Source organism: Streptomyces sp. NPDC029164 (genome assembly GCF_055563995.1).
In genome coordinates this window covers 417,779-473,534 of record NZ_JBVHWW010000001.1, presented here as the reverse complement: position 1 = coordinate 473,534, position 55,756 = coordinate 417,779, and the positions used below count along the sequence as shown (strand labels likewise).

Here is a 55,756-nt window from a genome sequence, read left to right as displayed (position 1 = left end):
CGCCAACCGGGTCCCGGCCGGTGACCTGGCGGCGGCGGACGCGGCGGAGGCCTGCGCCGCGCTGCCCGGCGGTACGGCGACGGGCAGCGACGGCAGCGCGGTGGACGTCTCGGCCGCCTGCCCGGTCCTGGCGGGCTGGGACCGTACGGCCGACAGCGCCAGCCGCGGCGCGCTGCTCTTCGACCGGTTCTGGCGCCGGCTGACGGCTTCGACCGCGGCGAAGGACCTGTGGCTGGTGCCGTTCTCGGCGGCCGATCCCGTACGCACTCCCCGTACGCTCAACCAGGCGGCGCCCGGCCTCGGGCGGGCGCTCGCGGACGCGGTGGCCGAGCTGAGGGCGGCCGGGATCGCGCTGGACGCCCCGCTGGGCGAGCACCAGTTCGTGGTGCGGGGCGGGCAGAAGCTGCCGGTGGGCGGCGGTACGGAGGCGCTCGGCGTCTGGAACAAGATCGAGGCTCCGTGGAACGCGGCGGCCGGCGGCTATGCGGAGGTCGCGCACGGCTCCAGCCACATCCAGGCGGTCGGCTGGGACCGCGGCCCCTGCCCGGTGGCGCGCACCCTGCTGACGTACGGCCAGTCCTCGAACCCGGGCTCGCCGCACTCCGCGGACCAGACCCGGCTGTTCTCCCGGGAACGCTGGGTCACGGCGCGCTTCTGCGAGCGGGACATCCTCACCTCGCCGCAGCTGAAGGTGGTCTGGGCCCGCGAGCGGCGCTGACTCCCGGGTCCTCCTCCCGGCCGTCGGCCCTCAGGGGCTGACGGCCAGGAAGAGGTACGCGGCGAGCAGCACGATGTGCACGCCGCCCTGGAGCAGCGTGGCGCGGCCTGGGGCGATGGTGAGGGCGCTGACCACGACGGTCAGGGCGAGCAGCACCATGTGGACCGGGCCGAGGCCCAGCAGGAGCGGGCCGGAGAGCCAGATCGAGGCCAGGGCGATGGCGGGGATGGTCAGGCCGATGCTGGCGATGGCGGAGCCGTAGGCCAGGTTGAGGCTGGTCTGGACCCGGCCGCGGCGGGCGGCGCGGACGGCGGCGAGGGTCTCGGGCAGCAGGACGAGCAGGGCGATGATCACGCCGACCACGGCGTTGGGCAGGCCGGCGTCGGCGACGCCCTTCTCGATGGTCGGGGAGACGGCCTTGGCATCGCCGACCACGGCGACGAGCGCGACGAGCAGCAGGCCGGTGCTGATGAGGGCGGCGCGGGCGGTGGGCGGGGCGGCGTGGTCCTCGTCGTCACCGTGGCCGTCGGGCCGGTCGGCCGGCCGCTCGGCCTCCACGGGCAGGAAGTAGTCCCGGTGGCGGACGGTCTGGACGGCGACGAACAGGCCGTACAGGGCGAGCGAGGCGACGGCGGCGAAGGTCAGCTGGGCGGAGGAGAACTCCGGGCCGGGCTTGCTCGTGGTGAAGGTCGGCAGCACCAGGCTGAGGGCGGCGAGGGTCGCGACGGTGGCGAGGGCCGCGCCGGAGCCTTCGGGGTTGAAGACCGCGACCCGGTTGCGCAGGGCCCTGACGAACAGGGACAGGCCGACGATGCCGTTGCAGGTGATCATGACGGCGGCGAAGACCGTGTCCCGGGCGAGCGAGGCGGTCTTGTCCCCGCCATCGGCCATCAGGGTGACGATGAGGGCGACTTCGATGACCGTGACCGCGACCGCGAGCACGAGGGAGCCGAAGGGTTCCCCGACCCGGTGGGCGACGACCTCGGCGTGGTGCACGGCCGCCAGCACCGCGCCCGCGAGGCAGAGCGCGACCAGCACCACCCCGAGCGCGGGCAGGTCGCGTCCCCAGCTGAGGACGAGCGCGACGAGTGCCACCAGGGGGACGACGAGGGTCCAGTCGGTCAGGGCGGATCTGCGGGTAGCCGTACTCATATCAGCCAACTTGCCAGAACTGTCCCTCCGATGCGGCCCGAGCGCCGCCTTCACCGCCCTGACGTGGCCCTTCTCACGCATGCGCCGGGCGTGGCGGGCGCGCCTTCCGCGCCTCCCGCCGGGCGTGGTCCTGTGGGACGGCCGGGCCTGCCGGGACGGCCGGACCGGGCCGGCCGGCCGTCCGCTCGGACCGGGTGGACATCGCGCTGCGGGACGAGGAGGGAGCCGTACGAGGGGGGTCACCCGTTGGTGACGCGGGCTCACATGGCGCGGTCGTGGCCCTCCCAGTACGGGTCGCGCAGCCGCCGCTTGTAGAGCTTTCCGTTCGGGTCGCGCGGCATCGTCTCGATGAAGTCGACCGTCTTGGGGCGCTTGTAGCCGGCGAGCTGCCGTTCGCAGTGGTGCAGGATCTCCGCGGCGAGCGCGTCGCCCGCGGCGAAACCCTCGGCCGGTTCGATGACCGCTTTGACCTCCTCGCCCCAGTCGGCGTGCGGGATGCCGAAGGCGGCGGCGTCCGCGACGGCCGGGTGGGTGAGCAGGGCCGACTCGATCTCGGCCGGGTAGATGTTGACCCCGCCGGAGATGATCATGTCGATCTTGCGGTCGCGGAGGAAGAGGTACCCCTCCTCGTCCATCAGGCCGAGGTCGCCGACGGTGAAGAAGTCGCCGATGCGGTTCTTCCTCGTCTTGCCCTCGTCCTTGTGGTAGCTGAAGCCGCCGGTGTTCATCTTGATGTAGACGGTGCCCAGTTCCCCGGCGGGCAGCCGGTTGCCGTCGTCGTCGAAGATGGCGAGTTCGCTGATCGGCCAGGCCTTGCCGACGGTTCCCGGCTTCTTCAGCCAGTCCTCGGCGGTCGCGAAGGCACCGCCGCCCTCGCTGGCCGCGTAGTACTCCTCCACGCAGCCGCCCCACCAGTCGATCATCGCCCGTTTGACGTGGTCGGGGCAGGGCGCGGCGCCGTGGATGGCGTGCCGCATCGAGGAGACGTCGTACGCGTCCTTCGTCTCCTGCGGGAGCGCGAGGAGCCGGTGGAACTGGGTGGGGACCATGTGGGTGTGCGTGCAGGAGTGCCGGTCGATCAGGCGCAGCATCTCCTGCGGGGCCCACTTGTCCATCAGGACCAGCGGGTGTCCGATGTGCAGGGCGGCGCCCGCGAACTGGAGGACGGCCGTGTGGTACAGCGGCGAGCAGACCAGGTGGACGTTCCCGTCGAAGGGGCGGATGCCGAAGATGCCGAGGAAGCCGCCGAGGTGCGTCTCCTCGGGGAGCTTGCCGGGCAGCGGGCGGCGGATCCCGCGCGGGCGTCCGGTGGTGCCGGAGGTGTAGTTCATGACCCAGCCGAGGGTGCGCTCCCCGGGGACCGTCCCGGGTTGCCCGGCGAGGAGGTCCCCGTACGGGCGGAAGCCCGGGACCGCTCCGACGGCGTAGCGGTGGCTCGCGGGGAGGGCTGCCTCGTCGGCCGCCGCGGTGGCGGCGTCGGCGAAGCGCTCGTGCGCGATGAGCACCTTGGCCCCGGAGTCGGAGACGATCCAGGCGATCTCGGGGCCGACGAGGTGGTGGTTGACGGGGACGAGGTAGAAGCCGGCCTGGGAGGCGGCGAGGTAGGCGGTGAGGAACTCGACGCCGTTGGGGAGGACGACGGCGAAGACGTCGCCCTGTTGCAGGCCGGCGGCGCGCAGGCCGTGGACGAGGCGGTTGACGTCGGCGTGCAGCCGGCCGCCGCTCCACTCCTCGCCCTCGGGGGTGACGAGGACGGTGCGTTCGGGGTCGGCGGCCGCCTGGGCCCAGAAACCTCCCCCGGACTTCGTCCGGGGGGACCCCCATGCGGGCTGGTCACTCATGCTGATCACACCTCTCAGGCCCGGCCGGCGATGCGGTTGATGCGGTCGATGGCACGCTCGAAGCCGCTGGTGAGGTCGTCGAAGACGGCCTGGACGCTGCGTTCGCTGTTCATCCGGCCGACGATCTGGCCGACGGGGGTGCCGAGCAGCGGGTGTACCGCGTACTTCTGGATCCGGGAGACGGCCTCGGCGACGAGCAGGCCCTGGAGCGGCATGGGGAGCGCGCCCGGGCCCTCCGGGTCGTCCCAGGCGTCGGTCCACTCGGTGCGCAGCTGGCGGGCGGGCTTGCCGGTGAGGGCGCGGGAGCGGACGGTGTCGCCGGAGCCCGCGGCGAGCAGTTTCTCGGTGAGGGCGCGCGAGTGGAGGTCGGCCTCGGTGGTGGTGAGCCAGAGGGAGCCGAGCCAGGCGCCCTGGGCGCCGAGGGCGAGTCCGGCGGCGATCTGCTCGCCGCTGCCGATGCCGCCGGCCGCGAGGACCGGGAGCGGGGCGACGGCTTCGGCGATCTCCGGGACGAGGACCATGGTGGCGATGTCGCCGGTGTGGCCGCCGGCCTCGTAGCCCTGGGCGACGACGATGTCGATGCCGGCTTCCGCGTGGCGGCGGGCGTGTTTGGCGCTGCCGGCGAGGGCGGCGACGAGGACGCCGTGGTCGTGGGCGCGGGCGATGACGTCGGCGGGCGGGGAACCGAGGGCGTTCGCCAGGAGTTTGATGGGGTAGCCGAAGGCGACGTCGAGCTGGTTGCGGGCGACCTGCTCCATCCAGCCGGTGATCCGCCAGCCGGAGGCCTCGCCTTCGGCGAGCTCGGGCACGTGGTGCTTGGCGAGGGTGTCGCGGACGAAGGCGCGGTGCCCGGCCGGGATCATCGCCTCGATGTCGGCTTCGCCGATGCCGTCGACGGCCTTCTTGGCGGGCATGACGACGTCGAGGCCGTAGGGCTTGCCGTCGGTGTGCACCTGCATCCAGTCGAGGTCGCGTTTGAGGTCGTCGGGAGCGGTGTAGCGGACCGCGCCGAGCACGCCGAAGCCACCCGCGCGGGTGATCGCAGCGGCGACCGCCGGGAAGGGCGTGAAGCCGAAGATGGCGTGCTCGACTCCCAGTTTCTTGCTCAGCTCCGTCTCCATGGGCGGCAGGATGCCGCAGCCCGGCATGCGAGGGAAGAGATTTTCTGATGCAGTGTCAGATTCTTTACGGGCCGGTCGGTGCGGAGGGTGCCCGACGGACGGGCAGATACCCACTAGCGTTCGGCGCGGATCCCGGCGCGGGCCGGCCGGCCGGGACGAACCGGCCGGCGCACGGGCCGGACGAATCCGGCCCCGCCGGCGTCTGAGGCATGGGGTTACCCCCCGGACGGAGTCGGGGGGAGAGTCCGGGGCGGAGCCCTGGGAGACGGCGCCGCAGGAGGACTCGGACAGGGACCAGGAGGTGGACATGGCAACACGAACGGGGGCTCACGGCGCGGCAGGCGGCGAAGCCCAGGCCGCACCCACGACAGCGACCGCGGCGACGGGCGGGCCCGGGAAGGCCGGCGGCGGGCTGAGCCGCCGCCGGCTCGGGGCGCGGCTGCTCGCCCTCGGCGGCGTACTCGTCCTGCACGCCGCGCTCCCCGGCCCCGCCGGCGCCTCGGGCAACCCCGCCGAGCGACGCGCGCTCCAGGGCCTGCGCCTGCGGTACGGGTCCCCACGCCAGGCCGGGCTGCTGGAGAAGCACCTGGAGGGGGTCGCGGACGAGGCCCGGCGGTTCCTCGGCCCCTCCCCCGAACACCCCTACTACGCCGGTGCGGTGGTCCTCGCGGGCCGGGGCCGCACCATCGCCCTGCACCGGGCCATGGGCGAGGCCGTGCGCTACGCGGACTACGACGGGCGGACCGACCGGGTCCGGGAGTTCCCGGCGGCCGAGCGGATCGCGATGGCGGAGGACACCGTCTTCGATCTGGCCTCGCTGACCAAGCTGTTCACCTCCATCCTGGCCGTGCAGCAGATGGAGCGGGGCCAGTTGGAGCTGGAGGCTCCGGTGCGGCGGTACCTGCCGGAGTTCACCGGGGGCGGCAAGGAGGTGGTGACGGTTCGTCAACTGCTCACGCACACCTCGGGGCTGCGCTCCTGGGCGCCCTTCTACAAGGAGTCCACGCCGGAGGGCCGCCTGAGGCTGCTGTGGTCGGTGAGGCCGCAGGAGACTCCTGGGACGGTCTACCGCTACTCCGACCTGAACCTGATCACCCTCCAGCTGCTCTTGGAACGGATCACTGGTCGCCCTTTGGATGTCCTGCTCCGCGACGAGATCACTGCTCCACTCGGGATGCAGCGCACTCGTTACAACCCACCGCTCTCCTGGCGCCGGGCCACCGCCGCCACCGAGGTGCAGCGCCCGCCCTGGTCCGGCCTCGACCGCGGGCTGGTGTGGGGCGAGGTCCACGACGAGAACGCGTACGCGCTCGGCGGGGTCGCGGGCCACGCCGGCATCTTCGGCACCGCCTGGGACCTGGCCGTCCTCGCCCGCGCCCTCCTCGACGGCGGGGTCTACGCCGGCAAGCGCATCCTGCGCCCCGCCTCCGTCGAGCTGCTCTTCACGGACTACAACACGGCCTTCCCCGGCGACGACCACGGCCTCGGCTTCGAGCTCTACCAGCACTGGTACATGGGCGCGATGGCCACGCCGCACTCCGCCGGCCACACCGGCTTCACCGGCACCTCCCTGGTCCTCGACCCGTCCACCGACTCCTTCCTGATCCTGCTCGGCAACTCCGTCCACCCCGTGCGCACCTGGCGCGCCGGCAGCGCGCCGCGCGTCGCCGTCGGCAACCGCTTCGCCCGCGCCGTACCGGTCCGCACCCGGCACGGCGGCGCGGCCTGGTTCTCCGGGATCCGGCCGGGCGCCTCGGGCACGCTCACCCTGCCACCGCTCACCCCGGCCACGGCGGCCGCCCGGCTGCGCTGCGCCGTGTGGTGGGACACCGTGCCCGGCGAGGGCGCCCTGCACCTGGAGGCCTCACCCGACGGGGAGCACTGGGAACCGCTGCCCTTCAGCACCGTCCGGTCCACCGGCGGCGCGCCCGAGCAATGGACCCGCGGCTCGGTGAGCGGCTGGTCCGGCCGTACCTGGCACCGTCTCGAAGCCCCCCTGACGGCCGCCTGGTCGGGCCGCGAGGTACGCCTGCGATTCCGCCACACCGCGACCGGCCGCTACGTCGGCCGCGGGATCTACGTGGACATCGTCCGCGTGTCGGAAGCGGCCCACCTCCTCTTCGCGGAAGACCGCCCCACCGACGCCCCCCGCCTCGAAGCCATCGGCTGGACCCGCTCCGCGGACTAGAACAGAAGGGGGCGGGGACTGGGACTGGGACTGGTCCTCGGGGCCCGGCGGGCCCACCCGGTGGGGGCCGGGTGGGACGGGCGGTTCGCGCGGTAGACGAAGCGGGTGCGGTCGTCGACGGGGTTGTCGGGTTCCAGGAAGGCCTCGGCGACGCGGTACAGGCCCGCCCTCTCCAGGGCCCGCCGGGAGGCCCGGTTGGCGGCCTGGACCGGGACGATGATCGCCGCGGTGTGGGGATGGTCGGTCCAGGTCGCCTCGACGACCGCGTGGATCATGCGCGTGCCGTGCCCCCGGCCGGCCAGGCCGGAATCGCCGATCAGGTAGTCGATCGTCACCGCCCCGTCGGGCACCTCGACTTCGGCCGCCGGCTCGACCAGGTAGTCCGAGTAGTCGGCGAGGCGGCAGCGCTGCACGAGACCGATCGGTTCGCCGTCGAGCAGGAGGAGCAGGTCCTCGGCCGGCTCCTCCCCCCGCACGGCGGGTCAGAAGTCGCGCTCGACGGCCTCCGGGGAGGTCTCGTGGTTCCACCAGCGTGCGACATGCGGCTGCGCCAGCCACCGCCCCAGTCGTGGGAAGTCGGGCTCGGCGAGCCGGCGCCAGGTGATCATCGGGACTCCTCGGCGGGTCTGCGGCAACCGCAGTATCCGGCCCCCCAGGTGTTCGCGCCCCCGAATTCCGCGCCCCCGAATTCAGCGGATCACGGCCGGCGGGCCTTCACTTGGCGTCCTGTCGGCGCACCATCTCGGTGATCCAGGCCGGCGCGAACGGGGAGGTGCAGCCCGGGGAAGTCGGGTAGTCCTTGAGCACTTCGAGGCGCTCACCGATGTCGAGGGCACGGGCCCGGTACTCGGCGTGCTCGATGCCGATCTGCGCCAGGCAGTGGTTCATCGCCCACTGCAGGCGCTCCGGGGCGTCCTTCATCCGCGTTTCGATGACGTCGAGGAGTCCTGCGAGGTCGAGGCCCTCCGGCTTCTTCGCCACGCGTTCGGTGGTCAGCGCCCAGCCGGCACTGGCGACCACCGGGTCCGGGTCGGCGGACCAGGCCAGGCGAAGTTCTTCCTGGTGCGGGTTCTTCTTCACCACGTAGTTCACGAGCCAGTCGTGCACTTTGGGGGCGCGCGCCCCGCGCAGCATGAGGTCCAGCTCGTCACGTGCGAACGCCTTCGGGCGGCAGATCAGGATCGCCAGCAGCCTCGCCGCGGTGTCGTCCGTCTTCCAGAGCCGGCACGCGAGGTCCTGCTGCGTCTTCAGCCGCTTCGCGAGCGCGCGCAGCTTGCCGAGGTTCACACCGTGGTCGTCACCGTGCTTCTCGTTGACCGCGCGGGCCTTCGGGTCCTCGAGCGCGGCCAGCTCGGCCATCACCTCGGTCACCGTCACCTCGGCCACCACCGTCTCGGCCATCTCAGCCTCCCGTCCGTCCTGTGCGGGATGCAGCCTACGACGCGTGGTGGGCCGGGGCGAGCGGCCATCCGTACCCACGCGGACGGGTCCGCTCGCCCCGGTGCGTCACACGGCCTCGATGTCGGCCGCAGGGCGCGGTTCGCGGCGCATCGCCCACAGGGTAGGGCCGCCACCGGGCAGCCGGACCTCCTCGCGCACGGTGAAACCGAAGTGCTCGTAGAAGGGGAGGTTGGACGCCTTCGAGGACTCCAGGTAGGCGGGCAGGCCCGCCGCGTCGGCCTTGGCCAGGCCCGAGCGCAGCAGTGCGGCCCCCTGGCCCGTGCCTTGCGCGGCGGGGTCGGCGCCGAGCACCGCGAGGTACCAGTGCGGTTCCTGGGGGCTGTGCTGCGCGGCCGCCTCGACGGCGGCCCCGAACAGCTCGGCGCGGTCGCCGAGGATGTTCTGCAGCCGCTGGATGGTTTCCGCGTCGGGAACGGCCTTGGCCTGCCCCTCCGGCGGTACCCAGAAGGCCGCGGCGGCCTCGGTGACCTCGCACACGGCGTTGGAGACGTACTGCCGGGCGAAGAGCGTCGTGAAGTAGGCGCCGAGTGACGCCTCGCGCGAGGCGTCGTCGGGGAAGAACCAGCGCATCATCGGGTCGTCGTCGAAGGCCCGGGCCAGGGAACGGCTGATCAGCGCAGCATCGTCGATCGCTGCCGTCTTCAGCGTGTTCGGTATCAGCATGTGGACATTCTGCATCTGATGATCTTGGTCGACGCAGGCGGGGTCCGACTTGTCGGACCCCGACACCGATACGCAGTACCGGGCACGCGGCACCCCGCACCCGGCACCCGGCACCCGGCACCCGCTAGTGGCGGACCAGACAGAACGGGTGCCCCGCCGGGTCCGCGAAGATCCGCCAGCCGCGCCCGCCCGTGTCCCCGTCGAGCAGCGTCGCGCCGACCGCCAGCACCTGCTCCTGCGCGCGGTCGAGGTCCGGGACGCCGAAGTCCAGGTGGAACTGCTGCGGCCGGGTGGGGTCCGGCCGGCGCGGGGGCAGGTGGTCCGCCGCGCGCTGGAAGGCGAGGACCGGACCCGACGGCGCGTGGAGGGTCGCCCAGTCCGCGCCGACCGCCCAGCGCCGGTCCGGCTGGTTGACGTTCCCGCCCAGCAGGGCCCGGTAGAACTCGGCCAGCGCCTGCGGATCGGGACAGTCCAGGACCACGCACTGCAGTTCAGCGATCATGGCCGGATCCTAGCCGTGGTGCGCGAGGACCGCGTCGATCATCCGGCGCGCTACGGCGGCCAGTTCGGCCTGGTCAGGGGCCAGGCGGGAGCGGGCGAGGGCGCCGGCCAGCCGGTCGTACAGGAGCCCGTCCGTCCAGGCGACCAGCAACTCGGCGGCCTCCTCGGGCCGTTCGGCTCCGAGGGCCGCGAGGATGCCCGCAGCCCGGGCCCGGGGCCCCTGCCCCGCCCGGAGGAAATCCGCCTCCAGCGCGGGGTTGCGGGCCGCCTCCAGACTGAGTTCGAAGCGGGCCAGCTGGCGCTCGCGCCCCACCGTCAGCCAGCGGTACAGCAGTCCGGCCAGCGCGGCGGCCGCCGCGTCCCGGTCCGGCCCCGGGAGCACGGACGGGCCCCCGCCGTCGAGGTCGCCGAGGTCGCCGAGGTCCAGATCGGCCAGCCGCTGGTAGCAGGCGGCGATCAGCGCCGTCCGCGTACGGAAGTAGTACGAGGTGCTGCCCGCCGGCAGCCCGGCCGCGCCGTCGACCGCGCGGTGGGTGAGGCCACGGAGCCCGGCGGCGGCGACGAGGTCGATCGCGGTGTCGGCGATCAGGGTCCTGCGGTCCGGGCTGCGTGCGCTCTGGCGAGGGGTGGACATCCGCTCACTCTACAGCTGTAGAGTGAAGCCCTCGGTCCTCTACAGCTGTAGAGGACGGGAAAGAGGAAGAGAAGGAAAGAGGGGGATGCGCGATGTCGGCACTTCATCGTGACGCGGTCGTGGCAGGCGCGGGGATCGGCGGGCTCGCCGCGGCCGTGGCCCTGCACCGACGGGGCTGGCGGGTCACCGTGTGCGAGCGGGCGCCCGGGCCGACCGCCGTCGGCGCCGGGATCGTCCTGGCCCCCAACGCCCTGCGCGCCTTCGACGCCATCGGCTTCGACATCACCCGTGCGGTGGGCCGGGCCGTCCCCGCCGCGATGGGCCTGCGCCGCGCGGACGGCCGCTGGCTGAGCCGCGCCGACACGGCCGCGCTCGCCGCCCGCTACGGCGGGCCGCCGCTCGCCGTACACCGCTCGGCCCTCGCCGGCGCCCTGGCCGCCGCGCTGCCCGACGGCACGATCCGGTACGGCGTCGCGGTCGACTCGGTGGACGATGCGGACGGGTCCCCGGTGGTCCGCACCTCGGACGGCGACCTCGGGGGCGCCGATCTGGTGCTGGCCGCCGACGGCATCCACAGTCCGCTCCGGCGCCGGTACTTCCCGGACCACCCCGGCCTCCGCTACAGCGGGGAGACCGCCTGGCGCACCGTCCTGCCCGCCGCCGCGGGCAGCGCCGACGCGGTCACCGCCGAGACCTGGGGGCGCGGCGAGCGCTTCGGCGTCGTCCCGCTCGCCGACGGCCGGACCTACGTCTTCGCCACCGCCACCGTCCCCGAGGGCCACCGCCCCGCTGACGTCCGCACCGAGCTCCTGCGCCGCTACGGCGGCTGGCACGACCCGATCCCGGCCCTGCTGGAGCGGATCGATCCGGCGGCCGTGCTCCAGCACGACCTGTACGACCTGGCGGCCCCGCTCCCCCGCTTCCACCACGGGCGGCTCGCCTGGCTCGGCGACGCCGCCCACGCCATGACGCCCAACCTGGGGCAGGGCGGCTGCCAGGCCATCGAGGACGCCGCGGTCCTCGCCCATCTGCTGGACGGGGCGGGCGGTACGGACGTGCCGGCCGCGCTCGCCGCCTACAGCGCGGCCCGCTGCGCGCGCACCGACGCCATCCGCGTCCGCGCCCGCCGCGCGGGTCGGATCGCCGCCCTCACCCACCCGCTCGCCATGGCCGTCCGCGATCTCGCCGTCCGCGCGACCCCGGCCCGTGCCGCGTACCGGGCGATGGACGCCCTCTTCGACGGATTCACCCTCCCGGGCGGAATCGACACCGCACCCGCGGGCGTTGGTACCCGTAGTTGAGGTTCGTTGACCGTTCAACGCGAAGGCAGGCGACACCACATGACCACCGCCATCGACTGGGACAACCCGACCGACCCCCGGCCGGGAAGCTGGCAGCTTGACCACGTCAAGCAGTACGTGGCGTCCAACGGCTCCGAGGGCCACGACTGGAACGGCACCCAGACCCTCCTGCTCACCACCGTGGGCCGGGTCTCGGGCAACCCCGTGCGCACCCCCCTCATCTACGGCGAGGCGGACGGCCGCTATCTGCTCGTCGCCTCCAAGGGCGGCGCCCCCGAGCACCCGCTGTGGTTCCGGAACCTGACCGCGCACCCCGAGGTCCGCGTCCAGGTCGGCGCCAGGATCCTCCAGGGCACGGCCCGCACCGCGACCGCCGAGGAGCGCGCCGCGTACTGGCCCGTGATGGTGAAGCACTGGCCCGCGTACGACGAGTACCAGGCCAAGACGGACCGCGAGATCCCGATCGTGGTCATCGAACCGCTCCCGTAGGTACCGCCGGGGCTCCGCCGGCTCAGCGGCACATGCGCGCCACCAGCTCCCGCTCGTCCCCCCAGGCCTGCGGGAGCCCCCGGGCGTCGGCGGCGCCGATCGCCGCGGTCTCGTCCGGCTCCAGGGTGTTGAGGAGCCCGCGCACCTCGGCGTCCGGCAGGTCGCTGCCCAGCGCCTCCTTGGCCGCCGCGAAGAAGGCGGGGTCACCCGAGCGCCAGTTGACGCGGTTGACGCCGAGCTCCGGCGGGGTCCGGACGGCGGTGAGCCGGAACAGGGCGCTGGTGGCCGCCTCCGGGGTCGCCATCAGCTCCGCCATCGAGGCGTGCCGGGTCGGGCAGAAGGCGGACGCGTACACCAGGTGGGAGATCAGCTCGGGCACCTGGTTGGCGACCGCGTTCACCGTCACCCCGCCGAGGCACTGACCGACCAGGATCACGGGGCCGTTGCGGTGCACGGCGCGCACGACGCCGACGACGTGCGCCGCGAAGTCGGCCAGGGGCACGGGGTGCCGGCGCCTTCGGGAGCGGCCGGATTCAGCCACTCGCCCCGCCGGCCTCCCCAGCGGCGCCGGACACGGTCTAGTGCCCGAGCACCGCCATCGCCGCGTTGTGCCCGGGGACCCCGCTGACGCCGCCGCCCCGGAGCGCGCCCGCGCCGCAGAGCAGTACGTTGCGGTGGGCCGTCTCCACGCCCCACCGGCCGCCCCCGCCCGAGTCCGGGTCCGGTTCCGGGTCCGGGTCCGCGAACGGCCAGGACAGGTCGCGGTGGAAGATGTGCCCGCCGGGCAGCCCCAGTTCGCGCTCCAGGTCCAGCGGGGTCTTCGCCTCGATGCACGGGCGGCCGTCGGCGTCGAAGGCGAGGCAGTCGGTGAGCGGTTCGGCCAGGTGCGCGTCGAGCTGCGCGAGGGTGGCGGTCAGCAGTACCTCGCGGGCCTGGTGGTTGTCGTGCGCGAACAGCCGGGCCGGGGTGTGCAGGCCGAAGAGGGTGAGCGTCTGGTAGCCCTGCTCCACCAGCTCGGGTCCGAGGATCGTCGGGTCGGTCAGCGAGTGGCAGTAGATCTCCGAGGGCGGTACGGAGGGCAGTTCGCCGGACGCGGCCTCCGCGTGCGCCCGGGCGAGTTCGGCGTACCCCTCGGCGATGTGGAAGGTGCCGCCGAAGGCCTCGCGCGGGTCCACGGTGGTGTCCCGCAGCCGGGGCAGCCGGCGCAGCAGCATGTTGACCTTGAGCTGGGCGCCCTCGGGCGTCTCCTTCGCCGGTTCCTCGCCGAGGAGTTCGGCCAGCGCCCGCGGCGAGGCGTTCACCAGCACCGTACGGCCGGCGACCCGGCCCTCCCCCGTGGCCGTACGGAACACCACCTCGGCCGGAGCGGTCCCGTCCGTGTCGATGCGCAGCACCTCGTGGCCGGTGGCGATCTCCGCCCCGGCGGTCCGCGCGGCGGCGGCGAGGGCGTCCGTCAGGGCTCCCATGCCGCCGACCGGGACGTCCCAGTCCCCCGTCCCGCCGCCGATGACGTGGTAGAGGAAGCAGCGGTTCTGGGCGAGCGAGGGGTCGTGCGCGTCCGCGAAGGTGCCGATCAACCCGTCCGTGAGGACCACCCCGCGGACCAGGTCGTCGGCGAAGTGCCGCTCCACCGCCTGCCCGAGCGGCTCCTCGAACAGCATCCGCCACGCGGCCTCGTCGTCGATCCGGGCCCGCAGCTCCGCACGGGTGGGCAACGGCTCGGTCAGGGTGGGGAACACCTTCCGCGCCACCTGCCCGGTGGTCCCGTAGAAGGCGCGCCAGCTCTCGTACTCCCGGTCCGAGCCGGTCAGCCGGGCGAAGGACTCCCGGGTGCGCTGGTCGCCGCCGCCCACGAGCAGCCCGCCGGGCCGGCCGTCGCGTTCGACGGGTGTGTACGAGGAGATCGTCCGCCTGCGCACCGCGAACCGCAGGTCCAGGTCGCGCACGATCTTCGCCGGGAGCAGCGAGACGAGGTACGAGTACCGCGAGAGGCGGGCGTCGACGCCGGTGAAGGGGCGGCTGGAGATCGCCGCTCCGCCCGTGTTCCCGAGCCGTTCCAGGACGAGGACCGATCTGCCCGCCCTGGCCAGGTACGCGGCGGCCACGAGGCCGTTGTGCCCGCCGCCCACGATCACGTCGTCGTACACGTCCCGCCCGAAGGTCGTCATGGCTCTTGGTAGCACACCTGGCCGAGCCGCTCCAGACAGTGGGCTTCGTCGGCGTGGGCCAGTGCCGTGTCGGGATGCTCGTCGCCCAGGGACCGTTCGCGGATGCCGGAGAGTTCCCGGTAGATGGGCAGCGCCTCGTCCCAGCGGCCCAGCCGGCCGAGCCCGACGGCGAGTTCCCGGCGGCTGACCAGGGTGTCCGGATGCTCGACGCCGAGCACCTCGGCCCGTACGGCGCCCACCTGCCGGGCCTCGGCCACCGCCTCCTCCCAGCGCTCCAGGCGGCCCAGGTTGACCCCGAGGACGTGCCGGGCGCGCAGGGTCTCGGGGTCGGTGGCCCCGTAGGCGCGGGTGCGGTCGCGGACCAGGGCCCGGAACAGTTCGAGGGCCTGGGCGCTGTTCCCGGTGCGGCCGAGCGCGATGCCGACCTCGTAGCGGGCGGCCAGGGTGTCGGGGTGGTCGCGGCCGAGCACCCGCTCCCGTACGGCGGCGACCTCGCGGAAGCCGGCCAGGGCCTCCTGCCAGCGCTCCAGGCGGCCGAGCGCGTACGCCGCCTCGTACCGGGTCAGCAGCGTGTCCGCGTGGTCGGGGCCCAGGACGGCGGTCCGGTCGGCGGCGACCGCCACGGCGGTGGCGTGGGCGTCCGCGAACCGGCCCAGCGCCCCCAGGGCGCAGGCCAGGTTGTGGCGACAGCGCAGGGTGTCGGGGTGGAGCGGGCCCGTGGTCCGTTCGCGCGCGACGAGCACCGCGCGGTAGGTGTCGTACGCCTCCTGGTGGCGGCCGAGCCGGCCCAGCTCGTACGCCGTCTCCTGGCGCGCGGCGAGGGTGTCGGCGTGGTCCGGGCCGAGTTCGCGCGTGCGCCCCTCGGCCACCGCCGTGTACACGGCGAGCGCTTCCTCGGGCCGGCCCGAACGGCTGAGGGCGTACGCCCGCGTGTGGCCGGCGGCGAGCGCGTCGGGGCCGGTCTCCCGGGGGCCGCGGCCGCGCGGAACCCCGTACGCCACGGTCAGGCGCGGGTCCTCGGTGGGCTGGGGGCGGACGATGCGGACGCCGGGGCCTCCGGCGGGCTGCCCGCCGGACGGACGAAGGACGGGGTTACCGCCGCTGGGACGGGCGACGGGGTTGCCACCGCTCGGACGGAGGACGGGATTCGCGCCGCTCGGACGGGCGGCGAACCGGCCGCCGCCGGGGCGGGCGGCCGTCCAGGAGCCGGTGAGCACGGCCCATTCGCCGCTCGCGGGGCGGGCGTCGATGCCGGCCTTGCGCCCGGCGGTCATCCCGCGGGCCCACGCCGGGAGCGGGGCCTGGGCGCCGGGCAGCCCGCCCGGTCCCAGCCGGGCCTCGACGAGCCGGCGGTGCACGTGGCGGGCGTCCCCGGGCCGGTCCTCGGGGCGCTTGGCGAGCAGGTCCAGGACCACCCGCTCGAAGGAGACGGGCAGTTCGGGGCGGTGCTCGCGCAGCGGCACGGGCGGGGTGTCGCGGTGGCCGACCAGCACCGACCAGGAGTCGCCGAGGTCGAAGGGCGGGGCCCCGGTGGCGATCTCGTACAGGACGCAGCCGAGGGAGTAGAGGTCGCTGCGGTGGTCGACCTCGCCGCCGGCGATCTGCTCGGGCGACATGTAGTGCGGGGTGCCCATGGCCATGCCGCCGCCGGTCAGCTTCGCGGTGAAGCCGATGTCGTGGGCGAGGCGGGCGATGCCGAAGTCGCAGATCTTCACGGTGCCGTCGGTGAGCCGCATGATGTTGGCCGGCTTCAGGTCACGGTGCACGACGCCCTGGTCGTGCGTGTAGCCGAGGGCGGCGGCCATCTGCTCGGCGATGTCGACGACGACGTCCACGGGGAGCGGACGGGTCTCGTTGTCCTCCAGGAGCTGGCTGAGGTTGCGGCCTTCGAGGAGCTCCATGACCAGGTAGAGGGGACCGCCGGCGGCACTGTCGTCGCCGAAGTCGTGGACGACCGTGACACCGCGGTGCTGGAGGGAGGCGGCCACGCGCGCCTCGCGCCGGAACCGCTCGCGCAGCACCTGGGTGAAGTGGGCGTCCTGCTCGGCGCCGATCGGCTTGAGGCACTTCACCGCGACCTGCCGGCCCAGCGATTCGTCGCGGGCGCGCCACACCTCGCCCATGCCGCCGCGCCCGATCAGATCGAGCGACCGGTACCGGCCCTGGATCAGTCTGGACTCCGCCATGTCTTAAAGCCGCCCCCGTTGTCGTGCTACGCCCTCCCCGGCCGGTCCAGTATGGCCGCTGATGTACGCAGTGTGTACGGCGAGGGGCGGCTCCCGGGGCCCATGCGGCGCATCGCTTTCAAGATGTGACCTGGAGGCAGCTGCCAGCGCAGACCTGCGGGAATGCTGCGCAACACGCGTCCGGTGAGGCGCAGGCGCCGGGAGGTGCTGCGCGGGGCCGGTGCGGGTCGCCCGTACAGCTGGTGCGCCCAGCCGGGGAGGGAACCGTACGCGAGAGCGGCGAGCGGGCGCCACAGCAGGTTTCGGCCAGGGACGAGGAGGCGGTGGACCGGCGGGGCGCGCAGGAAGTCGTCCACGGCGTGCGCGTCGGGGCCGGCGGCGAGCTCGGGGCGGATCCGCTCGAAGTAGGCGGCGAGCCCGGCGGTGTCGGCGGGCACGCCGGCCGGGTCGAGGCCGACGAGGCGGGCGTTGACGCGGTTCTCGTCGACGTAGCGGTCGGCCTGGGCGGGGGTGAGGCGGACGCCGGAGCGGCGCAGGACGTGCAGGAAGCTGTCGATCTGCGCGCAGTGGATCCACAGCAGCAGTTCGGGGTCGTCGACGGGGAAGCGGTCGCCGGTGCCCGGATCGGTGGCCGAGAGCTTGCGGTGGATCGCGCGGACCCGGCTGCCGGCGTGGTCGGCGGCCTCGGTGGTGCCGTAGGTGAGGGTGCCGACGAAGTCGGCGGTGCGCAGCAGCCGGCCCCAGGCGTCCCGGCGGAAGTCCGAGTTCTCCATGACTCCGCGGACGGCGCGCGGGTGGAGCGCCTGGAGGTAGAGCGCCCGGACGCCGGCGATCCACATCATCGGGTCGCCGTGGCAGTGCCAGGTGACGGATGCCGGGCCGTACAGCCCGGGATCGGCGTCGGCTTCGGACCCGGGCCCGCGCCCGGCCCCGCGCCCGGCCCCGGGTTCCGGTGCGGGTCCTGGCAGGGCTCTCGATTCCGGTTCCGGTGCGGTCGCGGTGTCACCCATCCCGTACCTCCCCGTCGCAGGCGCCCGGCGGTCCCAGCCTACCGATCGGGGCGGCCGTCGGTGAGGCGTATGAAGCGGGCCGAGCGCCGTCAGGATCCGGTCAGGGGGTGACGCGCGGGACGCCGCGGCCTCGGTCGCCGAGACCGCGGTTCGTGCCCTCCGACGAGGCGGCCTTCGTGACGGGGCTCAGCGGCCGAGGACCCGGGTGGTCGCCTGGTCGGTGTTGTTCCTCCTGTTCCGGTCCGGGGTCGCGGAGGTCACGGCGGCCTTGGCCGTGATGGCGGGCCGCTGGGTGGCCCGTACCGTGACGTGGAAGACCCGCAACTGTCCGGCCCCCAGGGCCTCGACGCGCCAGGTCGGCGGTGTGGGGGTGCGGCGGTCGGCGCCGGCGGGCGCGTCCGTCACCTGCACCCCGCGCGGCAGGGTCAGGGTGACGGCCACGTCCGACGCGGCGAAGGGCCCCTTGTTGGTCACCGTGACGTCGTAGGTGTACTCGGCGCCGCCGCGTACGGAGGCCGGTGCGCTCAGGCGGACCGCCAGGTCGGCCCGGGGCGGACCGGCGTCGAGCTCCAGCCGTCCGACGCGGTCGCCGCCGATCTCGGTGAACCACATGTGGCCGTCCGGCCCCGCGGTGATGCGGACGGGGAGGCTGCCCGGGTTGGGCAGCGGGTACCGCGCGAAGTCCCCGTCGGGGGTGATCCGGCCGATCCCGTCGGTGAGCTGCTCGGTGAACCACAGGTTGCCGTCGGGCCCGGCGGCGATCCCGTCCGGGCCGCTGTCGGCGGCCGGCAGGGTGTACTCGGTGATGACCCCGGCCGTGCTGATCCTGCCGATCCGGTTGCCGAAGAGCTCCGTGAACCAGAGGTTCCCGTCGGGCCCGGCGGTGATGACGTCCGGGCCGCTGTCGGCGTTGGGCAGGGGGTACTCGGTGATCTTGCCCTTGGGGGTGATCCTCCCGATCCGGTTTCCGGTGATCTCGGTGAACCACAGGTTCCCGTCGGGCCCGGTCACGATGGACTCCGGGCCGCTGCCGGGGTTCGGCAGGGGGTACTCGGTGATCTTCCCGGTGGGGGTGATCCGGCCGATCCGGTCACCGGGGTCCTCGGTGAACCAGAGGTTCCCGTCGGGCCCCGTGGTGATGGCGAACGGTGTGCCGCTGCCGGCGGGCAGGTCGTACTCGGTGATCAGGCCCGCCGTGGTGATGTTCCCGATCCGGCGGCTGACGTCGGTGAACCACAGCTTGCCGTCGGGCCCGGCGGTGATCCCGACGGGGCTGTTGTTGTCGCCGGGCAGCTGGTACTCGGTCAGGTCCCCGGTGGGGGTGATCCGGGCGATCTTCCGGATGCCCTGCTCGGTGAACCACAGGTTCCCGTCGGATCCCGTGGTGATGTCGCCGGGAGAGCTGCCGGCCGCGGGGAGCGGGTACTCGGTGATGTCCCCGACGTCGGCGCGGGCGGGGGCCGCGGCCGCGGCCGCGGGCAGGCTGATCAGGCTGAGGAGCAGGGCGGCGGCCAGCTGGAACGCCCGGCGCGGGCGGCGGCGTCGGCGGGGCCGGGGCGGGGAGCCGCACGGGGTGCGTGGGGACATCGGGAGGCAGACCTTTCGGCCGGAGGTCGGGGGCAGGCCCGCCAGCGGGGCGAGACCTCGCCGGCGGGTCTGGGCACTGTCGGGCGGCGCTGGAGGTCGCGACAGCGGTGCGCTGTTGGATGCCCGGGGGCATGCGCACTGCGCAGCGTAGGACCCCGGGTGACGGCATGTCAGTCGCCACTGGGCCAACAGGCTGACGGCCGGACGAATAGGCCCTGCGCCGGCCCGCGGCGCCGGGACACCCCGTGCGGGGATGCGCGCGCCAGGGAGGCCCGTGCCGGGACCGCGCCGACCTGGCCGGACGCCCGTGCCGCGACCGCGCCGACCTGGCCGGATGCCCTGAGCGGGCGGTCGCGGCCGTCCTCTAGAGTGCTTCCGTCCCCCATCCACGCGCCCGTGGCCCCGGCCCCGCGGCGCGCCCCGCCCCCGCCCACGGGCCCGACCGAGGAGCAGCCGTGACCGACCTGGCGTCCATACCCCTGCAGCAGGAGATCGCCCGGGATCTCCAGGTGAGCGCGTCTTTCGACGTGCAGCAGGAGATCGAGCGCCGGGTGGCCTTCCTGGCCGGCCAGCTGACCTCCACGGGCCTGCGCTCCCTGGTACTGGGCATCAGCGGCGGCGTGGACTCCACCACCGCGGGCCGGCTGTGCCAGCTCGCCGTCGAGCGGGTCCGTGCCACCGGGCAGGATGCGACGTTCTTCGCGATGCGGCTGCCGTACGGCACCCAGGCCGACGAGGCGGACGCTCAGCTGGCGCTGGAGTTCATCCGGCCCGACCGGGTCCTGACCGTCGACGTGAAGGCCGCCAGCGACGCGGCGCTGAAGGCGGTACTGGCGGGCGGCACGGGCTTCCGCGACGCGCACCACCAGGACTTCGTGCACGGCAACATCAAGGCCCGGCAGCGCATGATCGCCCAGTACGCGGTGGCGGGCGCCCACGAGGGCCTGGTGGTCGGCACCGACCACGCCGCCGAGGCGGTCTCCGGTTTCTTCACGAAGTTCGGCGACGGCGCGGCCGACGTGGTGCCGCTCACCGGCCTCACCAAGCGGCGCGTACGGGCCATGTCCCAGGCCCTGGGCGCGCCCGCCGGTCTGACGGTGAAGACCCCGACCGCGGACCTGGAGACGCTGAAGCCGGGCCGGCCCGACGAGGAGGCGCTCGGCGTCACGTACGACGACATCGACGACCTGCTGGAGGGCAAGCCCGTCGGCGAGGCCGCCTACGCGGCCATCACCCACCGCTACCGCCTCACCGAGCACAAGCGACAGCTCCCGATCGCCCCCTGAGACGGCGCCGGGCCCCGGGGGTGGAGTCCCCCGGGGCCACGGCCTCCGGCGTTCAGCTGGCGGAGCCGTCCAGGTCGCCGTCCAGGTCGCCGTCGGGGATCCAGGAGCCGTGGATGCCGCCGGTGACCCGGCGCGGCAGGTGGACCGTGGCGATCCGCTCGAGGGCGGAGGCGTCGAGGACCAGGAGCTGGGAGGCGTCCTGCTGGAGGTCGGAGACGACGGTGAGCAGGTAGCCGTCGTCCTCGCGGGTGGCCCCGGCGGCGGGGACGAACACGGCCTCGCTGGGCAGGCGGGCGTCGCCGGCCTGGTGGATGTGACGGGCGCCGGTGGTGCGGTCGTACTTGACGATGCCGTAGCCGTCGTGACCTACCTGGTCGGGGAAGGAGACCGCGTACTGGTAGCGGTGTTCGGCGCCGAGGTACTCCTCGTTGAGCGTGGGGAATTCGATGGCGAGGTCGTCGATGACCCGCTCGTCCACGCGGCCGGTGGCCAGGTCGACGACCCAGCGGCGGTTGTAGGAGCGGGTACTGGGCTCGGTGCCGCGCCCGGGCGCGCCGACCCACCAGTTCCACGAGAGCCGGAAGCCCTCCCGGTCCACGGTCGGCCCCTCCAGCACGATCCGGCCCTGGGCGTCCTCGTAGGCGTTGGCGGCGTGCAGCATGCTGCCCGGCTCGATCGGGAACCAGCGCGTCTTCGCGGCGCCCTGCGGGCCGCGGGGCATGACGCCGATGCGCGCCGGCTGTGCGTCGTTCCAGCCGTAGGGGATGCCGGAGTGCTCGGTGGGGTCGAAGGTGACGGTGCCCTCGATGAAGACCACGTGGTTGCGGGTGACGGCGAAGTCGTGCTTGAGGGAGGCGGTCGCTCCCGGCACCTCGGCGCTGTGGCTGATATGTCCCTGGGCGTCGGCCACGTAGTACGTGAGGAACGGCGGGAACGGCGAGGAGCCGAAGAAGTGCAGCTCGCCGGTGACCGGGTCCTCCTTGGGGTGCGCGGTCATCGCGCCGGTCAGCTTGCCGTCGAAGTCGTAGGCGCCGACGGTGTCGAGGTCGCGGGTGAGCTCGAAGGGGAGGTTCGCCTCGCACAGCGCCAGGAGCCGTCCGGCGTGTTCGATGACGTGGGTGCCGGCGGTACTGGCGGTCAGGTCCGGCCCGCGATCGGTCATGTACGGGGCGCCGTCGAGGGCGGGGGTGTGCACCCAGCGGTTGCGGTACCACTCGGCGCGGCCGTCGCGCAGGCGGATGCCGTGGACCATGCCGCTGCCCTTGAACCAGTGGGTGGGGGTCACGCCGGGCTTGGGGTTGTGTCCGTTGCGGAGCAGCCGGCCGGTCAGCTCGGGGGGCAGGGAGCCCTCGACGGTCAGCTCGGTGGCGGTGATCTCGTCGACGGCCGGGGTGTAGTGGCCGGTCAGGTACGGCTTCTTGTCGGTGGTGGTCATGGCAGGAACCTCGCTTTGCGTGACGGTGACAGGGTGACGGCGACGGGGTCGGGGCTCGTGCTGGTGCCGGCTTCGCGGCCGGAGCCGGGCGGCCGGGGTCAGGCGGCCGGGGTCAGGCCGTCTGCTCGGCGCGGGCCTTGAGGGCGGCGAGCCAGGCGGTGAGTGAGGCGTGCAGGGCCTGCCCGAGCTCGGCGGGAGCGGCGTCGACGGGGCCGCCGCTCCAGGACTCCTCGGTGCGGACGGTCACCTGACTGCCGGTCTGTTCGAAGGTCCACACGTGGACGCCCTCGATGCCGTTGGCCGGGCCGCCCCAGACCAGCCGCTCACCGGGGACGATCTCGCGGATGGTGGAGATGATGTCGAGGCCGTGCGTCTTCCAGCGGAAGGAGCGGCCCGGCAGCAGCGGGCCGTCGAGCTCGGCCTGGTCGACGTGGGCGTTCCAGCCGGGCCAGGCGTCGATGTCGGTGTGCAGGGCCCAGATCCGCTCCAGCGGGGCGTCGATCACGGTGGACAGGCGGACGATGGCGGGAGCGGTCTCGTCGATGGTGAACATGGTTCTTCCTCTCGGTTGGCGTGCTGTCGGTGGTGCGTACGGCCGGATGGTCAGCGGCGGCCGTCCGCGGCGGGCTGCGGGGCCGGGAGCGGGCTCGCCCCTGAGGGGGCGGCCGTGGTGCGGCGGGTGAGGAGCGGGGCGAGCGCGGCGGTGGCCACGAGGACGGCGGCGGAGACTCCGAAGGCGACGCGGTAGCCGGCGGTGAGCGCTTCGAGCTGCGGCTGGTGGGCGGCCGCGTGGGTGGTGACGGTGCCCGCGAGGGTGGCCAGGACGGCGAGGCCGATGGCGCCGCCGACCTGCCGGGAGGTGTTCACCAGGCCCCCGGCCAGCCCGGCGTCCCGGCGGGCGACGCCCTCCACGGACAGGGCCGTGAGCTGGACGAAGGCGATGCTCAGGCCCAGGCCGATGAGGATGCCGGGGCCGAGGAGGTCGGCGAGGTAGCTGCCGTCCGCGCTGATTCGGGACAGCCAGAGCAGTCCGGCGGCCTCGGTCAGCAGGGCGCCGGTCACCGTCGCGGTGGCGCCGATGCGGCGGGAGATCCGGGGGGCGAGGGTGGAGCCGAGCATGTTGGCCGCGGCGAGGGGGAGTTGGCCGAGGCCCGTGACCAGTGGGCTGGAGCCGAGGGCCTGCTGCTGGTAGAGCGGCAGGAAGAAGAACAGGGCGATCCACACGGAGCCGAGCAGGGCCATCAGCGCATTGCCGACGGTGACGCGGCCGGCGCGGAACAGACGCGGCGGCAGCAGCGGATTCGGGTGGCGGCGCTCGATGAGGACGAACGCCGCCATGAGCACGGCGGCGACGGCGAAGGCCCCGAGGACGGAGGTGTCCGTCCAGCCCGAGCGGCGGGCGGTGGTCAGGCCCCACACCAGGGCGGTCAGCGCCAGGGAGACGGTGGTGGTGCCGGGCAGGTCGAACCGGCCGCTGCCGGTGACCGGGGTCCGCGGCACGCTCATCGCCGTGCCGGCGAGGACCGGCAGGATGCCGATGGCGACGGCGAAGAAGATCCACTGCCAGCCCCACGCCTGGGTGAGGACCCCGCCGAGCAGGACTCCGGCCGCGCCTCCCGCGCCGGACACCGCGCCCCACACACCCAGTGCCCTCCCCCGGCCGGATCCCGGCGGGAACAGTTCCATCACGAGGGCCAGGGCCGCCGGGGCGATCGCCGCCGCGCCGAGGCCCTGCACCGCACGGGCCGCGATCAGGACCGGGGAGGAGACGGCCAGCCCGGCCGCCAGTGAGGCTGCCCCGAACACCGCGAGCCCCGCGATCAGCACCCGGCGCCGGCCGAGCAGGTCGGCCGCCCTTCCGCCGGCCAGGAGCAGCGCGCCGAAGGCCAGGCCGTAGGCGTTGACCAGCCAGGTCGTGCCGCTGTCCGAGAGCCCGACGCCGGCGCGGATCTGCGGCAGGGCCACGTTCACGATCGAGGTGGCGAGCATGACCGTGAACTGCGCCCCCGCCAGAGCTGCGAGCGCCGCTCCGGGACTCCGGGTGGTGGCGGTGATCCTCACACGACCCTCCTTGAGTGGTTGACCACTCACATTTGACGCCCAAGAAGAGGCGGGGCTGGTGCCCCGCCGTCGGGCCCGACCGCGCGATGACGCGGCGACGCCGGACCTCAGTAGTGCGTGATGCCCGCGGACAGCGTGCGGATCCAGGGGGCGTCCACCTCGTCGGCCCCCATGGAGACGATGAGGTGACACAGCATGCCCAGCGCGAAGAACTGCTGGACCTGTTCCTCGGTGCCACCCGAGGCGCCGCGGACGTACTCCACCACCCGGGCGTAACCCTGCCGGACCACCTCGCGCACGGCCGGCTCGGAGACGGCCGCGGCTTGGGCGTGCAGCTGGATCAGCATCAGGTCGTTGTCCTTGATCAGCAGCGCGTACGCATCCCCCATGGCCTCCAGCACCACCTCGGCGGAGCTGCCGCCCGCCTCGGCCACCGCGCGCTCCAGACCGGCCCGGACCTGCACGAAGCAGTGCTCGACCACCGCGGTGAACAGCAGCTCCTTGCTCGGGAACAGGCGGTAGACGTATGCCTGCGAGATGCCGGCCGCCTTCGCCACTTCGGTGGTGGTGGTGCCCCAGTAGCCACGCGCCGCGAAGGCGCCGATGGCGGTGCGCAGCACCGTCTCGCGGCGCTCTTCGGCGGTGGACAGCTTCCGGGGTCGTTCGTTCTTCATGTGAGTACTCAACCACTCACACTCTTGTCTGTCAACGCCGGAGCCACTGCGGTCTGAGCGGCTCCGACACCTGCGAACCGGTCCCGGACACCGGGCTGTCAGTGCCCTTTGACAGCATGAACCCATGAGCAAGGTAGTGAACTACAGCATGGCGAACCGCGGCGAGATCGTGCGCTTCGTGCCCGCCCTGGACCTGAGCGCCGACGAATCACGACGCCTGGACAACATGCGCGTCAAGGCGAAGGCACGTCAGGACAGCCTCGACCACCAGGGCGTGGACTGGGGGCTGTCGGTCCCGGACGCCCTGGAGGAGCTGGTCTCCGGCCGGGCCGACTCCTCCGCCGATTACGCCGGTTGCGCCTACTACGCGGCCCTCCAGATCATCATCGACCACAACGCGAGCGACAGCTCGACCCTGGCGAGCTACCGGAGCCCGGTCACCTACTTCTCCGCCCTGGACGACGCCCTCAGCTCGGCGGGCGTCCCGGCCGAGCTGCTGCCCTACCAGTACGTCTTCAGCGGGCCGCCCTCGGAGATCGGGTTCCACATACCCCATCCCCTGGAGGGCTCACCGGAGATCGGCTGCTGGCCCCTCGCGAAGGCCGGCTCCGCGGTGGAGGCCTACCGCGCGGTGCTGGACCGCGTCGACGCCGATCTCCGGTACGACCTCGGGGAGCTCATCGAGGCCCTCGACGGCTGGGCCTCGGAATGGAACAAGGGCGAGGGCGCCTGGTGGTGGGCCGAGGACGGCTCGATCTTCTTCTCGATCACCGGCTGACGCACTGAGGAAGCGGCCGCTCCTGGTGTAGGCCGCCTTCAGATCACCTCGCCCAAGGGCCGTCCGCGGCGAGGTGGATCTTCGTGGTCAGCCCGCCGCGGGAGCGTCCGAGGGCATGGCCGGCCGGGGCCCCTTCTGCCGGGCCCCGGCGGCGTGCTGGTGAGCCCGGACGATCGTGGAGTCGACCGCGACAACCCAGTCGAGGTCGCCGTCGGCGTCGGCGTCGGCCTGCGCGAGCAAGGCGGTGAACACCCTCTCCGCGACCCGAAGTGCCCGGGCAGCTCCATCCACGGTGTCCCGGTGCGGTACTTGAACGCGATCGCGTCGATCACCCGCCGGTGATCCCGCCACCGCCCACCCTGCTTCGGCGTGCGATCCGGCAACAGCGGCTCGATGAAGGAAACGGCCTAGTCGGCGCTGATGGCCGTCAGGTGCGTGGTGCCGTCGCGCAGGGCGGTGATGCGGACCTGCCCCGCGCGGAAGGAGTCCCTCCCGTTCGGGCCGGGTATCTGCGCGAACGGGGTCCAGGAGCCGTCCGGCTTCCTGATGTTGTGCCAGATCCGTCCGTCGAGCCCGACCGCCACGACCTGGGCCGAGCCGTCGGGCGTCCCCGCGATGCCGATGGCGCTGGCCCCCATGGTGGGCGAGGTGACGCCCCGCGGGGCCCGGAAACCGGACCAGGAGCCGTCGGGCCGCCGCAGCTGGTGGTACACCATCCCGTCGAGCCCGATCGCGAGGACCTGGGAGGAGCCGTCGGGCATGCCGGTGATCGCCAGGGCCGGGCCGGAGAACGTCGGGGCCCCGTTGGCGCCGGCCAGGCGTCCCCAGGCCGTCCACGTACCGTCCCGCCCGCGGGCGCAGTGGTACATGGCCCCGTCCGTGCCGTAGCTGAGCAGCTGGGCGGATCCGTCGGGCATCGCGGTGACCGACACCTTCGTCGCGCCCCAGCGGCTCTTCGCGGTGAGGCCGGGCAGGGCCCGGAACCCGGGCAGTCCGCCGTCGGCGCGCCGCTGCTGGTGGTAGGTGGTGCCGTCCATGGCCGTCACCACGATCTGGCACGTGCCGTCGGCGAAGGCGGCGATGTCCGCCTCCCGTACGGTGAAGCCGGTCGAGCCGTCCGGTCCCGCGACGCGCTGCCAGGGCCGGACCGTGGCCGTTCCCCGTACGACCGTCAGCCACAGGCCGTTGTCGGCCGCGATGCCCAGCACCACGACGGAGCCGTCCGCCATGCCGGCCGCGGCGCTCTGCACTCCGGCGAACGAGGCGGCGCCGGCGGCGGCACCCGGCAGCGGACGCATGCTGCCCCACGCCCCGTCGGGGTGGCGCTCGGTGTGGAAGAGCACGCGCCGCTCGACGTCGTACGGGGGCAGTCGGGCGGAGTAGAACCACACCGGGTTGGTGAGGGCCACCAGTTGGTCCAGCGTGGTGGAGGCGGGCTTGGGCCGGCGCACCTCGGCCCGGACGAACAGGGAGGCCTTGCCCCAGCCGCGCCACCGCAGCTGTCCCCTGCCGCTGCCGTCGATGCAGGTGGCGGCCATGATGCCCCACTCGGTGTACAGCGTGGCGATGCTGTCCGGGGCGCCCGTCACGTTCAGGGTCACGTCGACGGTGTCGAAGAACGACAGGGGCAGTTCCTCGCCGGGTCCCGCGACCGCCCCGCCCGCGCGGGCGGTGAAGTCCACGGTCACGGCCGCGGATTCGACGGCGTAGGACCGGCCCAGGCGCAGTGCGTCCAGGACGGCGGGTGTCGACAGGCTGGTGGCGCGCACCACGTTGTGGGGCCGGCCCACGGCGTCCGCGGGGCTGTGGGCGTCGCTGTTGCCGACGGCGGCGACCCGCTTGCCGAGGCAGAGCATGACGTGCCAGGCCGCGATGTTGGCGGCGTCGTCCAGGGTCCACGGCCCGTTCCACACCTCCAGCGCGTCCACGCGGTCGAGGCCGAACTCCCAGAAGGATCCGGCCGCCGGGGTGAGCGGATGGGCGGCGATCGTGAGCCCGCCCAGACTGTGCACGCGCCGGGCGTGGCCGTCGAACACCCCCTGGTCCGCGGGGCCGTAGCGCCAGTCCACCCATTCGCCCTGGGGCAGGCCGACGGCCAGCCAGTGGCCGTGGCGGGTGGTGACCTCCTCCGCGTTGAGGACCAGCAGGTCCGTCGGGACGTTTCCGCGCCAGGTCACCCCGGTGGAGCTGGTGTTGTGGTCGGAGGTGGCGATGAAGTGCAGCCCCTCCTGGCGGGCGGCCGCGACGATCTCGTCCACCGTGCGCTTCCCGTCGGAGTGCACGCTGTGCAGGTGCAGGTCGCCGCGGTACCAGCCGGGTCCCCGTCCGGCCACCGAGGCCGGCAGAAGGTCGTACGGGGCCTGGGGCAGCGGCTCTCCGTGGTGCAGGGTGACATCGACCTGCCAGGCCATGCCGCCGGCGGCGCCGACCATCGGCCCCAGGATGACGGACCAGCCGCCGGGTTCTACCGGCCCCGGGAGGTAGCCGGGCGTGGCGTCCGCCGCGGAGAGGGTGAATCCGGCCCGTTCGCCGCCCGACCAGCCGCGGAACCCGGACGGGCCGAAGATGCCGAGGTCCAGGATGCCGGCGGCGGCGTCGTGGGAGGTGGACACGGAGATCCGTTGCACTCCGGCGGGGACGTCGAAGGCGACGTACGCCCACTGGTCGTTGCCGTACGGGGAGTGCCCCTTGTAGGTGGTGGTCTCCGCGCCGGTCCCCTGGCCCCTGGTCGCGGCGTACACGACCGGGGCGGGAACCAGCGCGGCGGCTCCGCCCGCGGCGAGCATGGCCCCTAATCGGAGCAGGGACCTGCGCTCGACACCCGGACCGCGGTCCGGGTCGGGGCCGGGCGCCGCGTTCGGGAGGTGTTCACTCGACACAGCCGTGCTCTCCTTCACGTGAAGTGACAGGGAAGACGTGCGGGTGCGATGAGGTGCGGATGGGGGGACGACGTGCGGGTGCGGTGACGTCCTAGCGGCGTGAGCGCTGGGCCTCGACGATCTGTCGCACGGAGCCGTCGACGTCCGCCCGGGCCTGGACCCGCTCGGCGAACCCGGGGAACTGCCCGGCGATGGCGCTCAGCAGCCGCAGCTCCAGCGGCGCCACGTTGACCTCGCACCGGTCGCGCCGGACGGCTCGTACGACGCCGTCGGCGACCTGGCCGGGCGTGACGGTCCTGATGCCGTTCGGCGTGGCGGCGCCGGTGACCGCGAACATCCCGGCGTCGCGGACGAATCCGGGCTGCACCAGGGACACTCCCACGCCCGTGCCCCGGAGTTCCTGGCGCAGGGCGAGGGCGAATCCGCGCAGCCCGAACTTCGTCGCGTTGTACAGGGAGGTCGACTTGGTCGCCGCCTTGCCGGAGATGGAACCGACCAGCACGATGTGGCCGCGGCCGCGGGCCACCATGCGCGCCGCGAGCAGCTGTGACAGCAGCACGGGTGCGCGCAGGTTGACGTCGAGGGCGCGGTCGAGCTGCTCCTCCGTGTAGTCCAGCAGGTTGCCGCTGGCGGGCAGGGCCGCGTTCGCGACGAGGATGTCCGTCTCGGCGCAGCTCTCGGCGAGGCCGACGACGTCGGACCGGACGGCCAGGTCGGCGACCACGGTGCGGGCGCCGCAGGCCTCCGCGGTGGCCTTGAGGGCCTCCTCCCGCCGCCCGGTGACCGTGAGACGGGCCCCCTGCGCGGTCAGGCGTGAGGCCAGGGCGGCGCCGATGCCTCCGGTGGCCCCGGTGAGCAGAACGTTCGATCCGGATATGTCCACGACGACTCCCGTGACTCCCGCGCGACGGCACTCTTCTGTTCGTTCGAACGAACAGTAGGGATCGCGCTGCCCCCTGTCCACACCGCGGGCGCCCCAACTCCCCTTCCCTGCCGCGGCGGGCACGGCGTCCGATGGGGCAGAATGCGGACATGCCCCATGCCTCCGACACCCGCCAGAGCATCATCGACGCCGTGCTGCGGATCATCGGGCAGGACGGCATCGCCGCCGTCACCAATCGGAGGATCGCCAAGGAGGCGGCCGTTTCCCTCGGGTCCGTCACCTACCACTTCGCCACCCAGCACGAGCTGTTGCGCGAGAGCCTGCTTCACTTCGTGGCCGAGGAGACCCGCCACTTCACTGCGCTCGCCGACGCGTGCTCCGACGACCGCTTCGACATCGGACAGGCGGCCGAGGTGGTGGCACAGGTCGCGGGCGGCAACGCCTTCGACAGCCGGCACATCGCGCCGTTCGAGCTGTACGTCCAGGCCGGCCGCGACGAACGGCTGCGCGTCGCCGCGGCCGAGTGCTTCGCCGCCTACGACCTGCTGGCCACCCGGGTCCTGACCCAACTCGGCGTACCGGACCCCGAACGCCTGGCGGGCGTGGCCGTCGCCCTGGTCTTCGGCCAGCAGCTGCGCCGCCTGGCCACCGGCGCCCCCGCCGAGGACCTCGTCGACACCCTGCTGGTCCTCACTCAGTTCGCCCCGGCGCAGACCCCGTAGCCGAGCACGCACCCCCAACACAGGTGCCGGGAGTGCCGTCGCCTTGTGATACTGCTCCGGTGATCAATCTGCCTGCCGCCGCGCTGGATTCGCTGTCCGGGCTCGCCTTCGGTGACCGCTGGTTCGGCATCCTGCGCCGCGAAGGGCCCGCAGCCCTGGAGGCACGCGTCCTGCCCCCGGAGCCGCTGTGGCAATGGAGCGACGACACCGCCCAGGCGCTCGTTCTCGTCCGGGAACTCGCCGAGGGCGGCGGCACCGTCGACCAGGACCGCCTCGCCCTGCGCCTCGCCGAGGCCTACGCCGACGACACGCACCGCGGCTACGGTGCCTCGATGCACGACGTGCTCCGCCGCATCGGCGCGGGCGAGCCCTGGCGGGAGGTGGTCGCCGGGCAGTTCGACGGCCAGGGCTCGTGGGGCAACGGCGCGGCCATGCGCGTCGCCCCGCTCGGCGCCTGGCACGCCGACGACCTCGACGCCGTCGTCGAGCAGGCCGCCCGCCAGAGCACGGTCCCGCACCACCACCCGGAGGCGGTCGCCGGGGCGGTGGCGGTGGCCGTGGCCGCGGCGCTGGCCACGCGCAGCCGGGGCGGGCCCGCCCCGGCACGCCCGGACTTCCTCCGAGCGGTCGCCGTACGACTCCCCGACAGCGACGTCCGGTCGGGGGTACGGGTCGCGGCCCGCATGCCGGCACGCACCTCGCTCCGGCACTCCGCGGAGGTGCTGGGCTCCGGCTACCGGATGTCCGGTCCCGACACCGTCCCCTTCGCCCTCTGGTGCGCGGCGGGACACCTCGACGACCTGCACGAGGGCCTCTGGTTCACCGTCGCCGGGCGCGGCGACATCGATACGACCTGCGCCATCGCGGGCGGGGTGATCGCCGCCCGCACGGGCGTCACCGCCCTCCCGCCCACCTGGCACGCGGCCCGTGAACCGCTGCCCCCGCTCGGGCCGGAGTAGGGCACTCAAGGACCCGGACCGCGAGCCGAGGCCGGCACGGGGAACGACCTGCACGCGTCCGCGTCGGTCAGTGGGTGCGGAAGCTGCCGCTGTACACGTCCGTACGGTTCTGTGGTGCTCCGGAGTTGGTCTCGGTGAGCACCGCCCGTACTCCCTCGCCGTCCGCCACCAGACCTTGGTAGTCGCCGAGGAAGTAGCCCCCGGCGAACGGTGCCTGCAGCCAGTCGAAGATCCGCGAGATGCGTCGCTCGCTCCGCTGCTTCGGGTCCCCGTGCGGCAGGGTGGCCAATTGGTAGGCGGTGGGCAGGGTGGTGGTGTCGCCCGGCTTGAGGAAGCGCAGGTCGTAGTAGGTGAGTGCGACCGTGCCCCGCTCGTCGACCGCGATCGACGGTGAGAAGGCCGGCACGTCCTCCGGGCTGATCAGCTCCGGGGCTCCCCAGGTGCGTCCGCCGTCGGTGGAGCGCACCAGCTGGACGGAGTCGAACCTGCCGCCGGAGAAGTCCGAGCCCTCGTACGCCATGTACAGCGTGCCTGTCTTGGGGTCGATGGCCGGGCTGGGCAGGGTGGACGCGGCGCGCAGCAGTTTGGCGGGGTCGTTCGGGTCGACCTCCGGTACGGAGGTGTCCCGGGCCACGGTGACCGGGGCGCTCCAGGTCTCTCCGGCGTCGGTCGAGGTGACCACCTCGTAGCGGGCTTCGACGACGGTGCTCAGGTCCCCGGAGTGGGTGATCCTGTCGAAGAAGTCATACAGGGTGCCGGTGCGCCTGTCGACGACGATCAGATGCCCGATGGTCTGGGTGTTGGGCACGGTACTGGTGTCGACGAACGGCCGGGCCTCGCTCCAGGTGCGGCCGCCGTCGCGGGTGACGGAGATGTAGCCGGGACCGTCGAGGGAGCTGGGGCCGGGCGGGTCGTTGTCGAGGCGGTTCCACACCTGGTAGGCGGTGCCCTCGCGGATCGGGTCGGCGGTGAGCGAGGGCTTGTCGTTGAAGAACGGCTGCTCGTCGGCGTGCGTGATGGTCACGTTGCGCCAGGTGCGGCCGCCGTCGCGGGACGTGGCGGCCAGGAGGCCGGTGCGCGTGCTCTTGACGAAGTCGACGCCCTCGCCGCTCGCGTAGACGGTGCCGTCCGGTCCGGTGCTCACCCAGGGGTCGGTGGCCCGCTCGAAGTCCGCGCCGCCCGGGGCGCAGAGGCTGAACGGCAGCGTGCTCAGGTGGAAGGTGCGGCCGTCCGTCGTCCAGCCGGCCGCCAGGCCACGGGCGCCGCCGTCGTTCCAGCGGTCCTGCTGGAACACGGTGACCACGCGCTTCGAGTCGCGCGGATCGACGGACAGGTACGGCTCGACCTCGGTGCCCGGATAGACGACGCTGTCGGGAGAGATCGCGCCGATGGTGCAGTCCGCGTACGGGTCGCCTTGGGACACCTTGACCAGTGGTGTGCCGTCGGGGTTCCGGTCTGCCGCGGCGGGAGTCGCGCCGGTGACCGTGACGAGCAGGAGCGCGGCGCTGGTGACGGCGGTCAGGGGCAGGACAACGCGCATGCGGGGATCTCCTCCGGGCCTGTCGGCCGGGGTACGGGACCGCCGTCATCGGGGCGGCCTGGGGCACGGAGGCGTACCGGAACGCGAGGGGGGCGACTCCGCTTGGTTCTCTTCGGCGTTGCAGCCGGTGCCCTTGATGGGCCGAACGACGGAGTCGTCCCAGGGGTCGCCGAGGAGCATGGCGGAGCCGACCGGCGGGTGCACCGAGCCGGTCGGCTCCTTGGTCATTCTCCTGCGGGGTCGTGCTCGTTCTTTGCGCGTGTTCAAGACCTGCCGAGCGTCAACACCGCTCGTTGATCAATTCAGCTGGGAAATCAAGTGATTCTCGGCTTGGTCCCGTCGGGCAGCGCGCAGGCGTCGCCGGCGTAGGGGTTCGAAACGATCTGTCCGCCGGCGGCCGTGCACTCGTCTCTGGAGATGTTCGGAGACGAGGCGGCCCCGGCGCTGACAGCGCCGACGGCGCTCATGCCGACAAGGGTTGCCGCGGCCAGGGCGAGGCCCAGGATTCTTCGCAGGCACATGACTTCCTCCTCCTCTCAGGCGCCTTCGTTCGGCCTTCGGGAAGGACAAGTCTCAAGACGACGGCGCCCTCGCACTCAGCATGGGCGCTCCGCATGAGGCCCGCGAGGCGAGGCTGGGCGCCGTGCTGGGCGCCGCGCTGGGTGCCGCGCTGGGTGCGCTGGGTGCCGCGCGTGATCCTCTAACGCGGTTCGTGGGCCGCCGCCCGGCAGGCACCGGTCGCGGCGCCGCCCGCCACTCCGGCCTCGGTCAGCCCGGTCACACAACTCTGCAGGTCTCCGACCACGCCACGGCTGCAGGCCGCTGTGACGGAGTCGGAAGCGGTGGCACCGGCCTGTTCGGCCATCTGCGTACAGGCGGGGATGTCCGCCCGGGCCGCGGGAGCGGCGAGGACCGCACCGCCGAGGGCGAGGGTCAGGCCGGTGAGGGCACCGGCGATACGGGTCGACGTGCGCATGGGACGCACCTGCCTTCCGGGTTGGTCGCGCGGTCCCGGTCCCGGCGGGCCGGATCCACGCGGTAGGCCGCCTGGCGACGCTCGGTGCGTGGTGCCCCCGGCCGGCGGGCGCACAGACTGACCGCCCGATTCCGCGTCGCATCCATGTGCAGGCCCTCACTTCAGCGTCGCATCCTCTCCCCCGCCCGTCCTGTGCACCGGGGGCGGCCGCGCTGAGCAACTGCGATCGCGCGGCTTCGGACTCCTCGTGGACCAGCCGGTCGAGACAGCTCACATGGACGTGTTTCCGCAGGTCAACACGAATCTTAGGATCCCTCCGGAACAACCCGCACGGCCCAACAGGACGTGCCGCCCCCAGGGGTGAGAAGCTGAAGAGTGCCCCAACAGAGGCAATTGCTGAAAGGGGAACCGAATGCGCATTCGACGAACCTTCGCCGCCGTCATCGCCGCGGCAGCCCTCGCCGGACTCGGCCTCACAGGTGCCGCCACCGCCGGCGCCGCCACTCCACAGGGTGCCCCCACCGTCGTCACCCCTTCTGAGTGCAAGCAGGGCGGCGGAACGCCGGCGGTCAATGAGGATGGCAACTACTGCAAGGGCGGTACGTACAACGGGGAGCAGGTCGACTAACTCCCACAAGGCGCCCCGCAGCCACCCGCCGCGGGGCGCTCCGCGCCGTCGGCGGGCCGTGACGTGGCGCTCTGGCCGGCCCGTCCGGCCAGATGTGCGCTCACTACTCGAGTTGTCCCTGGTGGTGGACGCGGACGCCCACCTCTACGAATTCGTCGGGCCCATGGTTCCCCCGACGTGGAACGAACGGGAGCGTGTCGAGGAGTACGTCGCGCGCATGGGGGAGGGAACGGTCCCCACGGCGGTGGCGGCCTCCACGCTGGACGTGTGCCAGTCCTTCCTCGGCCTGGCAGATGACCCGTCCGTGCACGGGGGCCTGACCCACTTCCTCCTCGACGGCCACCGCAAAGTGGAGGCTGCTGCCGCGGCCGGCCGGCCGGTGCGGCTCCTCTCCCTCCTGACCTTGGGCGAGAGCCTCGCCGGAGCGGACGAGCGCGCCCGACTGCCTGCGCTACGCGCCCAGTCCCGCTCGGCCCGAGCGACCGGCACCTGAACCAGCGCCGAGGATCCCGCCCGCGGGCAGTAACGGCGCTTCTGTCATCGCCGGCCGTTACGGTGGCCCGCATGAACGAGAACACCTACTGGACCTCTGCACCGGACCGGATCGTGCGCGGCTCGATGAGTCTGTGCCATCTGACGGTGTTCGAGGCGCCGTTCAACGTCGACGCCCGTAACCTTCCACCCAACGACCCTGGGCGCGCACGCGCGTTCGTCGAGTCGTTCGAGGGCATCGAGGCCGTCCTGGAGGACCTCGGGCCGCGCTCCGCGCAGACCCCGCTCCCATCGGCAGCACGGTCCGATCTGGACATCGTCCACGCTGCCGCGTGGGGCGGCATGTTGAGCATCGCGACTCCCGCATTCGCGACCGACGGCAACGACGAGCCGCTCCGGTCGGCCGCGAAGGAGTTGCGGGAGCGGTTCCCGGATGCGCGGATCGTGGGACGGGTCTCCTACCACGGCGGGATGGAGCACACCGAGAACCTCGTGTGGTTGCCGGACGGAGCGATGTTCCACGCATCGGGATGGCCGGACGACGAGCCGTTCGTCATCTCGGGCGATCCGGGTGCGGTGATCGCGTCCCTGGATCTCAGAGGGTGGATGGTGGACAACGCCGGCGTCGACCTGAACGCGCCCGCGAACGAGGTCCACTGGGCCGGCCTGGGGGGCTTGGCGCTCGGGCATTCGGATCCGTGGGGGTGGGAGGAGATGGAGACGACGGCCTTCCGTGTGCGGCACTCCGAGGACGCGGTCAGGGACATGGAGAGCTTGTACTTCGTCTAGGCGCAGGTCGCCGGGTGCGCGTGGGGCCGAGGACCGCGACGCGTGAACTGGCCGCCCGCCCAGCGGACTTGATGATTCGCCGACACGCTTTAACTCGTCTTTGCCTGTGGCGGGTGGAGGTTATGGTGGTCGGGTGGCGCGTACATGTCACGGGGGCCCCGCGCGCCGCCCACACCCCCCTCAAGGCCCCACCGGAGAGGGAAAGACGAGCTCTTGAACAAACACATTCGCATACCGTCCAAGTGGCGGTTAGCAGCCAGGTTCGCGGCGGCTGTCGGCCTGACGGCCGCGATCGTCACCACCGGACTCCAGGCCGTCGAGGCCGCACCACCGAAGCTGCCGCCGGTCTCGGCGAAGTTGAAGGCGGGATCCGGAAAGCGCTGCGACACCCGCAACGGCCTCCCGACCGCCCCGACGACACCGCCGGACTCCGGGTTCCCCGACAACCCGACCGGGAACCTGTACAAGGACACCGCCCTCCCCAAGAACTTCGAATTCGACCTTCCGGGACAGGCGTACGACGGCCTTCAGACACCGACAGCCGCCCAGAAGACCGAGGCCCTGTCGAAGGTCCCCGGGGACCTGGACAAGAACGTCGAGGCATGGAAGAAGATCGCCAACGCGTCGGGGAAGCCTGCGGACCGGGCGATGGAGATCTACGCCCGGTACTTCGCGAACAAGGAGAACCTGGGGTTCAAGCACTGGTTCGACAAGCGGTACATCCGCAACCAGATCAACAACCACAAGGGCTCGGGCTTCGAACGGCAGCTCGTCAAGGACTACAAGCTGGTCGGCCCGGACTGGCTGTGTGAGGTCACCGTCGAGCTGTTCGACAAGAACGGCGACAAGGTCGGCGAGCGCCGGTACGACGCCTACAACCAGAAGAGCAAAGAGTTCAACGAGTTCAAGTCGAACTCGAAGCTGACGGCGAAGCAGCTTGCGAATGACCGGGTCGTCGCCAAGTCGATGCCCGACCACAAGTTCCGCTTCACCGGCGCGAAGCCCTTCACCAAGGGCCAGGTCAAGCTCATCGACGACCTGGAGCGCGACGTCCGCAACATGCGGAACGGGCAGACCGGGCAGGTGCGCGGAAACCAGCGCATATACAACCCGGTGCCCAAGACCACCCCGATCAAGGGGTACTCGGACCATCAGCGGTGGTTCGCGCCCGCCTGCCAGACCGGCACGACGCAGCTCTCGGCGGCCGGCGCCAACACGTGCGGTACCCGCGGCCCCGCCAACGACCGGGCCCTGTCCTCCGGGAAGACCCTGGAAGAGGCGAAGCGCTACCAGCGGGACGCCAACCGCCTCGACCCGAGGGGCACCCTCCCCAGGGGCGGCCCGGGCGGCGTCGACTTCACCACCATGGAACTCCGGTACGTCGGCGGCCTCGAAAAGGGCAAGGGCATGAGCTACTCCATGCGCGCCGACCAGATGCCCGACCCGGACAACAACCCCGGCTTCGGCGGCGAGGTCCGGATGCAGCTCTCCTCCGACGCCCTGTTCACCTGGCTCGCCCTGACCCCCGAAAAGTTCTGGGTCAACCTGAACCCGGACCAGCCGGACAAGGTCATGGACGCCAAGTTCGGCAAGACCGACGCCGGCCGCGTCCTCCTCGACGCCGACCTGGTCATGAAGCACGACTTCTCCGAGGCCCTGAACCCCGACAAGCATCCCGGGGGCAAGCTGTACTGGGACACCGCGCCGCGCCGCAACGGGATCCCCTGCTTCCCCGGCACCCGCTTCTGGATCGAGCCCGACGAGGCCAAGGTCCGCGAGCAGGACGGCGGGATCTACATCCTCGAATCGCCGATGGACGTCTCCGCCGAGTGGCTGGACGTCGACTACACCGTCCCCGGATCCACCGAGTGCACCGACCTCTCGGACGCCGAGAAGAAGGCCATCGAACGCTCGGTCAACGCCAACATCGTCCCGGTCATCCAGGAACGGGTGAACAAGGACCCCAAGTACGCGGAGCTGCGCGCCGTCTACAACGCCCGCGTCGCCGCCGAGTACATCCGTCAGCAGGACGCCAAGTCCCCGACGGACTTCCACGACATCATCAACTCCAACGACGTCTCGTCCTGGCCGATCCGCGCTCCGCATGAGGACTGGACCCGCGAAAAGGTCTGGGACGCGTACATGCAGTCCATCAAGGAGGGCATTGAGTGGTTCGAGCTGGAGTACGGCGGCAAGCTGTACAAGCAGGGCGTCGGCGGCGTCGACTTCTCCAAGCAGCCCAAGCAGAACATCCCCAAGGCGCAGTTCGACGCCCAGAACCCGGACCTGGACAACACCACCGTCAACTCCGGCAAGTCCGATGACGCCTCCTACCGGGACCTCGACACCTTGTACCTCGGCGCAGGCCCGGCCACAGACGGCAGCGGCGAGGACCCGGGCGGCGAAGATCCCGGCGACGACCCCACCCCGACACCGACCCCGTCGGGCACCGGCAAGCCGACCAACCCCCCGACGACGCCGGCTCCGGACCCCACGGACCCCGGCGGCGGTGACAACACGCCGCCCACACCGGTGGACCCCGACGGCGACCTCGCCGACACCGGCTCCCACACACCGGTGGGCCTGATCGCCGGTGTCGCCGCCGCCCTCGCAGCGGCCGGCGTCACCCTGACGTGGTGGATGCGGCGCCGCCGCACCGCGCAGGACTAGCCTGACCAGGCAGTCACGTCTCACAGTGAAGGGCTCCACCCGTCGGTACGCGCCGGGTGGAGCCCACCTGTAGGCACCACGCGTGGGACCAAGGTCGCCGGCTGGCACAGGGATTCGCCCTGACCTGCATCGATGCCGCCCATCCCTCCCCGTCTATGTCCGGAGGGACGCCTGCGACCCACGAGCCGGAGTAAGCAATTCGATCAGGTACCGGTCGAGCGCGGAGCGCTGCATCTGCAGCGTCCAGCCCGGGGTCATCCGGATGCCGCCCGGCTACGCGACGGCCGGGGCGGCGTGAGCCTGCTCGTGGCGGGTGAGGGAGTGGGAGTAGCGGCGCAGGAGGAGGACGGCGGTGGTGGCGAGGCCGGTGAGGAGGCCGAGCCAGATGCCGAGGGTGTCGAGGTTCAGGGCGTAGGCGAGGAGCCAGGAGGCGGGGAGGCCGACGGCCCAGTAGCCGATGAGGGTGATGCGGAAGCCGCTCTTGGTGTCGTCGAGGCCGCGCAGGAGTCCGACGCCGATGTTCTGGGCGCAGTCGAAGAACTGGAGGAAGGCGGTCACGATCAGGAGGTGGGTGGCGATGGTGAGTGCCTGGTCGGAGCCGGAGTCCAGGAAGGGCGCGAGGATCAGCTTGGGGATCGTGAGGTAGAGCAGTCCGACGACGGTCATGACGGCGGCGGCGCAGGCGAGGGCGGTGTTCTTGAGGCGGCGGGCGTCGTCGTGGTTGCCGAGGGCGAGTTCGCGGCTGACGTTGATGGACGCGGCGTGGGAGAGGCCGACGGCGACCTGGAAGACGATGTAGACCAGTTGGTTGACGGCTGTGTGTGCGGCGAGCGCGTCGGGGCCGAAGGAGCCCGCCATCAGGGCGGTGATGGAGAAGAAGCCGGCTTCGGAGCCGTAGGTCGCGGCGATCGGGATGCCGAGTCCGACCAGGCGCTTGACGGTGGCCGCGTCGGCCTTGGTGATGTCCAGGCTGAGGAGCGGTGCGAGCTCCTTGTCCTTCTTCGCGGAGAGGTAGAGGGCGAGGAAGGACAGCAGGTAGACGGTCGAGGTGGCGATGCCGACGCCGGTGAGGCCGAGGCGGGGCAGGCCGAAGGTGCCGTGGATGAGGATCCAGTTCAGGCCGGCGTTGACCGCGATCGAGGCGATGGTGATCTGCAGGAGGGCCTGGGGGCGGCGCATGCCGACGGTGAACTGGCGTACCGCCTGGAACCACAGGCACGGCAGGAGGCCGGGGGCGAGCGCGAAGAGCATGGTCTGGGTGAGATCGACGACGGCCGCGTCCTGGCCGAGCCAGGTCAGGGCCTGGCCGATGAGGATCATCAGGACGGCGCCGGCGAGTCCGGCGAGCGTGGCGACCGTCATGCTCGCCCGGATTATGGAGCGGACCTCGTGGTGTGCGTGCTCTCCTGTGGAGCTGCCGTCGCTCCCGTCGGCCGACCGCTCGGCGCGGGCGGCCGCGGCGGCTATCTGGTTGCCGACGGAGGTGAGCAGGCCGACGCCCATGGTGCGGATCTGGTTGAAGATGACGATGGCCAGACCGCCGGCGGCGAGTTCGGTGGTGCCGAGGAGACCCATCATCACCGTGTCGGTGGTGGTGAGTGCCACCTGCGCGAGCTGGGTGAGGATCAGGGGTACGGCCAGGACGCCGAGGGCGCGGCTGTCGCGGAGGAGCGTCTTCAGCATGGGTTTACCGGTTCCCGCGGAGTTTGGTGAGCAGCTCGTCGATGTCCCGCTCGGCCTCGGCATTGAGGAGATCGCGGTCCTGCATCCACTCGTCGTTGAAGACGGTGTCCATGTACTTTTCGCCGCCGTCGTTGACGAGGGCGACCATAGTGGTGCCCGGGGGCAGGGTGGGCAGCCGGGTCAGGGCCTCGTAGACGACTCCGCCGGCCGAGCCGCCGATGAGGAGGCCGGTGCGGGCGACCGCTCGGCAGGTGGCGAAGGCTTCGACGTCGCCGACTTTGACGCCTTCGTCGATGAGGTCGAAGTCGACGAGGGCGCCGATCTCGGCGCCCTCGGGGGTGCCGGTGCCGGACTGGTAGTAGTCGTGGGCGGGGCCGCCGAAGGCGATGGATCCCTTGGGTTCGACGCCTATGACGGTGAAGCCGGACATGAGCTTGGTCAGCTCCCGGCTGGTGCCGCAGAGGGCTCCTCCGGTGCCGACGGCGCCGATGAGGACGTCGATCTTCCCGTCGAGGGCTTCGTGGAGTTCGTGCGCGACGGGGAAGTATCCGACGCCGTTGGCGGGGTTGTTGTGCTGCTCGGTGAAGATGGTGTTGTCCTGGCCGCGTGCCATGTCCTCGGCGAGTTCTTCGCGGGCGGCGGTGGCGAGCTCTTCGGTGCCGTCGTCGATGACGTAGACCAGCTCGGTGCCCAGGGCCTTCATGCCGCGGAGCTTGTCGGCGCAGGCGTGATGGTCGACGACGGCGGTGAAGGTGTAGCCGCGTTCGGCGGCGATGACGGCGAGGCCCAGGCCCGTGTTGCCCGAGGTGGACTCGATGATCCGGCCGCCGGGTCGCAGCTCGCCCGCCTCCTCGGCGGCGTCGATCATGGCCCGGGCCATACGGATCTTCGCGGTGCCGGTGGGGTTGAACACCTCCAACTTCAGCAGCAGGCGGCTGCCGGTCTCGGTGGAGGCGAGTTCGAGCAGGGGGGTGTAGCCGATGAGATCGGATACGCGGGAGACCACGGCGGGACGCTGAAGGGCTCCGGGCATCGGTAGCTCCAGATGAGTGTGGGAGGGGGCAGGCTGGGGGCGGGTGCGCTGTGCTGTGCTGTGCTGGCTGTGCTGTGCGTCAGGTGAAGTGCCGGTCCAGGCGCCAGCGGGGGCGGGGCCGGTCGGCGTGGTCGATGACGACCTTCGGCGGCAGGGCCAGGTCGTGGAAGGGGGACTCGTTGGAGTCCATCTGATAGCCCGCCGTGTTCGGGTAGACCAGCAGGTCGCCGACTCGGGGCACGGTGCGGAACGGGATCTTCCGCCACGTGAGCATGTCCGACTCCAGGCAGGTGGCAGCCCCGACGCTCGCCGGGTAGGTGCCGACCGGGCCGGCCGTGTCCTGCGCGAGGAGGAAGGGGTCGGGCAGGTACTCGCTGTTGAACCACTGCTCGGACAGGCTCAGGCTCGTGCCGTCCACCGTCAGGATCCGGTAGCCGTCGCGGTCCTTGACCCCCTGGATGCGGAACACCGTGGCGCCGGCCTGGTGGAGCAGGGCCCGGCCGGGCTCCAGGAGGAGTTGGACGCCTGCATCCCTGAGCAGGGCCGCGAGGGGCTGCTCACAGCTCTCGGGCCGGGTGGCGAGGAGGGCGGCGAGGGCCTCGGCGCCTGCCACCGGGGAGTGGTACGGGTAGAAGTCGCCGGTGTGGAAGGTCTTGCCGGCGTGGTAGTGGCCGCTGTTCTGTTCGGCGAGGAAGCCGTGCCAGCTGTCGGCGTCGCTGTAGCTGATGGGCAGGCCGCCCCCGATGCTGATGCGGCTCGCCTCCAGGCCCTGGACGCGGGCCTTGAGGCAGAGGTCCACGAGGCGGGCCGCGAGGTCGGCGCGGGGCTGGAGGGCGTAGCCGGAGAGGTGGAAGGAGAACCCTTCCATGCGTACGGCGTCCCCGGCCTGGACACAGCGGTCCAGGGCTGTGGCCAGCTCCGTGTCGGAAAGGCCGAAGCGGCTGTGGGGCTGGGCGGCCGGCAGGACCCGCAGCAGGATGCGGGCCGGCCGGACTCGTCCGGTCAGGGCGGTGGTGACGAGCGCGTCGAGTTCGTCGAGTGCGTCGACCGCGACCAGTGCGCCGTGCTGGACGGCCAGGTGCAGCAGGGCCGGGTCCTTGGCGGGGCCGGTGACGACGAGGTGCTCGCCCCGTACGCCATGGCCGAGGGCCTCGCGCAGTTCGGCGACGGACGCGACGTCCACTCCCGCGCCCCCGGCGGCGGCGCGTTCGACGAAGACGGCGGCCTTGTTGGCCTTCTTCGCGAAGTACACGAAGCCGTCGACACCGGCTGAGGCGAGTGTGTCCTGCATGGCCCGCAGGTTGGTGTCGAAGGCATCGGGCAGCAGGAAGTGGAACGGGCCGCCGAACGCGTAGGCCAGCTCGGGCAGCAGCCCGGAGGCCAGTACCTGCTCGCAGGCGGCGTCCGGGAGGACCGGCAGGGTGGGCAGGGTGGGCACGGGGCGGCTGTTCACTTCCACAGCGCGACCTCGGTGCCCAGGCCCTGCGCGAGGGCGAGCTGGGCGAAGCGGTGGCCGAGGGCGATGTCGGTGACGACGAGGCCGCTGTTGTAGGCGAAGATTCGTTCCTTCGCGCTGTGCCGGCCGGCGGTGAGGCCGGCGAGGACGGGCGGGAACTCGGAATCGACGGCCGGGAGCTTGCCCTCCGCGTCGGCCATGTCCGTGCCGGTGACGTTCATCTGCGCCTCGCTGGTGGCGATCACACGGTCGGCCCGGTGCAGGGTGGACGGGGCGAGGCCGTGGCCGACGAGGATCGACAGTGTCCCGGGCTTGAGCCAGGAGTCCTCCACGGCGGCCGGGGTGTGTCCGCCGGCGGTGGCGACGATGACGTCGGCATCCGCGGCGGCTGCGCGCAGGTCGGTGACGAGCTCCACGTCCCGGTCGGGGAAGTGCGTACGCAGGTGCTCGCGTACGGCGGCGATCCCCTCGGGGTGGGTGCCGGACAACATCAGGCGGTCCAGGTCGGGGAGGGTGGTGAGCAGGAACGGCAGCGCGAGCCGGCCCTGCGTTCCCGTGCCGATGACCAGCGCGCTGCGGGTCCCGGGGGCGGCCAGCTCCCGGGCCAGCAGGGCCGAGACGGCCGGGGTGCGCAGCGATCCGATGCGGGAGCAGTCCATCATCGCGACGGGCAGGCCGGTGACGTCGTCGTAGATGGTCAGGGAGGTGTAGTAGTGCTGCTCCTCGCGGCCCTTGTCGAGGCCGTGCTTGTACGAGGTCTTGATGGCGACGACCTCGCGGGAGCCGTCGCGGCCCAGCATGGCGTAGGAGACGGAGTGTCCGTCCTTGGGCTTGACGGTCAGCTTGCGGGGGTTGTCCGACTCGCCGGCGTGCAGGGTGCGATAGGCGCCTTCCACCGTGGCGACCACGTCTTCCAGGCTGATCTCGATGTCGGCGAGGTCGGTCATGGACAGGATCCGCAGAGTGCCGTCGTGCGGCGTCGTGGTGTCCTGGGAGGTCATGGTGGTGTCCCTTCGGAAAGCGGGTTCGGCTGGTTCGGCGGGGGTGGTGCCGGGCTGGTTCAGGCGGTCCAGGCTTCGAGGGCGGCCTGGCCGTAGCCGTGTTCGGCGGCCTCGCTCTCGGGGCGGGTGCGGCGGCCGGGCACCCTGACGGAGGCGCGCTTGAGCCAGCGGTCGGTGCCGTCGTAGCGGGCGGCGAAGGGAACACGGCCGTGCACGACGATGTCGTTGTCGACCACCAGCACGTCGCCGGGCGCCAGGCTCACCGCGACGGACACGCGGGCGAGTTCGCCCTCCAGGCGCCCGTAGGCGGCGCGCCAGGACTCGTCGGCCTCGTCCAACGGGGTGTAGGCGGGGTCGAAGCGCAGGGTCAGGCCGTCCTCGCCGGCGAAGAGGGTCGGCACCGGCGCGGGCTTGCCGCCGAACTGCTGGGCGTCCTCGTAGGCGTCGTCGGGGAGGATCGGGGCGACCGCCCGGGTCAGTTCGGTGAGATCGGCCTCCGAGAGCTTCGTGAGGCGGATGCTGGCCGCGGTGGTGGCGATGCTGTCGTGGTTGCGCATGCAGCACAGCAGCAGCAGGTGGGCGCGGCCGGGGTGGAACGCGTCCTCGGTGTGCGGGGTGAGCAGCACACTGCTGGACGCACCGGTCTGCACCGTCTCGTGTCCCGGGGAGGGGACGATGTTGTGGACGAAACGGCCGTCCTGCTGTCCGTCCCAGGCGATGGGCGTGCCCATGAGGGTGGAGACCAGCAGCAGGACGACGTCCCACAGGGCTCCGGCCTGGCCGACGGTGGACCAGTGGCCCGGGGTGGGGCCGAGTTCGGTGTCGTCGATGTGCAGTCCGCGCACCACGAACAGGCCGTCGGCGGTTTCGACGGGGCGAAGCGTGTGATGCAGGCCCTGACTCAGGCGTCGGCAGGCGTGGTTGAGGCCGGCGAGCAGGGCGGGGTTGGTGGCCGAGCGGTGGATGTCCAGCAGTTCGGCCGCCATGGTGGTGAGCTCGGTGACCTGGTCGGCGTCGAGTTGGCGTACGGGGGCGGAAACTGCGGCGGTGGGCACGGAGGCACCTTCCGTTTCGTGGGCATCTGGGAGTGCGGGCGCACGGCATGGCGCGGCCCGGCGAAGGCATGGGTGGGGTGGTGAACCCCGGAAATGGCGTGGGGGCCGGCGCGGCTCGGGCAGCCGGACATCCAGGAAGCTAACAACGCCGCGCGAGTAAGGCAACCCTTACCAAAGAGTCCGTCTACAAGCGTGTCGCCGGTCACTCAGTCGATGCGCAGCGAGGAGGCGAGACTTCAACTTCGCAGATCAGTGCGGTGATTGACGATGCGTTGGCCAGGGCACTCCCCTCCGCAAGCTCCGCCAGGCGGCTTGCGGACACATCGCAATTTAGGCTAGGTATACCTAAGTATTTCTGCTCGACGGAAACGAGGAACGACGTGAGCGTCACCAGACGACAGCTGTTGTGGGCCGGTGCCGGAATCGGGGCGGCCGGTGCGCTCGCGGCCTGCAGCAGCGGGTCGGGCGGATCGAAGGACGCCAAGGATTCGGCATCCGATTCCCAGCAGCCCCGCAGCGGTGGCACGTTGACCGTCGGCGCGCTCGGCAAGGCGTCCTCGGTCACGCGCGACCCGCACGGCAGCCAGGCCAACGAGAGCGACTACCTGATCCTCAGCCTCGTCTACGACACGCTGGCGGTGCCCGGCGACAAGACCAACACCGCGCCGAGGCTCGCCTCGAGCTGGAAGCCCTCCGAAGACCTCAAGACCTGGCGCTTCACCATCGCCGAAGGCGCCAAGTTCCACGACGGCACCCCCGTCACCGCCGACGACGTCGTCTGGTCGCTGAAGCGACTGCGGGCCACCCCCGCCGGCGCCTCCCGCCTGCCGGGCATCAAGCCCGAGGGCATCACGGCCGAGGACGCCAGGACCGTCGTGCTCGTGTCCGACTACGCCAACGCCGATCTGCCGCTCCTCACCCGCCTGACCACCTTCGTCCTGAAGAAGGACACCAAGGACGACCAGATCGCCGGCGCTCCGGGCACCGGCCCGTTCAAGCTCGACTGGTTCCGCGACGGCAACGCCCGCCTGGTGCGCAACGACGACTGGTACGGCGGCAAGGCGCTCCTGGACGCCATCGAGGTGCGCATCTTCGAGAGCCCGCAGGCGATGGCCAACGCCCTGCTCGCCGGGCAGATCGACGTCGCCTCCAACGTCGGCGCCGTCGCCGCACGTACCGCCGAGACCCGCAAGGACCTCCAGATCCTGCGCCGGACCAACGACATGGCCATGCCCATCGTCATGCGCACCGCCGACGGCCCGTTCGCGGATCCGCGGGTGCGTGAGGCCCTGCGCCTCACGGTCGACCGCGACGCCATGGTCAAGCAGGTCCTGTCCGGCTACGGCACCGTCGGGAACGACATCCTGGGCACCGGCGACCCGGCGTTCGCCAAGGACATCCCGCAGCGGGGGCGCGACCTCGCCAAGGCCAAGCAGCTGCTCGCCGAAGCCGGCTTCGACACCTCGAAGACCTACGACCTGATCACCACCGAGGACATCGCCGGACTCGCGGAGTCCGCGACGCTGTTCGCCACTCAGGCCGGTGAAGCGGGGGTGAAGATCAACGTGGTGAAGCAGGACCCGAAGATCTTCTGGGACGCCACGTGGCTCAAGGCACCGCTGTACACCACGTACTGGGGCACCAACGACTCCGTGATCTTCTTCGCCTCCAAGACCATGGCCTCCGAGGCCGGACAGAACGAGGCCGGCTGGCAGGAACCCACCTTCGACGAGGCCTACCGCAAGGCGATCGGGGCCGCCGACGCGGCCGAGCGCACCAAGGCGCTGCACCAGCTGCAGGAGATCGAGTTCGCCAAGTCCGGCTACCTCCTGTGGGGCATGGCCGACGGCATCGACCTTGCCGGGAAGGCCGTACGCGACCTGCCCAAGCTCCCCGGCTACGGCCGCGTCCAGCTCGAGAAGACCTGGCTGGCCCGTTGATCCCGGCGTCCCCCGCCGACGGCGCCGCCACACCGAAGGCCCTGTCCGGCCCGGCCCGCATCCTCCCCGGTGCGGGCCGGGCCGCCTGGCTTGCCGCCCGTCGTGCGGGCATGCTCGCACTCCTGCTGGCCGCGGTCTTCGCCGCGATCGAGCTCCTGCCCGGCGACGCGGCCAACGCGACGTCCGAGCGGGGCGAGAGCGCGGCCGACGTGGCGGCCCGCCGGACGGCGCTCGGCCTCGACCGGCCGGTGACCGAACGGTTCTGGGACTGGATGAGCGGCCTGCCCACCGGCGATCTCGGGACCACCGCTCACGGGCAGCCCGTCAGCTCGGTGCTGTCCGGGCCGTTCCCGAACACGCTGTTGCTGGGCTCGCTCGCCCTCGCGCTGAGCATCGTCGGCGCGCTCGCCCTCGGCAGTTGGGCCACTCTGCGCCCCGGCGGGCGCGTCGACCGGGCCGTCGCTGTCGGCTCGACTTCGGCCTTCGCCCTGCCGGAGTTCGTCGTCTCGGTGGCCCTGTTGCTGGTGCTCTCCCAGTGGACGGGCTGGCTCCCGGCCGTGACGCTCACCGGCCCCGACGGCGCGCCCGCCTCCTGGAACATGCTGGTGCTGCCGCTGCTGGCGCTCGCGATCCCCCAGATCGGCTGGAACACCCGCATCGTCCGGGGTGCTCTCGCCGACCAGGCCGAACTCCCGCACGTACAGGCCGCGATCCTCGACGGTCTGCCCCGCCACCGCATCCTCACCCATCACATGCTGCCCGGCGCCCTGCCCGCCATCGCGGTGTCCATCGCCACCTCCGCCGGCATGCTGGTGGGCGGCGCGGTCGTCGTGGAGACCCTGTTCAACTACCCCGGCATCGGAGCGGTCCTCGCCGGCGCCCTCACCGACCGGGACACCCCGCTGGTCGCCGGAGTCATCGTCGCCACCGGCACGGCCATCAGCACGCTCCTGCTCCTGGCCGACCTCATACGCGACCGCATCCTGGGAACGCACCGATGACCACCACCACCCGTACCGCGCGCCAACGACCCTCCCGCGCCCGGGTCCTGGCCCGGGCGCTCCCCGCGCTGCTGCTCCTGCTCCTCGCGCTGATCGGCCCCCTGCTGGCACCCGACGCCATCGACCGGCCCGTCACCGCCCCCTACGGACCGGCCGACGACGCCGCCACCCTCGGTGGCGACCTGCTCGGCCGCGATGTCCTCAGCCGGCTGCTCTCCGGCGGCGCCCCGCTCATCGCCACGGCCCTGGCCATCGCCCTGGTCGTCACCGGCGCCGCCACCGCACTCGGCATCCTCGCCGCCCTGCGCCCGCGGCTGGGCCGCTGGGTCGAACGCACCGCGGACCTCGCCATCCTCCTGCCGGCCGTCCTGGGCATCATGCTCATCGCCCTGGCGTGGCCCACCGGCGGCCGCCTGGCCGTCGGCGTAGCCGCCTGCGTCCTCGGCGTCCCCTACGCCGTGCGGGTCGTCGCGGCCGCCGCCGCGCCGATCGCCGCCACCGGGTACGTGGAAGCGGCCTCCGCCGGCGGTGAACGCCTGTGGTGCCTGATGACCCGCGAAGTGCTGCCCAACCTCCGCTCCACGCTGCTCGCGCTGTTCGGCCTGCGCTTCGTCGAGGGCGTGTACGTCGTCTCCATCGCCGCATTCCTCCAGCTTGGGCCTCAACCCCCCGAAGCGGACTGGGCCCTGATGATCCGTGAGAACGCTCCGGGCATCCTGCTCAACCCCTGGGCCGTGGCCGCACCGTGCCTGGCCATCGGCCTGCTCGCCATCAGCGTCAACCTCGCCGCCGAAGCCATCGCGCCCGCCCGGCCCACCCCGGAGACCCCCCTGTGAGCAACACCGCCCCGGCCGCCCGGGCCACCGGACTGTCCATCGCCCTCACCGCCGACGGCACTCCTCTGCTCGACAACGCGTCCCTCACCCTGCGAAGCGGCCGCATCCACGCCGTCACCGGCCCCTCCGGTGCGGGAAAGACCACCCTGCTGCGTGCGCTGGTCGGAGCCGTACCGCCGGGCGCTGCCGTCACCACCGGAACGGTCACCGTCCTCGGGCACGACGTGCTCGCCCTGGCGCCCGAGAAGCTGCGCCGCCTGCGCCGCAAGCACCTGGCCTATCTGGGCCAAGATCCCGCGTCCGGCCTCAATCCGCGCATGAAGGTCGGCCGTCTCATCAGCGAGACCGCCACGGACAAATCCGGCGCCGCTGTGCTCGACCTCCTCGCGAAGGTCCGACTCCCCACCGACCAGCACCTGGAGCGCCGCCGCCCCGCGGCCCTGTCCGGCGGCCAGCAGCGCCGTGTCGCCCTGGCCCGTGCCCTCGCACGGCACCCCGAGATCCTGCTCCTCGACGAGCCCACCGCCGGACTCGACGCCGCCCTGCGCGACGAGATCGCCGACCTCCTGCGCGACCTCGCGCACCATCACGGACTCGCGATCGTCCTCTCCAGCCACGATCCCGAGTTCGTCGCCCGCTGCGCCGACGACACCGTCACCCTCGGCCCGGCCACCACACGCGCCCCCGGCCAGGCAGCCCTCGCACCCGGCACGCCGGCAGCGGAACTGCCCCGCGCCCGCAAGGGTGACGCTGTTCTGACCGTGCGCTCTCTCGATGCCCACGTCGGAACCGGGTCCACCCGCCGCCAGGCGCTCGCCGGTCTCGACCTCGACGTACGCCCCGGTGCCCTGACCGCGGTCGTCGGCCCGTCCGGCTGCGGCAAGACCACCCTGGTACGCACCCTCGCGGGGCTCCACCCGGTAGGAGGCGGCACCCTCACCCTCCACGGCAGCCCGCTCGCCGGCACCCACCGCCGGCGCAGCCGTGACCAGCTGCGCCGCATCCAGCTCGTCCCGCAGAACCCGCTCGGCGCCCTCAACCCCGCCCGTACGGTCGGCGCCACCCTCGTCCGGCCCCTCAAGCTCCATCTCGCGCTGTCCGCCGACCAGTGCGCGGCCCGGGTCTCGGAACTCCTGACGGCCGTCGGTCTGCCGGGAGACTTCGCCTCCCGGTACCCCCACGAACTGTCCGGCGGGCAGCGCCAACGGGTGTCCATCGCACGCGCCCTGGCCGCCGAGCCCGACATTCTGCTGTGCGACGAGGTCACGTCCGCCCTCGACGCGGATACCGCATCCGACGTCATGGCGCTCCTACGCGACCTGCGCACAACCCGGGGCCTGGCCGTCGTCCTCGTCAGCCACGACCTCCCCCTGGTGCTGCGCCACGCCGACGAAGTCCTCACCCTCGGCGAGCAGGAGCCTGCCGTGCCGACCGAGAGCCACGCAACCGCGACCTAGGACGAAGCCGAGCGCACCGCGCCGACCCGGGCGGCCGTAGCGCACACCCGGCGAAGCAGGTAGTGCAGCTGGGTGCGCTCCCCCTTCGTGAGGGACGCCAGCAAAACGTCCTGCACCGACTGAAAGTCGTCCTGCATCGTCGTCAGTGCCGCCGTACCGGACGGGGTGAGCGTCACCACCTCGTGGCGTCCGCCGATGTTGACGACCATGTCGTGTACCAGGCCCTGCGCCAGGAGATCACGGATCACCCGCGAGACGTCTGCCGGCGGCACGTCCATCTTCACGGCGAGGTCGCGCCGGGCGTGCGGCCCCCATTCGGCCAGCGTCCTGAGGACCGACCGGTGCAGCGGGCTCAGCCCGCCCTCACTCCAACGCTCGGTCATCAGCGCGTCCACGGCCCTGCCCGCCGCCGCCAGGAGATGCACGGTCTGCTCGGAGGGACCCGCCGACCCGCTCCCCCTGTCGTACACGTCGCATCCAATCGCCGGGGAGGGGGATGTCACCTCCGACCCAGGACACGCGGACAACCTCGCCCACAGCGCGCCGAGCGCCGGGCACGGAGCTCGTCGGCTCCGGAGCCGCCCGGCGCGCCGGACCTGGAGGGGACAGGTGAAATAAACCCAGGCTCAGCCTACTTACACCCGGCTGGTTGGTCTACATCAACGTCGTCACTCGGCGGCCCGGTCACCCAGGAGGTCCCGGGCGGCGAACTCCACGTACTCGTGGAGTCCGTACGCCAGAAACTCGGCGGCAGGAGCGCAGCCAGCCGACGGGTGGCCGGCACTGCAACCCAGGGAAGCACCATGGTCAGCACACGGCCAAGACCAGGGTCATGCGCCTTCCCCGGACTCCTTGAGCAAACGCCTCAGCGCTTCCTCGTCGTCCCCGGACAGCGAAGAAACGAACCGCTTCAGTACCAGGTCGCGCTGCGGCTCCCGCTCCAATTCCCGGCGCATGCGCCCGGCCGCCAGCCCGGCGGCGTCGTCCGCCGCGGCGTAGGCGAATCCCCTGCCCTCGCGGGTGCGCACGGCCGTCCCGTTCTCGTAGAGGCGGGTGAGGATCGTCGTCACCGTCGTCCTGGCCAGGTCCCGGTCGAGCGCGGCGTTGATCTGCTGCGGGGTCAACGGATGCTCTGCCGCCCACAGGACCGCCAGCACATCCGCGACGAGTTCACCGTGCGGACGCCTCGCATCCCCGCCGCCCTCCACCATCCCGCTACCGCCCTGCTGCCGCCCCGGGCCGATGCACCCGGTATTGGATAACTAGGTTCGCCTCATCCAACTCTACGGGGCCTCCGTCGCGCCCCGACACATACGCCGACGGGCGCCGCCCACCGCCTGGCCGACCGTCATCCCCGCCCTGTCCGGCGCGGGCCTCTACGAACTCAAGGACGCCCTCGGCGCCGGCATCGACACCCTCCCCCTGATCATCGGCACCGCCGTGTCCTTCGCCGTCGCCTACGCCTCGATCGCCTGGCTCCTCGAGTACGCACCGGCGTCCTGCACGCCTGATCACCAGGGGGCCCGAGGAAGTCCGGCAACGGGGCGAAGCGCCCGGATACCCGGCGGCGCGGAGGGAAGGAAGGACCCCGTCGACGCCGCGCTGTTTCGCCGTCCTCCCCAGGGCAAGCCATGGCCCGACAGTGCCGTGCCCACTGTGCGGACGGTCACCTTGACGGCGATCGACGCTTAGGCCAGCCTTACCTTCGCTCACTCCTTGCATGTGTGGGCACACCCTGCAGAAGATCCCTGGAGCACCCATGTCCGCCGCCGCCGACGCCACCGCGACCGAACGAAGACATGGACGGGAAGCAGAACTTTTCCAGCTCCCCTCATGGTGCGGGACCGCCGCGGCATCGCTGGCGGTGTGCGTCTGCTGGGCGGTGACCACGTGGATCGCCCTGCACCTGCGCGCCGATGTCACCCTCCACACCGTGGGTCTCTTCGTGCACCTCGCCTCCCTGGTGCTGGGCTTCGGCGCGGTGCTCGCCATCGACTACTACGGCGCGCTGTGGCTCACGGGCCGCAAGACCCTCCGTGAAGTGCTCGACTTCACGGCCCCGCTGCACATCCCCGTGTGGGCCGGCCTCGGCGGTCTGCTCTTCAGCGGTGCGTTCCTCCACCCCGATCTCAGCTCACCCCTGACGTGCGTCAAGCTCGGCCTCGTCCTGGTGCTCTCCCTCAACGGCGTCCAGGCGTCCGCCCTGCACCAACAGCTGGCCGCCGTCGACGGCGGCCCCCTCAGCCGCCGGCTGATGATCCGCGGTGCCGTGACAGCCTCGGTTTCACAAGCCGCCTGGTGGGGTGCGGTCGCGATCGGCTTCCTGAACAGCCAGCACTGATCACCCCGCCGAGCGGGCTTCGAGACGCGCGTCCGCCCGGCCTCGCATACATGGTGTGTCTACTGGCCGGCACCACGGCTTCGAGAGCCACGAGGAAGAGTGCCTGCTGTGGTCGCCGACTTTGCCGCAGGACTGCTGGAGGCACTCTCGCAGCCGTTCTCCTGCGGTTCAAGGCCGGCGGCCAGGGGGTTCGGCACACTCCCCACTTCCTTCTCCGCACAGAGCCGCAGACCCTCCTGGTGGATGTCCGTCACCACGCGTCAGCGGCGGACCCGGGGCATGCCCAGGCCGATCCAGGAGATGATCTCGCGCTGGATCTCGTTGTTGCCGCCGCCGAAGGTGAAGATGACGGCGCTGCGGTAGCCGCGTTCGAGTTCGCCGTGCAGGACCGCGCCGGCGGAGCCGTCCTTGAGGGAGCCGGCCGCGCCGACGATCTCCATGAGCCAGGCGTACGCGTCGCGGCGGGCCTCGGAGCCGTACACCTTGACCGCGGAGGCGTCCTGCGGGGTGAGGGTGCCGGCCTGGACGGCGTTCACCATCTGCCAGTTGAGCAGCTTCATCGCGTCGAGCCGGGTGTGGGTGCGCGCGAGGCGGCCGCGTACCCAGCCGAGGTCGATGACCCGCCGGCCGTCGGCGAGCTTGGTCGAGGCGGCCCAGCGCTGGACGTCGTGGAGGGCACGGATGGCCATGGTGCCGTGCGCGGCCAGGGTGACGCGCTCGTGGTTGAGCTGGTTGGTGATCAGCCGCCAGCCCTTGTTCTCCTGGCCGACCCGGCGGCTCGCGGGAACGCGGATGTCCTCGTAGTAGCTGGCGGTGGTGTCGTGCGAGGCGAGGGTGTTGATCAGGGTGCAGGAGTAGCCGGGGTCCGAGGTCGGCACGAGGAGCATGGTGATGCCCTTGTGCGCGGGGGCGTCCGGGTCGGTGCGCACGGCGAGCCAGACCCAGTCGGCGGTGTCGCCGTTGGTGGTCCAGATCTTCTGGCCGTTGACGACGTAGGTGCCGCTCTCCTCGTCGCCCTCGCGGACGGCCTTGCACTTGAGCGCCGCGAGGTCGGTGCCGGCGTCGGGCTCGCTGTAGCCGATGGCGAAGTCGATCTCGCCCGCGAGGATCTTCGGCAGGAAGTACGCCTTCTGCTCGTCGGTGCCGAACTGCATGATGGTCGGCCCGACCGTGTTGAGGGCCATCAGGGGCAGCGGTACGACGGCCTGCGCGGCCTCGTCGAAGAAGATGAACTGGTCCATCGGGGACATGCCGCGGCCGCCGTACTCCTTGGGCCAGCCCACCCCGAGCCAGCCGTCGGCGCCGAGCCGGCGGATCGTCTCCCGGTAGTAGCGCTTCTGGGCGGCCGGGTCCTCGTAGCGGGCGTACACGTCGTCCGGTACCAGCTCGGCGAAGTAGGCACGCAGCTCGGTGCGCAACTGCTGCTGCTCAGGCGTGTATTCGAGGTGCACGGCCCCTCCGGGAGTCTCGCGGTCCAGCCGGTTCGCTGTGGCGGCGGTCAGAGTAGAACCAGTTACAGAAATTGGGAAGGGGCCGGGGCGCGGAGGGACCCGGGCGCCGCCGGTCCGGCGCCGGCGTTCATACTCTCGGCTATGACGAGCCCACGGAGCAGAGCGGAATTCTTCGTCGAGCCCGAGCGCGACGGCCGCTTCAGCGGCCCCGCCACCGGCGACGAACGGCGCATGCTGGTCGCCTTCCTGGCGGACCACCGCGCGACCCTGGAGCTGAAGTGCGCGGGTGTGGGCGAGGAGTTGGCGCGGCGGTCCATAGAACCGTCCACGCTCTCCCTGCTGGGACTGGTCCGGCACCTCGCCGATGTGGAGCGCCGCTGGTTCCGGCAGGTCCTGGCGGGGCAGGACGCACCGCCCCTGTTCTCCTCCGCGGCCGATCCCGACGGGGACTTCGACGGCGCCGTGTCCGACCCCACCGCCGTCGCGGCGGCCTGGGAGGCGTGGCGCGCCGAGGTGGCCTTCGCCGAACGCTACGTCGCCGAGGCGCCCCACCTCGACGTCGAGGCCGTGGACGCCTGGCGCGGGCAGGTCTCCCTGCGCTGGGTCCTCATCCACATGGTCGAGGAGTACGCCCGCCACAACGGGCACGCCGACCTGCTGCGCGAGCGGATCGACGGGGCCGTCGGCATCTGAGCCGCCGGCCGTCAGGTGTAGAGGTAGACGAGGTCGAAGTGGACGAGGTCCCGGGCCTCGTCGAGGTGGTACGCACCCGAGGGGTGGGCGTCCGACTGCGGGCGGTTCACGTACGCGTCGAACTGCGGGCTGTGCTGCCAGGCGGCGTCGGCGGGCAGGTACCTCTCCAGCGGGGCGGGCAGCGCGGACGCGGGTACGGTGGGCGTGAAGGCGTACTCGGCGTTGCGTACGATCGCCGCCGCGCCGCCGGCCGCGAGGCGGGCGACACCGACGAGGCGGATCCGGGAGTCCGGGCTCGGGATGGTCCGGTCCCCGGGGCCCTCGTCCATGTCGTAGCCCAGCCAGTGCGCCTCGGTCAGCTCGCCCACGTACCTCCCGAAGCGGGACCTCAGCGGGTCGAGGTCGGTGCGGACCCGGACCTTGGACGGGTTCGGCCGCGGCCACGCGGCGTATGCCGTGAGGCCGCCCACGGCCAGCAGGGGCAGCCCGGCCATCAGCAGGAACCTGCGCCGATTCGTACGTCCCGGCTGCGCTTCCACGACCGCCCCGCCCCCCTTGCCCTCAGTTCAGGGCGCTGATCATAGCCGCCGCGGTCGCCGCCATCGCCGTACGGGCGGCCGTCAGGTACGGCCGGGGGTCCGCCTCGGTGAGGTGGGTGCGGATGGCCTCGGTCATGGCCACATTGAGGGCGGTGCCGATGTTGACCTTGCGGATGCCGCCGGCGACGGCCGCCGCGAGCTCGGCGTCCGGCAGCCCGGAGGAGCCGTGCAGGACGAGCGGCACGTCCACCGTTTTGGCCAGCCGGCCCAGCAGCACGTGGTCCAGGGCCGCGGTCCGGCTGGTCATCGCGTGGCTGCTGCCGATGGCGACGGCCAGCGCGTCGACCCCGGAGTCGGCGACGAACCGCCGTGCCTCGTCGGGGTCCGTACGGGCGCCGGGCGCGTGCGGATCCAGCGGTGCGGCGCCGTTCTTGCCGCCGACCTCGCCCAACTCGGCTTCGATCCACAGCCCGTTGGCGTGCGCCCAGTCGGCGGCGCAGCGCGTCGCCTCCAGGTTCTCCCCGTACGGGAGCTGCGCGGCGTCGTACATCACCGAGCTGTACCCGGCGTCGCAGGCCTGGCGGAGCAGTTCCGTGCTCTTGACGTGGTCCAGGTGCAGGCCGATGGGGACCCCGGCGGCCTCCGCGCAGGCGGCGGCGGCGCGGGAGATGGGCAGCAGCTGCCCGCCGCGGAACTTCACGGCGTTCTCGCTCAGTTGCAGGATCACCGGCAGCCCGGCGGTCTCGGCGCCGGCCACGACCGCTTCGGCGTGCTCCAGGGTGATGATGTTGAACGCGGCGACGGCGCGGCCCGCGCGGGCCGCCTCCAGGACGAGGGGGCCCGCGGGTACGAGGGTCATCGGACCGCCTCCTCGCCGGTGGTGAGGATCACCGAGCGGGTGAGATGGCGCGGCGCGTCCGGATCCAGCTGCTGGTGGGCGGCGACGGCGAGCGCGAGGCGGTGGACGCGGACCAGTTCGGCGAGCGGGTCGAGCCGCCCGCCCACCCACTGGGCGCCGGTGGCCCGTACCTGCGCGGCGAGTCCTTCGGGGGCCTCGTCGAGCGACCAGGTGGCGGTGCCGGGCCCGGTGACGCTGATCGGCCCGTGCCGGTACTCCATCGCCGGGTAGGACTCGGCCCAGGACAGCGAGGCCTCCCGCATCTTCAGCGCGGCTTCGTTGGCCAGCCCGACGCTCCAGCCGCGGCCGAGGAAGGTGAACTGCCCCCGGCTCGCCAGCTCGGCGGGCAGCGGCTCGGTGAGGGCGGTCCGTGCGTCGGCGACCACGGCGGGCGTGTGCAGCCCGGCGTGGGCGCGCAGCAGGGTGAGGGCGGTGGTCGCGAAGCGGGTCTGCACGACGGACTGTTCGTCGGCGAAGTCGAGGACGACGAGCTCGTCCGCGAGGGTCATCACCGGGGTCGCGGGATCGCCGATGACCGCGGTCGTGGGCACGCCCGCGTCGCGCAGGGCGCCCAGCAGGT

General features: G+C 72.4%; 52 protein-coding genes and 2 pseudogenes (2 of these 54 cut by a window edge). 19 read left to right on the top strand and 35 right to left on the bottom strand.

The features are described from left to right. Nucleotides 1-718: the end of a penicillin acylase family protein gene (locus ACZ4VT_RS02115; protein ID WP_467945780.1), read on the top strand. It extends 1,742 nt beyond the left edge of the window; 718 of the gene's 2,460 nt are visible here — the last part of the coding sequence; its start codon lies off the left edge, out of view; it ends in the stop codon at nt 716-718. A 30-nt stretch (nt 719-748) separates the two neighbouring features. On the opposite strand, the gene ACZ4VT_RS02110 is transcribed toward ACZ4VT_RS02115, so the two are convergent. From ACZ4VT_RS02110 to ACZ4VT_RS02100, 3 genes are all read right to left on the bottom strand, one after another. Beyond that, entirely contained in the window at nt 749-1,870 is a 1,122-nt protein-coding gene (locus ACZ4VT_RS02110; protein ID WP_467945778.1) for a calcium:cation antiporter, read from the bottom strand. Nucleotides 1,871-2,130: 260 nt separating this feature from the next. Continuing rightward, complete coding sequence (locus ACZ4VT_RS02105; protein ID WP_467945776.1) at nt 2,131-3,711, bottom strand: acyl-CoA synthetase; 1,581 nt, start codon at nt 3,709-3,711, stop codon at nt 2,131-2,133. A gap of 14 nt (nt 3,712-3,725) precedes the next feature. Continuing rightward, on the bottom strand, nt 3,726-4,832 hold the full coding sequence (locus tag ACZ4VT_RS02100) for a nitronate monooxygenase (protein WP_467945775.1): 1,107 nt from the start codon (nt 4,830-4,832) through the stop codon (nt 3,726-3,728). Between the two features lie 307 nt (nt 4,833-5,139). On the opposite strand from ACZ4VT_RS02100, the gene ACZ4VT_RS02095 reads away from it, so the two are divergent. Further along, nucleotides 5,140-7,020 carry a serine hydrolase domain-containing protein gene (locus ACZ4VT_RS02095; protein WP_467945773.1) on the top strand — a complete coding sequence of 627 codons (1,881 nt, stop codon included), beginning with the start codon at nt 5,140-5,142 and terminating at the stop codon, nt 7,018-7,020. Here ACZ4VT_RS02095 and ACZ4VT_RS02090 read toward each other — a convergent pair. The 6 genes from ACZ4VT_RS02090 to ACZ4VT_RS02065 form a co-directional block, all read right to left on the bottom strand. Further along, the gene (locus tag ACZ4VT_RS02090; protein WP_467945771.1) at nt 7,017-7,496 is read right to left on the bottom strand and encodes a GNAT family N-acetyltransferase; all 480 of its coding nucleotides are present in this window, start codon (nt 7,494-7,496) and stop codon (nt 7,017-7,019) included. The genes ACZ4VT_RS02095 and ACZ4VT_RS02090 overlap by 4 nt on opposite strands. A 6-nt stretch (nt 7,497-7,502) precedes the next feature. Continuing rightward, a complete protein-coding gene (locus ACZ4VT_RS02085; protein WP_467945769.1) occupies nt 7,503-7,628 on the bottom strand; it encodes a hypothetical protein in 126 nt (41 codons plus the stop codon). Nucleotides 7,629-7,734: 106 nt separating this feature from the next. After that, nucleotides 7,735-8,421 (bottom strand): DNA alkylation repair protein, encoded by a 687-nt coding sequence (locus tag ACZ4VT_RS02080; RefSeq protein WP_467945767.1) that lies wholly within the window; start codon nt 8,419-8,421, stop codon nt 7,735-7,737. A gap of 105 nt (nt 8,422-8,526) precedes the next feature. Then, entirely contained in the window at nt 8,527-9,144 is a 618-nt protein-coding gene (locus ACZ4VT_RS02075) for a GNAT family N-acetyltransferase (RefSeq protein WP_467945766.1), read from the bottom strand. A 124-nt stretch (nt 9,145-9,268) separates the two neighbouring features. Then, a complete protein-coding gene (locus tag ACZ4VT_RS02070) occupies nt 9,269-9,646 on the bottom strand; it encodes a VOC family protein (protein WP_467945764.1) in 378 nt (125 codons plus the stop codon). Nucleotides 9,647-9,655: 9 nt separating this feature from the next. Continuing rightward, entirely contained in the window at nt 9,656-10,279 is a 624-nt protein-coding gene (locus ACZ4VT_RS02065) for a TetR/AcrR family transcriptional regulator (protein WP_467945762.1), read from the bottom strand. A 92-nt stretch (nt 10,280-10,371) separates the two neighbouring features. Here ACZ4VT_RS02065 and ACZ4VT_RS02060 point away from each other — a divergent pair, with 92 nt between their 5' ends. Together ACZ4VT_RS02060 and ACZ4VT_RS02055 are read left to right on the top strand one after the other, a co-directional pair. Beyond that, on the top strand, nt 10,372-11,580 hold the full coding sequence (locus ACZ4VT_RS02060) for an FAD-dependent monooxygenase (RefSeq protein ID WP_467945760.1): 1,209 nt from the start codon (nt 10,372-10,374) through the stop codon (nt 11,578-11,580). Nucleotides 11,581-11,619: 39 nt separating this feature from the next. Further along, nucleotides 11,620-12,069 (top strand): nitroreductase family deazaflavin-dependent oxidoreductase, encoded by a 450-nt coding sequence (locus tag ACZ4VT_RS02055; RefSeq protein ID WP_467945759.1) that lies wholly within the window; start codon nt 11,620-11,622, stop codon nt 12,067-12,069. A gap of 22 nt (nt 12,070-12,091) precedes the next feature. Here ACZ4VT_RS02055 and ACZ4VT_RS02050 read toward each other — a convergent pair whose 3' ends face one another. The 5 genes from ACZ4VT_RS02050 to ACZ4VT_RS02030 all read right to left on the bottom strand — a co-directional run bounded on the left by ACZ4VT_RS02050 (nt 12,092) and on the right by ACZ4VT_RS02030 (nt 19,020). Beyond that, a complete protein-coding gene (locus ACZ4VT_RS02050; RefSeq protein ID WP_467945757.1) occupies nt 12,092-12,610 on the bottom strand; it encodes an alpha/beta fold hydrolase in 519 nt (172 codons plus the stop codon). Nucleotides 12,611-12,647: 37 nt separating this feature from the next. Further along, entirely contained in the window at nt 12,648-14,237 is a 1,590-nt protein-coding gene (locus ACZ4VT_RS02045; protein WP_467945755.1) for a phytoene desaturase family protein, read from the bottom strand. After that, the gene (locus ACZ4VT_RS02040) at nt 14,234-16,423 is read right to left on the bottom strand and encodes a serine/threonine-protein kinase (RefSeq protein WP_467945753.1); all 2,190 of its coding nucleotides are present in this window, start codon (nt 16,421-16,423) and stop codon (nt 14,234-14,236) included. Before ACZ4VT_RS02040 ends, ACZ4VT_RS02045 begins: the two co-directional genes overlap by 4 nt. 26 nt (nt 16,424-16,449) lie before the next feature. Next, a complete protein-coding gene (locus ACZ4VT_RS02035; protein ID WP_467945751.1) occupies nt 16,450-17,433 on the bottom strand; it encodes an oxygenase MpaB family protein in 984 nt (327 codons plus the stop codon). Nucleotides 17,434-17,619: 186 nt separating this feature from the next. Continuing rightward, a complete protein-coding gene (locus ACZ4VT_RS02030; RefSeq protein WP_467945750.1) occupies nt 17,620-19,020 on the bottom strand; it encodes a virginiamycin B lyase family protein in 1,401 nt (466 codons plus the stop codon). Between the two features lie 455 nt (nt 19,021-19,475). Between ACZ4VT_RS02030 and nadE the strand changes: the two genes are divergently transcribed. Further along, entirely contained in the window at nt 19,476-20,306 is an 831-nt protein-coding gene (gene nadE / locus ACZ4VT_RS02025; RefSeq protein ID WP_467945748.1) for an ammonia-dependent NAD(+) synthetase, read from the top strand. A 52-nt stretch (nt 20,307-20,358) separates the two neighbouring features. On the opposite strand, the gene ACZ4VT_RS02020 is transcribed toward nadE, so the two are convergent. The 4 genes from ACZ4VT_RS02020 to ACZ4VT_RS02005 form a co-directional block, all read right to left on the bottom strand. After that, nucleotides 20,359-21,741 carry a carotenoid oxygenase family protein gene (locus ACZ4VT_RS02020; protein ID WP_467945747.1) on the bottom strand — a complete coding sequence of 461 codons (1,383 nt, stop codon included), beginning with the start codon at nt 21,739-21,741 and terminating at the stop codon, nt 20,359-20,361. Nucleotides 21,742-21,853: 112 nt separating this feature from the next. Beyond that, entirely contained in the window at nt 21,854-22,294 is a 441-nt protein-coding gene (locus tag ACZ4VT_RS02015; RefSeq protein WP_467945745.1) for an SRPBCC family protein, read from the bottom strand. A 50-nt stretch (nt 22,295-22,344) separates the two neighbouring features. Next, nucleotides 22,345-23,802: an MFS transporter gene (locus ACZ4VT_RS02010; RefSeq protein WP_467945743.1), complete on the bottom strand. Its 1,458-nt coding sequence runs from the start codon at nt 23,800-23,802 to the stop codon at nt 22,345-22,347. A gap of 107 nt (nt 23,803-23,909) precedes the next feature. Further along, complete coding sequence (locus ACZ4VT_RS02005; RefSeq protein WP_467945741.1) at nt 23,910-24,476, bottom strand: TetR/AcrR family transcriptional regulator; 567 nt, start codon at nt 24,474-24,476, stop codon at nt 23,910-23,912. 124 nt (nt 24,477-24,600) lie between these two features. Here ACZ4VT_RS02005 and ACZ4VT_RS02000 point away from each other — a divergent pair, with 124 nt between their 5' ends. Next, on the top strand, nt 24,601-25,254 hold the full coding sequence (locus tag ACZ4VT_RS02000) for a DUF7691 family protein (RefSeq protein ID WP_467945739.1): 654 nt from the start codon (nt 24,601-24,603) through the stop codon (nt 25,252-25,254). Between the two features lie 58 nt (nt 25,255-25,312). On the opposite strand, the pseudogene ACZ4VT_RS01995 reads toward ACZ4VT_RS02000, so the two are convergent. The 3 genes and pseudogenes from ACZ4VT_RS01995 to ACZ4VT_RS01985 form a co-directional block, all read right to left on the bottom strand. Next, nucleotides 25,313-25,649, bottom strand: a pseudogene (locus ACZ4VT_RS01995) (transposase); the annotation flags it as partial. Nucleotides 25,650-25,661: 12 nt separating this feature from the next. Then, entirely contained in the window at nt 25,662-28,040 is a 2,379-nt protein-coding gene (locus tag ACZ4VT_RS01990; RefSeq protein ID WP_467945737.1) for a CehA/McbA family metallohydrolase, read from the bottom strand. A gap of 184 nt (nt 28,041-28,224) precedes the next feature. Then, nucleotides 28,225-29,016: an SDR family NAD(P)-dependent oxidoreductase gene (locus ACZ4VT_RS01985; RefSeq protein ID WP_467945735.1), complete on the bottom strand. Its 792-nt coding sequence runs from the start codon at nt 29,014-29,016 to the stop codon at nt 28,225-28,227. 149 nt (nt 29,017-29,165) lie between these two features. Between ACZ4VT_RS01985 and ACZ4VT_RS01980 the strand changes: the two genes are divergently transcribed. Next, nucleotides 29,166-29,738 carry a TetR/AcrR family transcriptional regulator gene (locus ACZ4VT_RS01980; protein WP_351585654.1) on the top strand — a complete coding sequence of 191 codons (573 nt, stop codon included), beginning with the start codon at nt 29,166-29,168 and terminating at the stop codon, nt 29,736-29,738. Between the two features lie 59 nt (nt 29,739-29,797). Continuing rightward, nucleotides 29,798-30,697, top strand: coding sequence for an ADP-ribosylglycohydrolase family protein (locus tag ACZ4VT_RS01975; protein WP_467945734.1), 900 nt, complete (start codon nt 29,798-29,800; stop codon nt 30,695-30,697). Nucleotides 30,698-30,764: 67 nt separating this feature from the next. Here the strand turns inward: ACZ4VT_RS01975 and ACZ4VT_RS01970 are convergent, their stop codons facing one another. The 3 genes from ACZ4VT_RS01970 to ACZ4VT_RS01960 all read right to left on the bottom strand — a co-directional run bounded on the left by ACZ4VT_RS01970 (nt 30,765) and on the right by ACZ4VT_RS01960 (nt 33,213). After that, complete coding sequence (locus ACZ4VT_RS01970; RefSeq protein WP_467945732.1) at nt 30,765-32,237, bottom strand: sialidase family protein; 1,473 nt, start codon at nt 32,235-32,237, stop codon at nt 30,765-30,767. A gap of 314 nt (nt 32,238-32,551) precedes the next feature. Then, nucleotides 32,552-32,758: a hypothetical protein gene (locus ACZ4VT_RS01965; protein ID WP_467945730.1), complete on the bottom strand. Its 207-nt coding sequence runs from the start codon at nt 32,756-32,758 to the stop codon at nt 32,552-32,554. Between the two features lie 179 nt (nt 32,759-32,937). Continuing rightward, the gene (locus tag ACZ4VT_RS01960) at nt 32,938-33,213 is read right to left on the bottom strand and encodes a hypothetical protein (RefSeq protein ID WP_467945729.1); all 276 of its coding nucleotides are present in this window, start codon (nt 33,211-33,213) and stop codon (nt 32,938-32,940) included. Nucleotides 33,214-33,625: 412 nt separating this feature from the next. Here ACZ4VT_RS01960 and ACZ4VT_RS01955 point away from each other — a divergent pair, with 412 nt between their 5' ends. The 4 genes from ACZ4VT_RS01955 (at nt 33,626) to ACZ4VT_RS01940 (ending at nt 37,792) form a co-directional block, all read left to right on the top strand. Continuing rightward, nucleotides 33,626-33,841 carry a hypothetical protein gene (locus tag ACZ4VT_RS01955; protein ID WP_467945727.1) on the top strand — a complete coding sequence of 72 codons (216 nt, stop codon included), beginning with the start codon at nt 33,626-33,628 and terminating at the stop codon, nt 33,839-33,841. 112 nt (nt 33,842-33,953) lie between these two features. Then, nucleotides 33,954-34,334 carry a hypothetical protein gene (locus ACZ4VT_RS01950; RefSeq protein WP_467945725.1) on the top strand — a complete coding sequence of 127 codons (381 nt, stop codon included), beginning with the start codon at nt 33,954-33,956 and terminating at the stop codon, nt 34,332-34,334. A gap of 71 nt (nt 34,335-34,405) precedes the next feature. Further along, entirely contained in the window at nt 34,406-35,122 is a 717-nt protein-coding gene (locus ACZ4VT_RS01945; protein ID WP_467945723.1) for a DUF6333 family protein, read from the top strand. Nucleotides 35,123-35,335: 213 nt separating this feature from the next. Then, complete coding sequence (locus ACZ4VT_RS01940) at nt 35,336-37,792, top strand: hypothetical protein (protein WP_467945722.1); 2,457 nt, start codon at nt 35,336-35,338, stop codon at nt 37,790-37,792. A gap of 273 nt (nt 37,793-38,065) precedes the next feature. On the opposite strand, the gene ACZ4VT_RS01935 is transcribed toward ACZ4VT_RS01940, so the two are convergent. From ACZ4VT_RS01935 to ACZ4VT_RS01915, 5 genes are all read right to left on the bottom strand, one after another. Next, nucleotides 38,066-39,475: an MATE family efflux transporter gene (locus ACZ4VT_RS01935; protein WP_467945720.1), complete on the bottom strand. Its 1,410-nt coding sequence runs from the start codon at nt 39,473-39,475 to the stop codon at nt 38,066-38,068. 4 nt (nt 39,476-39,479) lie between these two features. Beyond that, on the bottom strand, nt 39,480-40,508 hold the full coding sequence (locus ACZ4VT_RS01930) for a cysteine synthase family protein (RefSeq protein WP_467945718.1): 1,029 nt from the start codon (nt 40,506-40,508) through the stop codon (nt 39,480-39,482). Nucleotides 40,509-40,587: 79 nt separating this feature from the next. Next, entirely contained in the window at nt 40,588-41,967 is a 1,380-nt protein-coding gene (locus ACZ4VT_RS01925; RefSeq protein ID WP_467945716.1) for a type III PLP-dependent enzyme domain-containing protein, read from the bottom strand. Next, nucleotides 41,958-42,965: an ornithine cyclodeaminase family protein gene (locus tag ACZ4VT_RS01920; protein ID WP_467945714.1), complete on the bottom strand. Its 1,008-nt coding sequence runs from the start codon at nt 42,963-42,965 to the stop codon at nt 41,958-41,960. The genes ACZ4VT_RS01925 and ACZ4VT_RS01920 overlap by 10 nt, the downstream gene beginning before the upstream one ends. 59 nt (nt 42,966-43,024) lie before the next feature. Next, a complete protein-coding gene (locus ACZ4VT_RS01915; RefSeq protein WP_467945712.1) occupies nt 43,025-44,020 on the bottom strand; it encodes a TauD/TfdA family dioxygenase in 996 nt (331 codons plus the stop codon). Nucleotides 44,021-44,400: 380 nt separating this feature from the next. Between ACZ4VT_RS01915 and ACZ4VT_RS01910 the strand changes: the two genes are divergently transcribed. The 4 genes from ACZ4VT_RS01910 to ACZ4VT_RS01895 are packed head-to-tail and all read left to right on the top strand — an operon-like array spanning nt 44,401 to nt 49,254. Further along, complete coding sequence (locus ACZ4VT_RS01910; RefSeq protein ID WP_467945710.1) at nt 44,401-45,960, top strand: ABC transporter substrate-binding protein; 1,560 nt, start codon at nt 44,401-44,403, stop codon at nt 45,958-45,960. Continuing rightward, nucleotides 45,945-46,961: an ABC transporter permease gene (locus ACZ4VT_RS01905; protein ID WP_467945919.1), complete on the top strand. Its 1,017-nt coding sequence runs from the start codon at nt 45,945-45,947 to the stop codon at nt 46,959-46,961. The genes ACZ4VT_RS01910 and ACZ4VT_RS01905 overlap by 16 nt, the downstream gene beginning before the upstream one ends. Then, a complete protein-coding gene (locus ACZ4VT_RS01900; protein ID WP_467945709.1) occupies nt 46,958-47,797 on the top strand; it encodes an ABC transporter permease in 840 nt (279 codons plus the stop codon). Before ACZ4VT_RS01905 ends, ACZ4VT_RS01900 begins: the two co-directional genes overlap by 4 nt. Continuing rightward, entirely contained in the window at nt 47,794-49,254 is a 1,461-nt protein-coding gene (locus ACZ4VT_RS01895) for an ABC transporter ATP-binding protein (RefSeq protein ID WP_467945707.1), read from the top strand. The genes ACZ4VT_RS01900 and ACZ4VT_RS01895 overlap by 4 nt, the downstream gene beginning before the upstream one ends. Here the strand turns inward: ACZ4VT_RS01895 and ACZ4VT_RS01890 are convergent. After that, complete coding sequence (locus ACZ4VT_RS01890) at nt 49,251-49,724, bottom strand: MarR family winged helix-turn-helix transcriptional regulator (RefSeq protein ID WP_467945705.1); 474 nt, start codon at nt 49,722-49,724, stop codon at nt 49,251-49,253. The two genes, ACZ4VT_RS01895 and ACZ4VT_RS01890, sit on opposite strands and share 4 nt — an antisense overlap. 360 nt (nt 49,725-50,084) lie before the next feature. Continuing rightward, entirely contained in the window at nt 50,085-50,465 is a 381-nt protein-coding gene (locus ACZ4VT_RS01885) for a BlaI/MecI/CopY family transcriptional regulator (RefSeq protein WP_467945703.1), read from the bottom strand. A 139-nt stretch (nt 50,466-50,604) separates the two neighbouring features. Between ACZ4VT_RS01885 and ACZ4VT_RS01880 the strand changes: the two are divergent. Next, nucleotides 50,605-50,742: pseudogene (locus ACZ4VT_RS01880) on the top strand (undecaprenyl-diphosphatase); the annotation flags it as partial. 271 nt (nt 50,743-51,013) lie between these two features. Continuing rightward, nucleotides 51,014-51,595, top strand: coding sequence for a hypothetical protein (locus ACZ4VT_RS01875; RefSeq protein WP_467945701.1), 582 nt, complete (start codon nt 51,014-51,016; stop codon nt 51,593-51,595). Nucleotides 51,596-51,855: 260 nt separating this feature from the next. On the opposite strand, the gene ACZ4VT_RS01870 is transcribed toward ACZ4VT_RS01875, so the two are convergent. Continuing rightward, the gene (locus ACZ4VT_RS01870) at nt 51,856-53,046 is read right to left on the bottom strand and encodes an acyl-CoA dehydrogenase family protein (protein ID WP_467945700.1); all 1,191 of its coding nucleotides are present in this window, start codon (nt 53,044-53,046) and stop codon (nt 51,856-51,858) included. Nucleotides 53,047-53,187: 141 nt separating this feature from the next. On the opposite strand from ACZ4VT_RS01870, the gene ACZ4VT_RS01865 reads away from it, so the two are divergent. Continuing rightward, complete coding sequence (locus tag ACZ4VT_RS01865) at nt 53,188-53,739, top strand: DinB family protein (RefSeq protein ID WP_467945698.1); 552 nt, start codon at nt 53,188-53,190, stop codon at nt 53,737-53,739. Between the two features lie 11 nt (nt 53,740-53,750). On the opposite strand, the gene ACZ4VT_RS01860 is transcribed toward ACZ4VT_RS01865, so the two are convergent. The 3 genes in view from ACZ4VT_RS01860 to ACZ4VT_RS01850 are tightly spaced (at most 22 nt apart) and all read right to left on the bottom strand, a layout consistent with a single transcriptional unit that may run on beyond the window. After that, complete coding sequence (locus tag ACZ4VT_RS01860) at nt 53,751-54,278, bottom strand: hypothetical protein (protein WP_467945696.1); 528 nt, start codon at nt 54,276-54,278, stop codon at nt 53,751-53,753. A gap of 22 nt (nt 54,279-54,300) precedes the next feature. Next, nucleotides 54,301-55,137, bottom strand: coding sequence for a class II fructose-bisphosphate aldolase (locus ACZ4VT_RS01855; protein ID WP_467945694.1), 837 nt, complete (start codon nt 55,135-55,137; stop codon nt 54,301-54,303). Next, nucleotides 55,134-55,756: the 3' portion of an SIS domain-containing protein gene (locus ACZ4VT_RS01850; protein WP_467945692.1), read on the bottom strand. 280 nt of this gene lie beyond the right edge of the window; the window shows 623 of its 903 coding nt (coding positions 281-903); the start codon falls outside the window, past its right edge — the gene reads right to left on this strand; it ends in the stop codon at nt 55,134-55,136. Before ACZ4VT_RS01850 ends, ACZ4VT_RS01855 begins: the two co-directional genes overlap by 4 nt.

Coding starts and splice junctions, on each gene's coding strand:
- ACZ4VT_RS01900 (WP_467945709.1), top strand. CDS start 46,958: ATGACCACCACCACCCGTACCGCGCGCCAACGACCCTCCCGCGCCCGG.
- ACZ4VT_RS01965 (WP_467945730.1), bottom strand. CDS start 32,758: ATGTGCCTGCGAAGAATCCTGGGCCTCGCCCTGGCCGCGGCAACCCTT.
- ACZ4VT_RS01935 (WP_467945720.1), bottom strand. CDS start 39,475: ATGCTGAAGACGCTCCTCCGCGACAGCCGCGCCCTCGGCGTCCTGGCC.
- ACZ4VT_RS01875 (WP_467945701.1), top strand. CDS start 51,014: ATGTCCGCCGCCGCCGACGCCACCGCGACCGAACGAAGACATGGACGG.
- ACZ4VT_RS02040 (WP_467945753.1), bottom strand. CDS start 16,423: ATGGCGGAGTCCAGACTGATCCAGGGCCGGTACCGGTCGCTCGATCTG.
- ACZ4VT_RS01855 (WP_467945694.1), bottom strand. CDS start 55,137: ATGACCCTCGTACCCGCGGGCCCCCTCGTCCTGGAGGCGGCCCGCGCG.
- ACZ4VT_RS02065 (WP_467945762.1), bottom strand. CDS start 10,279: ATGTCCACCCCTCGCCAGAGCGCACGCAGCCCGGACCGCAGGACCCTG.
- ACZ4VT_RS02085 (WP_467945769.1), bottom strand. CDS start 7,628: ATGATCACCTGGCGCCGGCTCGCCGAGCCCGACTTCCCACGACTGGGG.
- ACZ4VT_RS02055 (WP_467945759.1), top strand. CDS start 11,620: ATGACCACCGCCATCGACTGGGACAACCCGACCGACCCCCGGCCGGGA.
- ACZ4VT_RS02075 (WP_467945766.1), bottom strand. CDS start 9,144: ATGCTGATACCGAACACGCTGAAGACGGCAGCGATCGACGATGCTGCG.
- ACZ4VT_RS02070 (WP_467945764.1), bottom strand. CDS start 9,646: ATGATCGCTGAACTGCAGTGCGTGGTCCTGGACTGTCCCGATCCGCAG.
- ACZ4VT_RS01930 (WP_467945718.1), bottom strand. CDS start 40,508: ATGCCCGGAGCCCTTCAGCGTCCCGCCGTGGTCTCCCGCGTATCCGAT.
- ACZ4VT_RS02100 (WP_467945775.1), bottom strand. CDS start 4,832: ATGGAGACGGAGCTGAGCAAGAAACTGGGAGTCGAGCACGCCATCTTC.
- ACZ4VT_RS02095 (WP_467945773.1), top strand. CDS start 5,140: ATGGCAACACGAACGGGGGCTCACGGCGCGGCAGGCGGCGAAGCCCAG.
- ACZ4VT_RS01980 (WP_351585654.1), top strand. CDS start 29,166: ATGCCCCATGCCTCCGACACCCGCCAGAGCATCATCGACGCCGTGCTG.
- ACZ4VT_RS01970 (WP_467945732.1), bottom strand. CDS start 32,237: ATGCGCGTTGTCCTGCCCCTGACCGCCGTCACCAGCGCCGCGCTCCTG.
- ACZ4VT_RS01955 (WP_467945727.1), top strand. CDS start 33,626: ATGCGCATTCGACGAACCTTCGCCGCCGTCATCGCCGCGGCAGCCCTC.
- ACZ4VT_RS02015 (WP_467945745.1), bottom strand. CDS start 22,294: ATGTTCACCATCGACGAGACCGCTCCCGCCATCGTCCGCCTGTCCACC.
- ACZ4VT_RS01960 (WP_467945729.1), bottom strand. CDS start 33,213: ATGCGCACGTCGACCCGTATCGCCGGTGCCCTCACCGGCCTGACCCTC.
- ACZ4VT_RS01990 (WP_467945737.1), bottom strand. CDS start 28,040: ATGCTCGCCGCGGGCGGAGCCGCCGCGCTGGTTCCCGCCCCGGTCGTG.
- ACZ4VT_RS02060 (WP_467945760.1), top strand. CDS start 10,372: ATGTCGGCACTTCATCGTGACGCGGTCGTGGCAGGCGCGGGGATCGGC.
- ACZ4VT_RS01945 (WP_467945723.1), top strand. CDS start 34,406: ATGAACGAGAACACCTACTGGACCTCTGCACCGGACCGGATCGTGCGC.
- ACZ4VT_RS02030 (WP_467945750.1), bottom strand. CDS start 19,020: ATGTCCCCACGCACCCCGTGCGGCTCCCCGCCCCGGCCCCGCCGACGC.
- ACZ4VT_RS01920 (WP_467945714.1), bottom strand. CDS start 42,965: ATGACCTCCCAGGACACCACGACGCCGCACGACGGCACTCTGCGGATC.
- ACZ4VT_RS02110 (WP_467945778.1), bottom strand. CDS start 1,870: ATGAGTACGGCTACCCGCAGATCCGCCCTGACCGACTGGACCCTCGTC.
- ACZ4VT_RS02000 (WP_467945739.1), top strand. CDS start 24,601: ATGAGCAAGGTAGTGAACTACAGCATGGCGAACCGCGGCGAGATCGTG.
- ACZ4VT_RS02005 (WP_467945741.1), bottom strand. CDS start 24,476: ATGAAGAACGAACGACCCCGGAAGCTGTCCACCGCCGAAGAGCGCCGC.
- ACZ4VT_RS02020 (WP_467945747.1), bottom strand. CDS start 21,741: ATGACCACCACCGACAAGAAGCCGTACCTGACCGGCCACTACACCCCG.
- ACZ4VT_RS02105 (WP_467945776.1), bottom strand. CDS start 3,711: ATGAGTGACCAGCCCGCATGGGGGTCCCCCCGGACGAAGTCCGGGGGA.
- ACZ4VT_RS01885 (WP_467945703.1), bottom strand. CDS start 50,465: ATGGTGGAGGGCGGCGGGGATGCGAGGCGTCCGCACGGTGAACTCGTC.
- ACZ4VT_RS02080 (WP_467945767.1), bottom strand. CDS start 8,421: ATGGCCGAGACGGTGGTGGCCGAGGTGACGGTGACCGAGGTGATGGCC.
- ACZ4VT_RS02045 (WP_467945755.1), bottom strand. CDS start 14,237: ATGACGACCTTCGGGCGGGACGTGTACGACGACGTGATCGTGGGCGGC.
- ACZ4VT_RS01865 (WP_467945698.1), top strand. CDS start 53,188: ATGACGAGCCCACGGAGCAGAGCGGAATTCTTCGTCGAGCCCGAGCGC.
- ACZ4VT_RS02035 (WP_467945751.1), bottom strand. CDS start 17,433: ATGGGTGACACCGCGACCGCACCGGAACCGGAATCGAGAGCCCTGCCA.